This is a genomic window from Nocardia sp. XZ_19_369 (genome assembly GCF_015355715.1).
Lineage (GTDB): Bacteria > Actinomycetota > Actinomycetes > Mycobacteriales > Mycobacteriaceae > Nocardia.
In genome coordinates, this window is the sequence record NZ_JACVED010000008.1 from 459215 (window position 1) to 515856 (window position 56642).

Annotated in this window: 59 protein-coding genes and 1 pseudogene (2 of these 60 running past the window's edge); 23 read left to right on the forward strand and 37 right to left on the reverse strand. The window is 67.1% G+C overall.

Annotated elements, in window-relative coordinates; all coding sequences use genetic code 11:
- Positions 1-432: the final stretch of a MerR family transcriptional regulator gene (locus IBX18_RS30290; RefSeq protein WP_194836901.1), read on the forward strand. It extends 456 nt beyond the left edge of the window; 432 of the gene's 888 nt are visible here — the last part of the coding sequence; the start codon falls outside the window, past its left edge; it ends in the stop codon at positions 430-432.
- Between the two features lie 11 nt (positions 433-443).
- Here IBX18_RS30290 and IBX18_RS30295 read toward each other — a convergent pair whose 3' ends face one another.
- From IBX18_RS30295 to IBX18_RS30330, 8 genes are all read right to left on the reverse strand, one after another.
- Positions 444-2129: a hypothetical protein gene (locus IBX18_RS30295; protein WP_194836902.1), complete on the reverse strand. Its 1686-nt coding sequence runs from the start codon at positions 2127-2129 to the stop codon at positions 444-446.
- Positions 2130-2414: 285 nt separating this feature from the next.
- Positions 2415-3653, reverse strand: a complete 1239-nt coding sequence (locus IBX18_RS30300) for an acetyl-CoA acetyltransferase (protein ID WP_194836903.1) — start codon at positions 3651-3653, stop codon at positions 2415-2417.
- A 46-nt stretch (positions 3654-3699) separates the two neighbouring features.
- Complete coding sequence (locus IBX18_RS30305) at positions 3700-5493, reverse strand: class I adenylate-forming enzyme family protein (RefSeq protein ID WP_194836904.1); 1794 nt, start codon at positions 5491-5493, stop codon at positions 3700-3702.
- A gap of 11 nt (positions 5494-5504) precedes the next feature.
- Entirely contained in the window at positions 5505-6689 is a 1185-nt protein-coding gene (locus IBX18_RS30310; RefSeq protein ID WP_194836905.1) for an acetyl-CoA C-acyltransferase, read from the reverse strand.
- Positions 6682-7671 carry an LLM class F420-dependent oxidoreductase gene (locus IBX18_RS30315; RefSeq protein ID WP_306796481.1) on the reverse strand — a complete coding sequence of 330 codons (990 nt, stop codon included), beginning with the start codon at positions 7669-7671 and terminating at the stop codon, positions 6682-6684. The genes IBX18_RS30310 and IBX18_RS30315 overlap by 8 nt, the downstream gene beginning before the upstream one ends.
- Positions 7668-9128: a carotenoid oxygenase family protein gene (locus IBX18_RS30320; protein ID WP_194836906.1), complete on the reverse strand. Its 1461-nt coding sequence runs from the start codon at positions 9126-9128 to the stop codon at positions 7668-7670. Before IBX18_RS30320 ends, IBX18_RS30315 begins: the two co-directional genes overlap by 4 nt.
- Positions 9129-9205: 77 nt before the next feature.
- A complete protein-coding gene (locus tag IBX18_RS30325; RefSeq protein ID WP_306796482.1) occupies positions 9206-10171 on the reverse strand; it encodes a helix-turn-helix domain-containing protein in 966 nt (321 codons plus the stop codon).
- 170 nt (positions 10172-10341) lie between these two features.
- A complete protein-coding gene (locus IBX18_RS30330; RefSeq protein WP_194836907.1) occupies positions 10342-10716 on the reverse strand; it encodes a DUF4186 domain-containing protein in 375 nt (124 codons plus the stop codon).
- A gap of 149 nt (positions 10717-10865) precedes the next feature.
- On the opposite strand from IBX18_RS30330, the gene IBX18_RS30335 reads away from it, so the two are divergent.
- The 7 genes from IBX18_RS30335 to IBX18_RS30365 all read left to right on the forward strand — a co-directional run bounded on the left by IBX18_RS30335 (position 10866) and on the right by IBX18_RS30365 (position 16138).
- Positions 10866-11537: a nuclear transport factor 2 family protein gene (locus IBX18_RS30335; RefSeq protein WP_306796483.1), complete on the forward strand. Its 672-nt coding sequence runs from the start codon at positions 10866-10868 to the stop codon at positions 11535-11537.
- A gap of 291 nt (positions 11538-11828) precedes the next feature.
- Positions 11829-12854, forward strand: a complete 1026-nt coding sequence (locus IBX18_RS30340) for a hypothetical protein (protein WP_228541985.1) — start codon at positions 11829-11831, stop codon at positions 12852-12854.
- A gap of 228 nt (positions 12855-13082) precedes the next feature.
- On the forward strand, positions 13083-13748 hold the full coding sequence (locus IBX18_RS30345) for a bifunctional 2-polyprenyl-6-hydroxyphenol methylase/3-demethylubiquinol 3-O-methyltransferase UbiG (protein ID WP_194836908.1): 666 nt from the start codon (positions 13083-13085) through the stop codon (positions 13746-13748).
- A 39-nt stretch (positions 13749-13787) separates the two neighbouring features.
- Positions 13788-14426, forward strand: coding sequence for a histone deacetylase (locus tag IBX18_RS30350; protein ID WP_306796484.1), 639 nt, complete (start codon positions 13788-13790; stop codon positions 14424-14426).
- 54 nt (positions 14427-14480) lie between these two features.
- On the forward strand, positions 14481-15005 hold the full coding sequence (locus IBX18_RS30355) for a GNAT family N-acetyltransferase (RefSeq protein WP_194836910.1): 525 nt from the start codon (positions 14481-14483) through the stop codon (positions 15003-15005).
- 287 nt (positions 15006-15292) lie between these two features.
- On the forward strand, positions 15293-15463 hold the full coding sequence (locus IBX18_RS30360) for a hypothetical protein (RefSeq protein ID WP_194836911.1): 171 nt from the start codon (positions 15293-15295) through the stop codon (positions 15461-15463).
- A 276-nt stretch (positions 15464-15739) separates the two neighbouring features.
- Positions 15740-16138: a DUF4870 domain-containing protein gene (locus IBX18_RS30365; RefSeq protein ID WP_194836912.1), complete on the forward strand. Its 399-nt coding sequence runs from the start codon at positions 15740-15742 to the stop codon at positions 16136-16138.
- Positions 16139-16263: 125 nt separating this feature from the next.
- Here IBX18_RS30365 and IBX18_RS30370 read toward each other — a convergent pair whose 3' ends face one another.
- Positions 16264-16767 (reverse strand): nitroreductase/quinone reductase family protein, encoded by a 504-nt coding sequence (locus IBX18_RS30370; protein ID WP_194836913.1) that lies wholly within the window; start codon positions 16765-16767, stop codon positions 16264-16266.
- Between the two features lie 37 nt (positions 16768-16804).
- Positions 16805-17461, reverse strand: coding sequence for a helix-turn-helix domain-containing protein (locus tag IBX18_RS30375; protein ID WP_194836914.1), 657 nt, complete (start codon positions 17459-17461; stop codon positions 16805-16807).
- 116 nt (positions 17462-17577) lie between these two features.
- On the opposite strand from IBX18_RS30375, the gene IBX18_RS30380 reads away from it, so the two are divergent.
- Genes IBX18_RS30380 through IBX18_RS30390 form a run of 3 tightly spaced genes read left to right on the forward strand, consistent with a single transcriptional unit; the run spans position 17578 to position 19536 of the window.
- Entirely contained in the window at positions 17578-18549 is a 972-nt protein-coding gene (locus IBX18_RS30380; protein ID WP_194836915.1) for a PLP-dependent cysteine synthase family protein, read from the forward strand.
- 32 nt (positions 18550-18581) lie between these two features.
- Entirely contained in the window at positions 18582-19142 is a 561-nt protein-coding gene (locus tag IBX18_RS30385) for a superoxide dismutase (protein WP_194836916.1), read from the forward strand.
- A 55-nt stretch (positions 19143-19197) separates the two neighbouring features.
- A complete protein-coding gene (locus IBX18_RS30390; protein ID WP_194836917.1) occupies positions 19198-19536 on the forward strand; it encodes a MazG nucleotide pyrophosphohydrolase domain-containing protein in 339 nt (112 codons plus the stop codon).
- 20 nt (positions 19537-19556) lie between these two features.
- Here the strand turns inward: IBX18_RS30390 and IBX18_RS30395 are convergent, their stop codons facing one another.
- The gene (locus tag IBX18_RS30395; protein WP_194836918.1) at positions 19557-22127 is read right to left on the reverse strand and encodes an MFS transporter; all 2571 of its coding nucleotides are present in this window, start codon (positions 22125-22127) and stop codon (positions 19557-19559) included.
- 465 nt (positions 22128-22592) lie between these two features.
- Between IBX18_RS30395 and IBX18_RS30400 the strand changes: the two genes are divergently transcribed.
- From IBX18_RS30400 to IBX18_RS30415, 4 genes are all read left to right on the forward strand, one after another.
- The gene (locus tag IBX18_RS30400; protein ID WP_194836919.1) at positions 22593-23192 is read left to right on the forward strand and encodes a hypothetical protein; all 600 of its coding nucleotides are present in this window, start codon (positions 22593-22595) and stop codon (positions 23190-23192) included.
- A 308-nt stretch (positions 23193-23500) separates the two neighbouring features.
- Positions 23501-24793: a PP2C family protein-serine/threonine phosphatase gene (locus IBX18_RS30405; RefSeq protein WP_194836920.1), complete on the forward strand. Its 1293-nt coding sequence runs from the start codon at positions 23501-23503 to the stop codon at positions 24791-24793.
- Positions 24790-26514 carry an ATP-binding protein gene (locus tag IBX18_RS30410; protein WP_194836921.1) on the forward strand — a complete coding sequence of 575 codons (1725 nt, stop codon included), beginning with the start codon at positions 24790-24792 and terminating at the stop codon, positions 26512-26514. The genes IBX18_RS30405 and IBX18_RS30410 overlap by 4 nt, the downstream gene beginning before the upstream one ends.
- Positions 26515-26584: 70 nt before the next feature.
- Positions 26585-27028 (forward strand): response regulator, encoded by a 444-nt coding sequence (locus IBX18_RS30415; RefSeq protein WP_194836922.1) that lies wholly within the window; start codon positions 26585-26587, stop codon positions 27026-27028.
- A 112-nt stretch (positions 27029-27140) separates the two neighbouring features.
- Here IBX18_RS30415 and IBX18_RS30420 read toward each other — a convergent pair whose 3' ends face one another.
- The 10 genes from IBX18_RS30420 to IBX18_RS30465 form a co-directional block, all read right to left on the reverse strand.
- A complete protein-coding gene (locus tag IBX18_RS30420; protein ID WP_194836923.1) occupies positions 27141-27509 on the reverse strand; it encodes an STAS domain-containing protein in 369 nt (122 codons plus the stop codon).
- A gap of 344 nt (positions 27510-27853) precedes the next feature.
- Positions 27854-28429 (reverse strand): alkaline shock response membrane anchor protein AmaP, encoded by a 576-nt coding sequence (locus IBX18_RS30425; RefSeq protein ID WP_194836924.1) that lies wholly within the window; start codon positions 28427-28429, stop codon positions 27854-27856.
- On the reverse strand, positions 28429-28965 hold the full coding sequence (locus IBX18_RS30430; RefSeq protein WP_194836925.1) for a DUF6286 domain-containing protein: 537 nt from the start codon (positions 28963-28965) through the stop codon (positions 28429-28431). Before IBX18_RS30430 ends, IBX18_RS30425 begins: the two co-directional genes overlap by 1 nt.
- Positions 28962-29288, reverse strand: a complete 327-nt coding sequence (locus IBX18_RS30435; protein WP_194836926.1) for an Asp23/Gls24 family envelope stress response protein — start codon at positions 29286-29288, stop codon at positions 28962-28964. The genes IBX18_RS30430 and IBX18_RS30435 overlap by 4 nt, the downstream gene beginning before the upstream one ends.
- A complete protein-coding gene (locus IBX18_RS30440; protein ID WP_107655431.1) occupies positions 29285-29473 on the reverse strand; it encodes a hypothetical protein in 189 nt (62 codons plus the stop codon). Before IBX18_RS30440 ends, IBX18_RS30435 begins: the two co-directional genes overlap by 4 nt.
- A complete protein-coding gene (locus tag IBX18_RS30445) occupies positions 29474-29974 on the reverse strand; it encodes an Asp23/Gls24 family envelope stress response protein (RefSeq protein WP_194836927.1) in 501 nt (166 codons plus the stop codon). It lies immediately after the preceding gene.
- Positions 29975-30072: 98 nt separating this feature from the next.
- Positions 30073-30390: a hypothetical protein gene (locus IBX18_RS30450; protein WP_194836928.1), complete on the reverse strand. Its 318-nt coding sequence runs from the start codon at positions 30388-30390 to the stop codon at positions 30073-30075.
- 46 nt (positions 30391-30436) lie between these two features.
- Positions 30437-30814 carry an Asp23/Gls24 family envelope stress response protein gene (locus tag IBX18_RS30455; RefSeq protein ID WP_194836929.1) on the reverse strand — a complete coding sequence of 126 codons (378 nt, stop codon included), beginning with the start codon at positions 30812-30814 and terminating at the stop codon, positions 30437-30439.
- Positions 30811-31413, reverse strand: coding sequence for an Asp23/Gls24 family envelope stress response protein (locus IBX18_RS30460; protein ID WP_194836930.1), 603 nt, complete (start codon positions 31411-31413; stop codon positions 30811-30813). Before IBX18_RS30460 ends, IBX18_RS30455 begins: the two co-directional genes overlap by 4 nt.
- The gene (locus tag IBX18_RS30465) at positions 31404-31970 is read right to left on the reverse strand and encodes a sigma-70 family RNA polymerase sigma factor (protein ID WP_306796485.1); all 567 of its coding nucleotides are present in this window, start codon (positions 31968-31970) and stop codon (positions 31404-31406) included. Before IBX18_RS30465 ends, IBX18_RS30460 begins: the two co-directional genes overlap by 10 nt.
- 167 nt (positions 31971-32137) lie before the next feature.
- Between IBX18_RS30465 and IBX18_RS30470 the strand changes: the two genes are divergently transcribed.
- Entirely contained in the window at positions 32138-32344 is a 207-nt protein-coding gene (locus tag IBX18_RS30470) for a CsbD family protein (RefSeq protein WP_107655425.1), read from the forward strand.
- Between the two features lie 61 nt (positions 32345-32405).
- A complete protein-coding gene (locus IBX18_RS30475; RefSeq protein WP_135236151.1) occupies positions 32406-32603 on the forward strand; it encodes a hypothetical protein in 198 nt (65 codons plus the stop codon).
- Positions 32604-32607: 4 nt separating this feature from the next.
- Here the strand turns inward: IBX18_RS30475 and IBX18_RS30480 are convergent, their stop codons facing one another.
- Positions 32608-33438: a hypothetical protein gene (locus IBX18_RS30480; RefSeq protein WP_194836932.1), complete on the reverse strand. Its 831-nt coding sequence runs from the start codon at positions 33436-33438 to the stop codon at positions 32608-32610.
- Positions 33439-33741: 303 nt separating this feature from the next.
- Between IBX18_RS30480 and IBX18_RS30485 the strand changes: the two genes are divergently transcribed.
- The gene (locus IBX18_RS30485) at positions 33742-34491 is read left to right on the forward strand and encodes an IclR family transcriptional regulator (protein WP_194836933.1); all 750 of its coding nucleotides are present in this window, start codon (positions 33742-33744) and stop codon (positions 34489-34491) included.
- 58 nt (positions 34492-34549) lie between these two features.
- Here IBX18_RS30485 and IBX18_RS30490 read toward each other — a convergent pair whose 3' ends face one another.
- Positions 34550-35635 (reverse strand): amidohydrolase family protein, encoded by a 1086-nt coding sequence (locus IBX18_RS30490; protein WP_194836934.1) that lies wholly within the window; start codon positions 35633-35635, stop codon positions 34550-34552.
- A 310-nt stretch (positions 35636-35945) separates the two neighbouring features.
- On the opposite strand from IBX18_RS30490, the gene IBX18_RS30495 reads away from it, so the two are divergent.
- Positions 35946-37439: a mannitol dehydrogenase family protein gene (locus tag IBX18_RS30495; RefSeq protein WP_194836986.1), complete on the forward strand. Its 1494-nt coding sequence runs from the start codon at positions 35946-35948 to the stop codon at positions 37437-37439.
- Here IBX18_RS30495 and IBX18_RS30500 read toward each other — a convergent pair.
- Positions 37436-38194: an acyl-[acyl-carrier-protein] thioesterase gene (locus IBX18_RS30500; RefSeq protein ID WP_194836935.1), complete on the reverse strand. Its 759-nt coding sequence runs from the start codon at positions 38192-38194 to the stop codon at positions 37436-37438. The two genes, IBX18_RS30495 and IBX18_RS30500, sit on opposite strands and share 4 nt — an antisense overlap.
- A gap of 157 nt (positions 38195-38351) precedes the next feature.
- Between IBX18_RS30500 and IBX18_RS30505 the strand changes: the two genes are divergently transcribed.
- Positions 38352-39281, forward strand: a complete 930-nt coding sequence (locus IBX18_RS30505) for a hypothetical protein (protein WP_194836936.1) — start codon at positions 38352-38354, stop codon at positions 39279-39281.
- Positions 39282-39421: 140 nt separating this feature from the next.
- On the opposite strand, the gene IBX18_RS30510 is transcribed toward IBX18_RS30505, so the two are convergent.
- The 3 genes from IBX18_RS30510 to IBX18_RS30520 all read right to left on the reverse strand — a co-directional run bounded on the left by IBX18_RS30510 (position 39422) and on the right by IBX18_RS30520 (position 43223).
- Positions 39422-40324 (reverse strand): CPBP family intramembrane glutamic endopeptidase, encoded by a 903-nt coding sequence (locus IBX18_RS30510; RefSeq protein ID WP_194836937.1) that lies wholly within the window; start codon positions 40322-40324, stop codon positions 39422-39424.
- Positions 40325-40540: 216 nt separating this feature from the next.
- Positions 40541-40933: a VOC family protein gene (locus tag IBX18_RS30515; protein WP_194836938.1), complete on the reverse strand. Its 393-nt coding sequence runs from the start codon at positions 40931-40933 to the stop codon at positions 40541-40543.
- 361 nt (positions 40934-41294) lie between these two features.
- Entirely contained in the window at positions 41295-43223 is a 1929-nt protein-coding gene (locus tag IBX18_RS30520) for an FUSC family protein (protein ID WP_194836939.1), read from the reverse strand.
- Positions 43224-43708: 485 nt separating this feature from the next.
- On the opposite strand from IBX18_RS30520, the gene IBX18_RS30525 reads away from it, so the two are divergent.
- The 3 genes from IBX18_RS30525 to IBX18_RS30535 all read left to right on the forward strand — a co-directional run bounded on the left by IBX18_RS30525 (position 43709) and on the right by IBX18_RS30535 (position 46046).
- Complete coding sequence (locus IBX18_RS30525; RefSeq protein ID WP_194836940.1) at positions 43709-44374, forward strand: TetR/AcrR family transcriptional regulator; 666 nt, start codon at positions 43709-43711, stop codon at positions 44372-44374.
- Between the two features lie 205 nt (positions 44375-44579).
- Positions 44580-45287, forward strand: a complete 708-nt coding sequence (locus IBX18_RS30530; protein ID WP_194836941.1) for a hypothetical protein — start codon at positions 44580-44582, stop codon at positions 45285-45287.
- A 156-nt stretch (positions 45288-45443) separates the two neighbouring features.
- A complete protein-coding gene (locus tag IBX18_RS30535; RefSeq protein ID WP_194836942.1) occupies positions 45444-46046 on the forward strand; it encodes a DUF1345 domain-containing protein in 603 nt (200 codons plus the stop codon).
- A gap of 165 nt (positions 46047-46211) precedes the next feature.
- Here IBX18_RS30535 and der read toward each other — a convergent pair whose 3' ends face one another.
- From der to IBX18_RS30585, 10 genes and pseudogenes are all read right to left on the reverse strand, one after another.
- Positions 46212-47621: a ribosome biogenesis GTPase Der gene (gene der, locus IBX18_RS30540; RefSeq protein WP_194836987.1), complete on the reverse strand. Its 1410-nt coding sequence runs from the start codon at positions 47619-47621 to the stop codon at positions 46212-46214.
- An 11-nt stretch (positions 47622-47632) separates the two neighbouring features.
- On the reverse strand, positions 47633-48376 hold the full coding sequence (gene cmk / locus IBX18_RS30545; protein ID WP_107655414.1) for a (d)CMP kinase: 744 nt from the start codon (positions 48374-48376) through the stop codon (positions 47633-47635).
- Positions 48376-49236, reverse strand: a pseudogene (locus IBX18_RS30550) (pseudouridine synthase); the annotation flags it as partial. The gene cmk and the pseudogene IBX18_RS30550, both read right to left, overlap by 1 nt.
- Before the next feature lie 999 nt (positions 49237-50235).
- The gene (scpB, locus tag IBX18_RS30555; RefSeq protein ID WP_194836988.1) at positions 50236-51081 is read right to left on the reverse strand and encodes an SMC-Scp complex subunit ScpB; all 846 of its coding nucleotides are present in this window, start codon (positions 51079-51081) and stop codon (positions 50236-50238) included.
- 89 nt (positions 51082-51170) lie between these two features.
- The gene (locus IBX18_RS30560) at positions 51171-52004 is read right to left on the reverse strand and encodes a ScpA family protein (protein WP_194836989.1); all 834 of its coding nucleotides are present in this window, start codon (positions 52002-52004) and stop codon (positions 51171-51173) included.
- A 491-nt stretch (positions 52005-52495) separates the two neighbouring features.
- Positions 52496-53440 carry a ParA family protein gene (locus IBX18_RS30565; RefSeq protein ID WP_228542073.1) on the reverse strand — a complete coding sequence of 315 codons (945 nt, stop codon included), beginning with the start codon at positions 53438-53440 and terminating at the stop codon, positions 52496-52498.
- A 224-nt stretch (positions 53441-53664) separates the two neighbouring features.
- Positions 53665-54129, reverse strand: coding sequence for a cupin domain-containing protein (locus tag IBX18_RS30570; RefSeq protein WP_206055062.1), 465 nt, complete (start codon positions 54127-54129; stop codon positions 53665-53667).
- 131 nt (positions 54130-54260) lie between these two features.
- Positions 54261-55214 (reverse strand): site-specific tyrosine recombinase XerD, encoded by a 954-nt coding sequence (gene xerD / locus IBX18_RS30575; RefSeq protein ID WP_194836943.1) that lies wholly within the window; start codon positions 55212-55214, stop codon positions 54261-54263.
- 13 nt (positions 55215-55227) lie between these two features.
- Complete coding sequence (locus IBX18_RS30580) at positions 55228-55890, reverse strand: NUDIX hydrolase (protein ID WP_194836944.1); 663 nt, start codon at positions 55888-55890, stop codon at positions 55228-55230.
- A gap of 4 nt (positions 55891-55894) precedes the next feature.
- Positions 55895-56642 carry the 3' end of a CTP synthase gene (locus IBX18_RS30585; RefSeq protein WP_107655410.1) on the reverse strand. 974 nt of this gene lie beyond the right edge of the window, so only the last 748 of its 1722 coding nucleotides appear in the window; the start codon falls outside the window, past its right edge; its stop codon occupies positions 55895-55897.

The following is a 56642-nucleotide window of genomic DNA, read 5'->3' on the forward strand; positions in this document are numbered from 1 at the left end:
CTGCCTGCGCTGTCGAGCGATCCCGCGCCGCATCGGTTGGTCGCCTACGCCGAGCTCACCGCGCTCGCCACCGATCCGCGCGTCAAAACGGCGATGACGCAGCAGATCTGGCGATCGGAGCACGGGAAAATCGGTGACCGCAGGCACTTGGCGACGGCCGTCGCCGACGTCTGCGAGATCGTGGCGCCACTGGTCGCCGCCCACGAAAGACCCCGTCCGGGAGCGGAGCTCGACCAGTACGTGCACGCCCACGCGACAGCCCGCCGCGAACGGGACACTCCCCGGTTCCGGCGCGCACTCCGCACCGGCACAGCGGACACCGATCCCCGGCTGCACCGCTACTGGCACCTCACGGCCGAGATCACCGGCACCGAGGCGACGGCAGGAGCCATCCACTACTGGCTGTCGGACGCGCTGCGGCAAACGATCTAGCGCCGCAACGCCTAGCGGTCGCGGCCCGCCGCGGGGGTGGACGTCTTGCGGCTGGTGCGGGCGCGGCGCCGGGCGGCCTGGAGTTCGGCGAGTTCCTGTTCGAGGATCTCGGCGATGCGGAATTGGCCGGTGTCGTGGATTTCCGGGGTGGGGATGGCGGGGGCGTCCTTGCCGGGCTTGGTATCGGCTGGGGTGGTGGGCTTTTCGTCGACCGGCGCGGCCGGCCGCTTGATGGCGGCGGTCGGCGCGGTCGCGGACGGGCGTTCCGCCGACTTCACGGTGAGCTTGTCGGGGGTGGTGGCGGCGGGCTTGCTCGGCTTCGCCGGGGTGGCGATGGTCTTCGACGGCGCGGCCTGCTGAGCGGCGGCCTTGGTCGGGGTGGCCGACTTCTGGCTGGGGGCCGCGACGGCGGGCTTGGTCGCCGTGCCGGAGCCGTTCACCGGAGTGGCGGGCTTGCTGTCGGTGTCGCGCTTCGCGCCGTTCACGGGAGTGGCGGGCTTGCTCTTCGCGGCGGACTCTTCGGGCGCCGGTGCCGGCACCGTGGGCTTGCGGTCGGAAGTGCTGGGCGCGGAGCCGTTTTCGGACTTCGCCGCGGGGCGGCTGTCCTTGGTGTCGGCGAGGTCGCTGCCGAGGGTCGCGGCGGCCACCACCTTTGCCGAGGGCGGCGGGGTGGTGGAACGGAACGCCGAGCGGACGGGAGCGGCGGGCTCGGGTGTTGCCGCGTCGTCCTCGTCGGTGACCACGACGGTTTCGATCTCGGGGTCCACCACGGCGTCGCCGGTTGGTCCGGCGCCCAGTTCCGCGAGCGGGTCCGGTTCGGCCTCGACGGTCAGCTCGGCGATGGAGCTGGACGCCATCACCTCGGCCGCCGAGCGGCGCAGCCGGTAGCTGGCGATCGCGGGCAGCGTGCGGCGGATCTGCTCGGCCGGGTCGGGCAGATCCCGGACCTGGTCGGTGGCGCGATGGATGGCGAGCCCGTACCGGGCGCTGGCGGCGTCGTGGATGAGCAGCGCGACACCGATCATCACCGGCGCGACGGCGTGCACGGCGGCGTCGTACCAGTGCTCCGCACGCAGGTACGGGTAGGTGTTCAGGGTGACGGTCAGCGACAGCAGCGCGACCTCGGCGGCGACGACCTGCTTACGGTTGTCGACGACACCCCACTCGGCCACCTTGTTCGTGCCGATCATGATGATGATCAGGCAGACGCTGATCATCGCTTCCAGCAGGTAGCTGAACCAGTACAGCGGGTCACCGGGACCGCCGGGCGCGATGTTGTGCTGGACATTCACCGCGGACCACAGCATGCCCGCGCCGACGACACCGGCGAGCGCACGCAACGACCAGGCCCGATGCCGATACAGCGAGGCGAGTTTGGCATGCGGGCTCGACTCACGGCGCTGCGCAGCAATTGCCTTGCGGGCCACCAGTAGATCTCGCATGTCGGCCTTCTCGATCGCTTCGGTGGTCTGCCTGGCGCGGTCGGCCGCCGACGCGGCGGCTTGAGCCTCTTTCCAGCGCTGACCACGGTCTTGCCCGCGAATCTTCTCGGCTAGCTCGCGTTCGGCCAGCAGCTCGTCCTCGGAGAGCGCTTCGGTCAACGCGGGATCGAATTGGTATGCCAGCCGGCCGCGGGCCTTCTCGACCCGCCTCGCCAGCTGTGTGACCTCGTCCTCAATGGGATGCTGGATGGTCATTTCGGCTCCAGGAGGAGATTCGATGGCAGACAAGTGATCACGCGTGGGAAGGCTACATCGCATTCGCCCGTGACGCACCGTTGCCAGCGAAAACCGTCGATTTGCCGGGTGAATGCGGCGTGCCGCCGCTGTGTTTCCCGGATGATCATAGAACAGGCACGACGATTCGCAACCGCTGTGTTGCCGGCGATCGACCGGTCGGCGGCGGTGCGGCGGCGGTCACTGCGCGCCGAGTGTCTTTGCACTGTCGGCGAATACGACGAGATCAGGAAAGGCCCGACTTCACTATGACCGGTTCGTCCGGCTCTCCACGATGAAACTCGCTGCGGTCGTGGCGCTCCCACCGATGTTGAGGGTGGCGAACCGACGGGCATCCGGCACTTGATAGGCTCCTGCCTGCCCGGTGACCTGTTTATAGGCATCGAGCACCATTCGTACACCGGTCGCACCCACGGGATGGCCACCGCCGATCAATCCACCACCAGGGTTGACCGGTATCCGGCCGTCACGCGTTATATCGCCGCCTGCCACGGCTTTCCAGCTCTCCCCCGGACCGGTGATGCCGAGGTGGTCTATCGCCATGTACTCGGACATGGAGAAGCAGTCGTGCACCTCCACGCCGTCCACCGCGTCGATATCGGGCAGGCCCGCACGACCGAGTGCGTCGAGCATTGTCCGGCGCACATGGGGAAAGACATACGGGTCGTCGGCGCTGGCTCTTATCTTTTGCGCCAACGGCAGGCCCGCGGTGCGATGACCCCAGCCGCTGATCACCGCGCGGCTGTCGGGCCGTAAGTCGCTGCGCCGCGCCAGGAATCGGTCGGATACCAGGACCACGGCGGCCGCACCGTCGGTCATCTGACTGCAATCCTGACGGCGTAGCCGACCGGCCACCGGCGGGTTCGCGGTGTCGTCGGTGCCGAAGCTGTCCGGGGTGAATGTCCAATTCCTGGTCTGTGCCAGCGGGTTGGTGCGTGCGTTGGCGATGTTGAGCTCGCTGATGGCGCGCAGGTGGGTGTCGTCGAGGCCGTAGCGGCGGTCGTACTCGTCGGCGACCTCGGCGAACATGGTGGGCCACACGAACTTCGTGTCCTGCGCCTCGTGACCGACCCAGGCGGCGGCACCGAGATAGCCCGCCGCCACGTCGCCGGGGACGGTCTTCTCCAGCTCGGCGCCGAGCACCAGGGCGCAGTCGTAGCGACCGGATTCGAGGTCGGTCATCGCGGCCAGCAGCGCCATACTGCCGGAGGCGCAGGCTGCTTCGTGCCTGCCCGCCGGTACGCCCCACAGTTCGGGGATGACCGTGGCGGGCATCCCGCCGAGTTGCCCCTGGCCGGTGAACAACTGTCCGAACGCGTTGCCGACGTGGATCACGCCAACCTCGTCCGGTGCGATGTCCGTTGTCGCGAGGGCTTGGCCGACCACGGTTCCCACGAGTGCGTCGAAGCCCTTGCCGTCGCGGTGCCAGTTGACGGCGAAATCGGTTTGGCTGCCGCCTAGCAGGTGAATGGTGCTGGTGGACATGGGAACTCCTGTATGTCTCGGCTGAACGGTGCTTGTCGGATGCCGTTCAGGGCTGGTCGCCGGTCAACGTCGCGCGAAGTTCGCGTCGCAGCAGCTTGCCGACCGGGTTGCGGGGCAAGGTCTCGACGATCTCCAGTCGCTCGGGCAATTTGAAGGAGGCCACCTCGCGGGCGCGTAGGTGCTCGGTCAGGACGTCCAGCGTCACGGTGGCGTCGGGCGCGGGAACCACGAACGCGCAACACTTTTCGCCGAGCACCGGGTCCGGGTAGCCGACCACCGCGACGTCGGCTACGCCCGGCGCGTCAGCAAGGAGGCCCTCGATCTCGGCCGGGGCGATGTTCATGCCGCCGCGGATGATGATCTCCTTCATCCGGTCTACGAAGCGCAGGTATCGGCCGCCCTCTCCGCACAGCTCGAATACGTCTCCGCTGCACAGGAACCCGTCGTCGTCGAACGGCTCGGTCGAGGCGGTGCCGGGCAGGTAGCCGCCGAACACCGCGGGGCCCGCGAGCCGGAGTTCGCCGGTGCCACCGACTTCCGTGACCGTCGCGCCGGTACTGACGTCGACGAGTTTCACCGCCGTTCGGTCGGCGAGCCGGGACGCCCACTGCACGTTGGGCGCGCCGTAGCGCGGGAGGTACTGCGCGCGGATCTCCGGGTCGGGGAAGTCGATCGGTGCGCCGAGCAGGCATACACCTTCGTTGGAGCCGAAGAAGTTGAGCACCTCGATGCCGAGCTCGTCCTGCCAGCCGCGCACCACGCTCGGAGGCAGCGGGGCACCACCGGATCCCACCCGCCGCAGCGACGACAGGTCGGCCGAGGCGCGCAGAGTTTCGTTGTGCAGCAACATCGTCAACAGTGCGGGCGGCATGCTGGTGTGCGTCACTCGGTGCCGGGCGATCTGGCCGAGGAAGACCGGTAGGTCCAGTGGATGGTGTTGCACCAGGTGTCCGCCGGTGAGCAGCCACGGCAGGAAGGATGCGGCGAAGCCCGCCATGTTGACCATGGGGAAGGGGTTGAGCAGCACCGACTCCGGCGTGAGATGCAGTCCGTCCTGCACGCCCCAGGCCATGGCGAGCCAGTCGCCGTGGCAGCGGGGGATCCCCTTGGGTGCGGCTTCGGTTCCGCTGGTCCAGCAGATGGTTACGCGGTCGTTCACCGAAACCGTCAGTCCGCTGACGTAGAACCGCATCCGCTCCCGATCGGCGGTGTCGGCGGGTTCGCCCAGCAGGATCGCACCGTCGGGCACCCCGGGTCCGAAGGCGAAGACAGTGCCCTCGTTGCCCACCACTTCCAGTGCCTCGCAGGCGAGTTCACGCCCCGACAGCTGGCCAGCCGTGATGATCGCCGTCGCGTCGGCGGCGGAAACAATGCCCGACAGCTCATGACGGCGGTAGGAAGCGGGCATGGGCGTCGCGACCGCGCCGAGCCGCCACAGCGCGAAATAGGCGGCTGTCAATGCGATCGAGTTCGGCAACAGCACCGCGACGGTGTCCCCTTGCCGAATGCCGTTGCGGTACAGCACTGCTGTGAGATCGAGGATGTGCTCGTCGAGTTCGCGCCAGGACAGCGTCCGTGGTTCCGCACCGGTCAATGCGGCGAGGTTGGCGGGATCGGTGACGGCGGGCGCGTCCGGCGTCGCGTCGATCCGGCGCTGCAAGAGCTCCGGCAGGTTGTCGGGCTGCCACCACCCTCGATCGAGATATTCGCGCACTCGGTCTTCTGGGTGGCAAGCACGGACATTCACCCTTGAAGCAGTGGAGGTTACGGCAATGGAGTTGATCGCAGTTGCGTCGGCGGCGGCAGCAATATCTGTTGCGGTGGCGGGTGATTCAACCATGGCATGTTCCTTCATTCGAGACGCCGCAGCACCACCGCGGAACCCAGACCTAGGGCTGCGGGGATGGTGATCAGCGCGTGTTCGCCGCCCGTGCGCGTTAGTGCGCCGAGGGCTTGGACGATCAGGTTGCCGCCGGTCGCGCCGAGGGGGTGGCCGACGGCGAGTGCGCCACCGGTCGGGTTGACCAGGTCCTCGTCGAGATCGAGCTCTCTGGTGAGCAGAATCGGTGTGACGGCGAAGGATTCGTTCGCCTCCACGACGTGCAGGTCAGCAGCGGTGAGGCCGGCGCGCGCGAGCGCTACCCGTGCCGCGGCGGCCGGGGCGGTCAGCAGTGGTGAGCGCACGGCGGTCTGCGCGGTGCCGATAATTCTGGCGATCGGCCGCCGCCCGAGCAGCCTTGCCGCGCGGACGCTTCCCACAACCACCGCGGACGCACCGTCGGCGAGCTGTGGCGCGGTCGCGATGGTGTGCAGGCCGGCTGCCGGGCGCGGAGAATCGGGCAGGTGCCGGGCTACCCGCTCCCATGCGGGGTCGTCTCCGAACAGGGCTGGTAGTGCGGCGAAAGCGGCGCTGCTGGCGTCCGGCCGAGCGCCCTCGTCCGCGGCGAGCAGCACGGTAGCGCCCTTGCGTACCGGCACGAGGAACTCGGAAGTCGTTGCGGCGGCTGCCTTCTGATGTGAGCGCACCGCGTAGGCGTCGAGTTCGGCGCGGGTGATGCCGTAGGAGGCGGCGGTGAGGTCGGCGGACACGCCGATGGTCACGAAGCCGGTGCGTTCACCGAGATCGGTGTCGGTGGCGATGGCCGGGCGATCCGACAGCATCGGCACCCGGGACATCGACTCCACCCCGCCCGCGACGATGACGTCCGCGTAGCCTGCGGCGACCCGGGCTGCGGCGCTCTCGATGGCGTCGAGTCCGGAACAGCACAGTCGCGATACGACGCCGCCGGGCACTCGGTCCGGCCAGCCGGCCCACAGCGCTGCGGCGCGGGCCAGGTTTCCGCCCTGCTCCCCGACCGTCGTGCTGATGCCGACCAGGATGTCGTCGACGGAATCCACACTCAGCGAGCGGCTTTCGAGGGCGCTGAGTAGTTGTCCGAACAGTTCGTACGGCGGAATCTCGGCGAGCGTGCCGCCTGCTTTACGAACTCGTCCCCTGGGCAGCCGGACGGCGTCGTAAATGTAGGCGTCAGTCATGGTCGATCCTCGCCAGCGTTTCGAGCGTGTGGTGACCGGCGGGATCCTCGGCCGAAGTGGCAGGCACGACGACGATCTCGTCGGCACCCGCACGCCGATACGCGTCGAGGCGGTCGGCCAGTGCGGCAGCGTCGCCGAACATGCCTACGGCAGCAGGCAATTCGTCGGGCACGGCAGCCAGGACATCGCGGGGGTGCGCACCGCTGTGCGCCAGCCGCACCACCTCGCCGAAGCCCGCCTCCTCGAACATGGCGTCGTAGCCGGGCGCCCGCAGATAGCCCACAACACCGCGGCGCACGGTGGCGCGCATGTCGGCGGTCGGGTCCGCGGCGGCGGTGACCCACACCGAGATCGATGGGCTCGGTACGCCTACATCGGCGGCGGCCGCCCGCACCAGTTCGGCACACCGCGACACCTGGTCCGGCGTAACCAGATTCAGCACCACACGATCGGCCGTACGAGCGGCAGCAGCCAGCGCACGCGTACCGAAAGCGGCCACGGCGATCGACGAGTGCGGCGGCGCGAGCCGGAGCCGGTAAACCTTGATGCGCTCCACCGCTCCTTCGAAATCGACCTTCTCGCCCGCGAGCAGCCCGCGCAGGATGCGCGCTGTTTCCTCCAGATGTACTGCGGTGCGGTTTCTTTCACGGCCATGCCAGCCGCTCACGACCACGGTGCTCGAACTGCCGATAGCGACGCCAACGGACCGACCGGTGAGCGCCGCCACGCTCGCCACACCCATCGCAATCGTGGCGGGACTGCGGACATCGACGGCAAAGGGACCGAGACACAACGGGATTCGGCCTGGCGTTAGCCCGATGGCGGTGGCCAGCGCGAACGCGTCGAAGGTCGCCATCTCCCCGATCCACAGCCGGTGGTACCCGAACTTCTCGGCCGCTTCGGCGACGGCGAGGGCATCCAGCGGATCGCGGTCCTGCCAATACGGCAGGCTCACGCTCAGCCGGTGCCGGTCGGCGCTCACTCGGCCGTTTGCGCGGCGGCGCGCATCCGGTCACCACTGACCCAGGTCGCGTGGAAACCGAGGGGCACGCGGGTTGGCAGGCCCAGGCGGCACATCGGCCCTGCCGCGAGGTCGGCGGCGTCGTAGATCCATACCTCCGACAGCTGGGTGTGGCTGTTGAAGGCGAACATGGTCAGCCAGGCGTCGTCCTCGGCGCGCGCGTCCGGGCGGGGCACCACGGCGAGCTCGCTGCCGAAGATGCCGTCGCCGAACGGCTGGGTCTGCTTGGCGCCGGTGCGCAGGTCGTACTTGATCACCGCGTCGAAGAGCATGGTGCTGTCCACCGACAGTCGCATCTGATACGACCAGCGGCCGCGCTGCCCGGTGCTGCCCTGGTCGATGGCCGGGAACTCCGTGTTGACGTCGTCCATGGCCTCCTCGAGGGTGGCGCCGGTGCGTAAGTTGAAGCGATACTTGTGCAATTTCGCCTCGGGCCGCAGGTAGGCGAGCAGCTGTGCGAGGGGGTTCGCGCGGTCGGAGACCGGGCTCGGCTTCGAGACCCGGCAGACCACCATGACGATCTCGTCGCCGTCCTCCCACGCGTTGACCGTGTGATAGATGTAGCCGGGCGCAGCCTCGAACCAGCGCACCTGCGTACCGTCGCCGCGGCGGGGCAGCACCGCGAAACGGCTGGGCAGCGTGCGGTCGAAGAACAGCTTGAACCGGCCCGCCGCGGCGGCCCTCGGGTCGTTGTAGAGCGGCAGATCCATCAGGATCGAATAGTTCTCGGTGATCGCCATGTCGTGCGGCAGCCGCGGACCCGGCAGTTCGAGCCCGGTGTAGTGGGTGACCGTGCCGGAGGGGTCGGCGACGCCGTAGCGCAGGTACGGCGCGTGGATGCCGTAGTCGAAGAAGATGAATTCCTCGGCGCGCTCGTCGACCTTGGCGTGTGCGGAGACCTCGCCGGGCAGCGTGCCGCCGAAGGTGTCGACGCCCCGGGTCTCCAGGCTGATCGGGTCCAGCGCATAGGGTTTGCCCGCGCGGTACCACAGCGAGAGCAGGTTGCCGTGGTGGAAGACGACGTCGGTGTTGGCGGAGTTGCGTTCCCTGCGGTCGCCCGGCGGGTTGTCGTCCCACGGCTCGATCACGCCGCGCCACAACGCTGTTCCCGCCGCGCGCTCGGCCTCGAACTCGGTGGTGCGGATGTAGCGATTGCGGTAGGTGGCCTTGCCGTTCTCGAAATGCACCGCGTGCAACATGCCGTCGCCGTCGAACCAGTGGTAGCGGCCGATGGGTGCGAACTGCGGGTTGGGGCCGTTGCGCACGTAGACGCCGTCGAGGTCGGCGGGGAGCTTGCCGTGCAGGACGGCGAGGTCGGTCGCGGTGATCTCGTCTGCGGTCGGCGCGTACATGCCTTCCAGATACGGATTGGTCAGTGCTTGCGCGGCGGGCGCGATGAGTTCTTCCTTGAGCGTCACGATGCTCTTCCCTCCACTACAGTTAATGAAGTGATACGCGTCTCAAAGAGGGGTGTCAAGAGTGCCTGGTTGCCGGGTCAGGCGAGGCGGTCGAGCACGGCCTGCGAGACCGGCTCGAACCGGACGTCGGTGCGTTCGAGCCGGGCGTCGCAGCCGCGGCAGCGCAGAGCCGGCACCAAGTCGGAACCGCAGGCGCGATGCCGGATACGCAAACCCGGTTCGGGCGCTTCGGGATGCGCCAGTGCCGACCAAGCGAGCAGGAAAGCGAAGATCGGGAACAGTGCGCGCCCGCGCGGGGTCAGCCGGTATTCGCGGCCCGCGCCTTCGCCGGATCGGTACAGGATCTCGGCTTCGCACAGGCGAGTGAGCCGCTCGGTCAACGTGGTCGGTGACATGTTCATGGCCGTACGGAAGTCGCCGAATCGGCGCATGCCCGCCAGCGCGAGACCGGTCACGGTGGCGCTCCATCGGTCGCCGATCGCCGCCATGACCTCGTCGAATTGCATATCGCTTCGCGCCGAAACCGGGGCGCGGGCGCGGCGCCTGCCACTGGAGGTGAAGCGCCCCAACGCGTCGTCACCGAGTTCGACATCGGTATCGCGCGGAGTCACCGGGTGGCCGCAGGTTCGGCACATCAGCACCGGCGGTCCCCGATGACCGCACTCGTCGTGCACCAAGTCGGGGTGCAGCGCGCCCTCGGCGGTCCATTCGCGCTGCCAGCCCCAGATGGAGACGAGGATTTCCCAAGTGGCGCGGCCCAGTTCGGTCAGCAGATAGTCGAATCTGTCCGAGGTTCCGGCTTGTGGGGTGCGGACGAAAACGCCCGCGTCGACAAGGGCCGCGAGCCGCGCGGTGAGTACGGCGGGAGGGGCACCGGTGCGCTCGATCCACTGGTTGAACCGGCTGGCGCGGTTGACGAAGGCGTGGCGCAGGATGGTCAGCGTCAAGCGGTCGCCGAGTAGGTCGAAGGTCGCGGCGACAGGGTGCGGAGTGGGTGACCCGGAGTCGATCGGCTCATCCGCCATCCGCGCGTTCACCTCCACATTCCAATCGTAGATTGCACTTCATTAACTGTAGTCGAGGGTGCTGCCGACAGCGCAGGCTCAAAAGGTGAGCGCATCGCGCCATCCCCGCCGACAAAGCCCTAGCCGAAGTGCGACCGTACGCCGCCGACTCAGCCGCCGGACTGGCCGGGCGCTGTCCCGCGCGCCTGTCATGGGGGTGGCTGGTTGGGGGCGTACTGCTTCACGATCCACCGGCAGATCGCTTCCACGACGTAAGCCCGCTCGGCGTCGTTGAGCGCCTGCCCAGCCGGAATGGCGTGCCAGCGCGCGAGACAGGTGCGGCAGCACGTCGCGGTGGCGTGTTGAGCGACGAAGACGGGATGTCCGCGATAGGGCGTCTGCCGACCGTCGTTGCGCGGTTCGGCCGGGGCCAGCCTGCGCGCGATCAAGTCCTCGGCGTGCTTGCGGACGGTGTTGATCCCGCGCAGGTCGACAACCGCCCGGTCCCGTCCGCGTAGCCGGAACTTCGCGCGGAAATGGTGCTGGCCGATCCGATCCAGTCTGTCGTCGAGTTCGTCTGTCATAGGTTCGGGATCCCGTTGCATTCGAGCACCGTCCGGAACCGACCGGGGTCGCTCTGTCGTCACGAAACGGACGCTACCAACAGATACCGACACCAAACCTGAGAAGCACTGACCGGCTGCCACACATACACGTCGGTAAGGATCGGCTGGTGCCCGAAGCGCTCCTCGATCCATCGCGCCGTCGTCCGACAGCGCCTCACATTTTCGCTGGCCGCATCGTCGGATTACTGGAAGCACAGGTCGGCTGCCGGGCTACCGGCTTGTGGCAGGCAATCCCGAACGGAGACACGATGACCTCGGATGAATCCCAGATCAGGGCGTTCCTGGAGCGACGCACCGCTGCGCAGCGGTCGAAGGACATCGATCTGCTCATGTCGTTCTATTCACCTGACATCAGCTATTACGACGCGGTAGCACCCCTGCGGTTCACCAGGGCCGCTGAAGTGCGTCGCAATTTCTTGCGATGGTTCGACGGGTACGTCGGCCCCATCGGCTTGGAAACGCACGACCTGACCATAGTCACAACCGAAGACGCCGCCTTCGCCAACATGCTTCATCTGGACTCGGGAAAGCGCCGAGGCGGGATCGAGTTGCCGATATGGGTACGAGAGACGGTCTGTCTGCGACGGTTGGCTGGCGCCTGGGCTATTACGCACGAGCACATCTCGATTCCGATCAACCCGGCGAACTTTCAAATCTGGTTCGCATCCGAGAAGGATGCGCCTGCTCGGGGCGGTGGCCGTTCGATATTCGGGCTGGTCGCAAGCAGCTTGCGCACACGTCTCGGCTTGCGGCGTGGGGCGGTTGAAAAATTGGCGTGACACCGCCGTCCCGCCGGACGATGGGGCTAGCCGTGGACGGCTCCGTCGCGGCCCTCGAACGCGTGCTACCCCGGGGCGCCGATGACTGACGCGCCCAACGGCTCCGGACCACCGGCCACCGCGGCGTGGCCGCTTCGCTCAGCGCGGTCAGCGGTATGCGCGGATGTGGCATCCTGCTGATTTCGTGGGCGTGTTCGTTGGTGTGCGATAACGTCTGAGTCGTCCTGCAACGATGCGCTTTTCGCAATTGGACGACTCGGAGAACAAAGTCCGGTGGTGGTCGGAGGTCGGTTGGATGGGTACGTTTCAGGTGTTCCCGACCTCGGCCCACGCATGCTGACGGTCCGCGGTATCTCCTATTGGGTCGGTGACACACCCGAGGCCGGGCTGCGGCGCGATCTCGAGACCATCGCCCGAGACCTGCACTGCACCACCGTGATGCTCATCGGCAGCAATAGGACAGGGCTGATCGAGGCCGCCCGCACCGCCCTGGAAACAGGCCTCGACGTCTACCTGCGGCCCCACCTTCCCGACCGACCGCAGTCGGAGTTGCTAGAGCATCTAGACGCCCTCGCGCACGCAGCCGAGGAATTGCGCCGAGCGCACCCCGACCGCGTAACGCTGATGGTCGGCAGCGAGTTCACCCACACCGCGCCCGGCATCGTCCCTGGCCCGAAGTCGTTTATGCGCCTCAAACTCATCCTGCGCTGGCACCGGCTCCTGCGCCGCAGACTCGACCGCCGGCTGCACACCCTGCTCACAGCCGCCGCGAGCACCGCGCGCCACCGCTTCCACGGCCCTCTCACCTACTCCGCGGCCGGTTGGGAGCACGTCGACTGGTCGTTGTTCGACCTGGTCGGCGTCAGCCTCTACCGCAACGCCCGCAACCACGCCGGCTACACCGACCGCCTACGCAGCCTCGTCCGCGACCACGACAAGCCCGTCGTCATCACCGAGTTCGGCTGCGGCGCCTTCACCGGGGCGGACCTGCGCGGCGCCGGCTCCTTCCAGATAGTCAACTGGTTCGCCGACGCCCCCTACGTCCGCGGCGACCATCCTCGCGACGAGACCGTCCAGGCCCGATACCTGAGTGAACTCATCGACCTGTACATCGCGGAAGGCGTATACGGCTGCTTCGTGTTCACCTTCGCCATGCCCGACTTCCCACACCGAGACGACCCCCGACTGGACCTCGACAAGGCCGGCTTCGGGATCGTGGCGGTCAGTGAATCGACCGCACGCCGTCCCAAGGCGGCATTCCACGAAGTCGCGCAACGCTACCGTGAGTCGAACACCCGGGCACACCAGGAAGACTGACACCGGCAGCCGACGCGGAACTGGCGGCCATTGCCATTGGCAGAGCGATCGCGGTTGCTGCGGCTCGGGACGGTGAAGTTTCGGTGGGCGTAGCAGCCCGGCTCCTCGCGTGACAGCATCGATCGACGACGTGCGGAGCAGTACGAGGAACGGCGACCGGCTGCCGTCCCGCTGATCATGCCCGACGGTCGCCGTGCGGTGGTCGTGGGTGCCTGACAGACTCGGCGGGTGACCGATTCTCGTGATGCCGACGCGACCCGGCTGGCTGCCGCTTCGCTGGCGCAGGGTGACCCGACCGGATGGTTCGAGCGGCTGTACGCGGCCGCCTCCGAAGGGGCGGCGGTGGTGCCATGGGATGCCGACGAGCCGAATCCGCTGCTGGTCGACTGGATCGAGCGGCATGAGCGGGCCGGTGGCGGGATGCGGGCCATGGTGGTCGGGAGTGGGTTGGGGCGCGATGCCGAGCATCTGGCTGAGCTCGGGTTCGAGACGACCGCGTTCGATGTGTCGGAGACCGCGATACAGACTGCGCGGGAACGTTTTCCGGCATCCACGGTGAACTACCAGGTCGCCGATTTGCTCGCGCCGCCCGCCGAGTGGGCCAGTGCGTTCGACCTGGTGGTCGAGTCGATCACCGTGCAGTCGATGCCGGTCTCGGTGCGGGCGGTGGCGACTGCGAATGTCGCGCGGATGGTGGCGCCCGGTGGCGAGCTGCTGGTCATCGCGGCTATTCGCGAGGAAGGCGTGGAGGTGGACGGGCCGCCCTGGCCGCTCACCCGGGCCGAGGTCGACGCGTTCGCGGTCGGGGATCTGCGATCGGTGCGGGTGGAGCAGGTGGCCCGACCGGACAAGCCGGGGTTCGCGCGGTGGCGCGCGGTGTTCCAGCGGAGCTGAGAGCTGCGCGTCGCGAGCGACGACGGCAGGATGGGTGGGGTGACCGACAACGGCCTGGTCTGGTATGCGGCGTACGGGTCGAACATGCACCTGAGCCGACTGCGGTGCTACCTCAACGGAGGCACGCCGGAGGGCGGCGCACGGGCCATGCTCGGCTGCCGCAACCCGGCCGAGCCCGTCCGCTCGATGCCCATCATGTTGCCGGGCTTGCTGTATTTCGCCACCGAATCCCTGGTCTGGACCGGCGGCCGCGCGTTCTACGACCCGGAGGGACCGGGCGAGACCGCAGCCCGCGCCTACCTGCTCACCGCCGCGCAATTCTCCGACATCGCGGCTCAAGAGATGTACCGCTCCCCCGGCACAGACCTCGATCTGACCGAGGTGATCACCACCGGCCGCGCTCCCCTCGGCCCCGGTCGATACGAAACCCTCTCCTACGCAGGAACATTGGTGAACCACCCGATAGTCACCTGCACCGCCCCCTGGCGCCACACCGACCTCCCCGGCAACGCCCCTTCCTCCGCCTACCTACGCCACCTCGCCGCTGGGCTCATCGAATCCCACGGTTGGACCATCGAAACCACCGCCACCTACCTGGCCACCCGCCCCGGCGCCGACCTCACCTGGACCCCCAAAACTCTCACCACCCTCCTGACCAGTACTCCGCCCCCGGTGTGACGCGCTGCCGAAAATAGCTTCTGCTGCGGCGGGCAAATGTGAGAACGTCTGGGCGTGAGCGATGGATGGCCCGACCGCCTGGTAGTACGTCCCTTCACCCTCAGCGACGCCCGTCAGGTAGCCGATTGGCAGTACGCCGGTCCGTGGCAGATCTACAACTTCGGCGCTGCCGATGACGATGAATTGCCAAGTGCGGCCGATGGATACATGGCAGTAGCCGATGCCGACACAGACCGCATCGTCGGGTTCTTCTGCACCGGACCCGAGGCACGGGTGCCGGGCCTCGATGAGGACCCCACCATGGTCGACCTCGGCGTCGGTATGGATCCGCAATGGGTCGGCAGCGGTCACGGCATGCACTTCGGTACCGCCGTGCTCACTCAGCTCCGCCGAGACCACCCGGCGACCCCAGTTCGCGTAGTCGTCCAGACCTGGAACACCAGGAGCAGGCAGTTGTTCCGCCGACTCGGATTCGTCGAACACGGCGAACACCACTGCGTGCAGGACGGTCGATCAGTCGCCTACACCGTGGCCGTGCTGTCCGTCGACGTCGACATTCAGATGGCCACGCGCACATAGCAACCCCGCGCGCGCTCCAGTGGCGCGCACAGCTGAGCTCGCCGTCGCAGCCGCAGGCCCACCCGCCGGAACGAACGTCTCAACGGGTGGGTTCCCTTTCTTGTGCGCGATCGGAGCACTGCCTACTCGCAGCTATGCGGGAGGCGAATCCTTGCCTTCACGCAGAATCTCGATTTCCTCCAGCCGCGCTGCCACCGCGTACTTCGACGGCCTCAAATCATGGTGCACCGGACCCGGCAACCGCTTGGTGCGACGGATCATCGCCACACCCGGTGAGGAAACGGCGCGTGGGATTCAATGACCGGGTAGCGTTTCTCGCCTTCACCACCGGCACCACCCAGCAGTTGAGCGGCTTCCGCGTCGACGAACCAGCGTTCGTCCAGGGTGCGATCGGGCATTTCGAACAGCTGTGGCTGGCCGGACGCTCGCTCGAACGGCATCCAGCCGACGGGATCTGATCCGTTGGGCACCAAAGCTTCTGGATCGTCTGCACCTGAGGAGTTCAGGACCCGACCAGAACTGCCGCACCCTTTCTCGGGATCCGCACCGACTCCGGGCGCCCGTAGGTAGTGCGGATCCCGAGAGAGGGTGCGGCGCCTGTGACCCGGTACTCAGCCACTGGTGATCGTCTCATCGAGCGAACCATGTCCGGAATCCCCGGCGCTAGCCGCGACCGGGGGGTTCGTGCCGAAACCTGGGATCGGTAGGGGACGCACGCGGCATCTACTTACCCCATGACATCTTCTCAACCTCCCACGAACCAACCGCAGTCCGCCGGCCTGGACAAGAAGACCAGCGCGATCCTCTCGTACGCGCTGGGGTGGCTCACCGGAATCGTCTTCCTATTCATGGGAAAGAACGATCCCGACGTGAGATTCCATGCCGCACAATCGATCGTCTTCTTCGGAGCGGTCTCGGTGGTCAATATTGTGCTGAGTATCGTCGGCTCGCTCCTCGGAGCCCTGGGGATAATCTTCAGCCTCGCCGGACTCGCAGTCGCGGTCTTCTCAGTCGCCGTCTGGATCATGGCCATGGTCCAGGCGAACAGCACCGGCGGTGTCCGCGCCGAACTTCCCATCGTCGGGAAATTCATTGCCCCCCATGCCGATCGCCTGACCACCGCAGTCAAATAGCGGCCCAGCTGCTGGATTTCGTAACGATGATGCTGTCGGCATCTCTGCACGCCAGCCAGATGCGACAGTCCGAAGATCAACGGCCCGAGGCTATCTCGGGCCGTTGGCGTTCGCGCTGGGAGTACTCAGCCCTCCCCGTCGAGGGTCAGCACGACCAGCGGCATGGGCCGGTCGATCTTCGACTGGAAGTCCGCCAGCAGTGGGTGGTTGGCCAGCACCCAGGCTGCGAACTCGTCGTAGTCCGCACCTTCGAGCACCTTGCCGGTCGCCTGGTAGGTCTTGCCCCGGAGCTCGATAGTGACCTGCGGATTCGCCTTGATGTTGTACCACCAGGCCGGGTACTTGTCCTCGATGAACGAGCTCACGAACATGGTCTCGCCCCGATACAGCGGTCCCAACGGAGTCGTGTGCCGCTTGCCGCTCTTGGCTCCCGTGGTGGTGAGCAGGATCAGGTCCCCGCCCGCATAAGCACCGCCCACCTTGCCCGAGTTCTCCCGGAACTCCTTGATCACGTCATCGTTCCAGTTGGCGATGCCGCCCTGCTCATCCCAAGGCTGGTTCCACGGCGCATTCGGATCGTTGTAGTCGGTGATCTCGGTCTGTTCCGCAGTCGATTCGTTTTCGCTCATGAGTCGATTGTGTCGCGAAGGTAGGACAGTTACGGTCCTAATTGACGCCGAGGTTTTCGGGAGTGAACAGGTAGCGGGTGAACCAGCGCGGCAGCTGCCGCTGAAGTGCGTGGTCGCCGTGGACCTGAACTCCGGGTTGTCGCAGCAGTTGCTGCCAGGACAGGTTCCCGAGCCACCATTCGGTTGCCGCTCGGGTCGGTGTGGTGAGCCAGATGTCGACGGGTGCGCCGGTGTCGTCGCGGCACAGGTCTACCCCGGTCCGGGACAGGTGTAACCAGAACCTGCTGTCGGAACTCGGCCGATCGGTGAATTCGATGGCGAGCACGACTCGACGGTCGGGCAGCGCGGCGACATCGACTCGGCGGCGCATGTCCCAGGTGAGGGCGGCGGTGTCGAGATCGTCTTCGCCCAAGGCGGCGCTGTCGGTGGTGATGGCCCATCGGGCCAGTTCCCGGACCACGGGGGCGAGCGCGGCACCGACATCCGTGAGGCGATAGCCGTCGACGACGCCGGCAGCGCGCAGCACCCGTAGCCGCGCCGACAGAGTTGCCCGGGGGATCCGCGGCAATCCTCGGCACAGGTCACCGAAACTCGAGGCGCCGAGCAGGAGTTCGCGAACGATCAACAGCGTCCACCGCTCACCGAGCACATCCAGCGCCCGCGCCACGGCGCAGAACTGTCCATAACCACCCACACCGAAAGCGTATGGACCGCAGGCCCGCAGCGCAGTTCAAGAATTGAACTTCCGGCTCCGGCGCGGTGCGCCGACGATCGGCAGTGTCGATGAAGGCGTCGGAAGGATGAGCAATCATGGGAATCAGTAGCAGCGTGCTGACAGCGATCGGTCATACACCGCTGGTCCGTTTGCACAGAGTGGTGCCCGCCGACTGCGCGACCATTCTGGTCAAGGTCGAGGGCAACAACCCGACCGGCAGCATGAAAGACCGCATGGCACAGGCCATGCTGGCTGCCGCCGAGGCCGACGGGAGGCTACGGCCGGGCGACACCGTTGTCGAATACTCCGGCGGCAGCACCGGTGCCGCGCTGGCCATGGTCTGCGCGGCGCGCGGATATCCGCTGCGAATCGTCAGCTCGGAAGCGTTCAGCGAGGACAAGTTGATTCAGATGGTCGCGCTGGGCGCCGAACTCATCCTGGTCAAGAGCGAGCACGGGCGGATCACCAAAAAGTTGATCCTCGAAATGATCGACACGGCAGCAGGATTCGGTCGTCAACCCAACACCTACTGGACCGACCAGCTCACCAACACCGACAGCATCACCGGCTATCACTCGATGGGCGAAGAGATCTGGGCACAAACCGGTGGCCGCGTCGATGGCTTCGTCCAAGCGGTCGGCACGGCAGCGTCACTGCGCGGGGCGACCACACCGCTGAAGCAGTACAACCCACGGCTGCGGGTGGTCGCGGTGGAACCGGCCGAATCCGCCGTGCTGTCCGGCGGCCGTCCCGGCGCTCACCTCATCGAAGGCATCGGCATCGGCTACCGGCCCCCGATGTGGGACCCCGACCTCCCCGACGAGATCATCCCCGTACCCACCGCCGACGCCGAAGCCATGGCACGACGACTCGCGCGCGAAGAAGGGCTGTTCACCGGAACCTCCTCCGGCGCCAATGTCCTCGCGGCCATCGAACTCGGACAACGACTCGGCCCCGAGGCAACCGTCGTCACCATCCTGGTGGACTCCGGCCTGAAATACCTCAGCACGAACGTGTTCCGGACAAGCCAGGGTTCGAGCCGAAAATCCCCACATGGAAATGTTTGACGTGGTTTGTGACCTCGGCGGAGCCTGATCTCATGAAATACAAACCTTTATTACTCGGCGCGATCGCCGCCGCCCTGCTGCTTCCCGCCGCACCCGCGAATGCCAACGGGCCCATCATCGTCGAGGGGACCTTCAAGCCCTGGCAGGACGGTGCCGTCGCCGTCACGCACGACCAGACGCTGGCACCGGCCGGCAGTCATGCCAGGGTTGTCGTCGGCACCTTCGGTGCGAAGACCGTGGCCATCTTGACCGTCTCCGGCCTGCTCCCCAATCGCGTGTACGGATCGCACGCGCACGTGAAGTCTTGTGGACCGAAGCCGGCCGACTCCGGTGTCCACTATCAGAACGTGGAAGATCCGAATGCCAACGGCGGCATGTCCATGGACGCGAAATATGCCAACCCGCGCAACGAGATGTGGCTCGACTTCACCACCGATAAGAACGGCAACGCCAAGCAGGTCTCGATGGTGGAGTGGACCTTCCGCAAGGGCAAAGCCGGGGCGATCGTGGTGCACGAGAAGAAGACCGACACCACGGACGGCAATGCAGGCATGGCCGGCGCCCGAGTCGCCTGCCTGAGCGTCCCGCTCTGATCCTGCATGGCTCGACCCCAGCGCTGAGACCGTGGGCCCCAGGTAGACAGGTGGGGTGGATATTTCAGAACTGCACGCTCGAGCGATCGCGATTCACGACCTCTACGACGCACTCAACCTCGCCGAGCGAGGGCGGACATGGACCCGGGAAGACTTCATGCTCGGATTCGTCGGGGACGTAGGCGATCTCGCGAAGCTGGTCATGGCGGCCGAGGGCACCCGCTCGATGCCCGGCGGACGTGCGGCGCTGGAACATGAACTCGCCGACTGCCTTTGGTCGGTGCTGATTCTGGCCCATCGATACGAGGTGGATCTCGAGAGTGTGTTCACCAAGACGATGGGTGAGCTCGAGGAGACCATTTCGGCCCGGCTGGATAATCAGCCGGGCCTTTGATCAGGTACAGGCGGCAGGTGTTACGACTGGGTCGGGGGCGAATCATCCTGGTGGTAGGCGAGTTCGACGTTGTGGCTGACTTCGCCACCGGTGACGGTGACCTGGCTGGTGGATGGGGGGTAGCCGCGGGCGACGATGGTGTAACTGCCTTGGGGGAGGTCGGGGATGAGGTAGTGGCCGTTGTCGTCGGTGCGGGTGGTGGCGGTCACGTCGCCGGTGGCGTCGAGGAGGCTGATTCGGGCGTCGGGGATCGGGCGGCCGTCTTCGGACAGCGCGCAGCCGGTGAGGACTGCCATGGCGGCGAGTTCGATGTCGTGGCGGAGCAGGCCGGTGTCGGGGACGATGAGGGCGGTTGCGGTGGGGCGCATGTGTTCGGCTACGGCTACCAGGGTGTATGTGCCGGTGACGATGCCGTGGCAGGTGTAGGTGCCGTCGGCGGCGGTGACCGCGGTGCCGACGACGTCGCCTTGCAGGTCGGCCAGCGTGACGGTCGCACCGGCCAGCGGGGTGCCGCGGGCGGCCGAGCGGACGACGCCGGACAACTCGCCGGAGCCGAGCAACGTGAGATCGAGGTGCTGGGGGCGCGGGCCCATGGACACGGTGACCGCGGCCGGTTGGTGGCCGGTAGCCGAGACGATCAGCACGTAGCTGCCGCCCTCGGGTACGCCGATCAGATAGCCGCCCTTGGCATCTCCGCTCGTTCGCGACACCTGATGTCCACGCTGGTCGATCAGGGTGAGCGTGGCGTGCGGCACCGGATGACCGTCTTCGCGGCGAATACGCCCGCCGATCGTGCCGTCGTCATCGCCGGAGAAGCCGTCCACATCGAGCACGGTCACCGCGGAACCGGCTGCCGCCACCGCGAACTGGTGCGAACCGTTGCCGAGGTGCTCACCCGACCCGTGACTACTGACCGCTCCGGCCATTGCCGGTTCTGGTTCCGAAAGTACCTGCGCGGCACCCTCCCAGACCTGATCCTCGTCCCAACTCGATTCCGCGGCAGGCGATGCCGTGACAGGCACCGGAGCATCCTGCAACGGAATCTCTTTCATGAACATGAGCACCAGGCACGCCAGTAACGCCACCCCGGCCGCGACATAGAACACCGCATGCATGGAGTCGGTGAACCCGGTCAGGATCGGCACCTTCAACGCATCCGGCAAAGACTCGATCCCGCTGGTATTGCTCTGAATACCGGTGAGTTGATCCGCACCGAACTCGGGCGGCAACTGTCCACCGAACGCGTCGATTATCTTGTTGGGCAACAGGTTGAACATGATCGTCAGGAACACGGCGACACCGAGCGTGCCGCCCATCTGACGAAAGAACGTCGCCGAAGCGGTCGACACACCCATATCCGACCGCGGGCCCGCGTTCTGCGCCGCGATGATCAACGTCTGCATACATCCGCCGAGCCCCAGCCCGATCACCGCCCCGTAGGCCAGCGGCTGCCACAGCGGGCTGTCGTAGTGCACCTGCGCGAACAGCGCCGAGCCGACCGCGATGACGAAAGTACCTGCCACGGGCAGCATCTTGTAGCGACCGGTCTTCTTGGTGATCCGCCCGGCGAGCTGTGCGCCGATCGTGATGCCGAGCACCAGCGGCAGCATCAGCAAACCCGCGTTGGTCGGGGTGAAGCCGCGTACCACCTGAAAGTACTGCGGCACCATGGTGATGGCGCCGAACATGGCGACGCCGACGATGAACCCGCCCGCGATGGTGACGCTGAACGTCGAACTCTTGAACAGCCGCAACGGAATCAGCGCCGCGTCCTTCATCAGGAACTCGACGAGCAGGAACAGCAGCAGCCCGAACGCACCGATCCCGTAGCAGAGCAGCGACCGGTGCGAGCTCCAACCCCAGTGTCTGCCTTGCTCGGCGACGACCAGCAGCGGCACCACGCCGATCGTCAACGCCACCGCACCGAGCCAGTCGATGCGATGACGCTGGCGCTGATGCGGCACGTTCAGCACCTTCGCGACGACCAGCCACGCGAGCACGCCGACCGGCACGTTCACCAGGAACACCCAGCGCCAGCCGTCGATCCCGCCGAGCGTCTGATAGTCGGAGAAGAAGCCGCCGAGCACGGGCCCGAGCACCGTGGCGGTACCGAAGACGATCATGAAATAGCCCTGGTAGCGCACGCGTTCGCGGGCGGGCACGATATCGCCGATGATGGTGAACGCCAACGACATCAAACCGCCCGCGCCGAGTCCCTGGAACGCGCGAAAGCCGGCGAGCTGATACATGGAGGCGGCGAAGGTGCAGGCCACCGAGCCGATGATGAACAGCCCGATCGCCGTGAGATAAAACGGCTTACGCCCGTAGATGTCGGCCAGCTTGCCGTAGAGCGGCGTGGTGATCGTCGCGGTGATCAGGTAAGCCGTTGTCGCCCAGGCCTGTTCATCGAAGCCGTGCAGGTCGTTGGCGATCCGCACGATCGCCACGCTCACGATGTTCTGATCCAGCGCGGCCAGGAACATGCCGAGCAACAGGCCGGACAGAATGGTCATGATCTGCCGGTGTGACAGTGCCGTGCCCTCGCCGGCTTCCAGGCCCGGCGGCATTGCCTGGGTGGTGGAATTCGTCATGTGCGCCCTGATTCTGGTCGGCTGCGTTGTGGTGTTGTCCTCGAACACGCGTATCCCTCGCCGGCCGCCGCGAGCACCTGCGCGGCCGTCGAGTGGGTCGGCCCGGCGCGCGGCCGAGCCCTGTGCGACAAACGATCTGCTCTGTACTACTGCTGGTAGAACTCTCAGCGTGCGACAGATCGGCGAGCATACCGGTGCGCTGCGGGCCGCCAACGGGCGTAAGCCCTCCCCTTTTTCACCAGCAGGCTCGCGTGATCCGAGCAACTAGTTGCTGAAGCGAACAATACAGCGGCGCGCCGGCCGACTGCCAGCACGGGTGGCATTGACCGAAACCCACAGACGGATAGCCGCTTGCTATGTAAGGTCTTTCGTGTCTCGCCACGGGCGGGGCAGCTTCTGCGGCGCGGGCTGCGGTTCGCCTGTCGCAGGCGCGGACCAGCATCCGGCGACAGGGGGAAGCAGCAGATGCCCGACAACGAACCAGCACCGGGCAACCGTGGCGCGACACACTTCTGGACCTCGGCGCTGTTCTGGACCATCGTGGGCAGTGTCGCGGGTGTGCTCGCGGTCGTCGTCGGTGTCGCCGAATGCGCGAGCTCCAATTCACCGTCGCCGACACCCAGTGCGTCCGGCGGCCCCGGTCCCGCCACTTCCGCCGGCCCGTCCGCGCAACCCACAACCACCGCGCCGCCCACGGTCGCGCACGGTGTGAAACGCAGGATCGCCAACGTCGAGGGAATCGACTTGGACACCGGGCAGATCCGCGATCAGAACGAACCCGGTGTGGACATGAGCCCTTCCAGAACCGGCGACTCCCTCAACGCCATGACCCACGGCGCCGCGCGATTCGCCATCCCGCGCGCCGACGCCGGCCTCGACCGCTGCACAACGATCGCGCCCGGCGCCTGGACCAAAACTCTCGACAACGTCTACCACCTGCCCCTCGACAGCCACCTCTGCGTGCAGACCGACCAGGGCAACCTCGCCGATCTCACGCTCACGCACATCCCTTCCGCCGCTGAGCAATACCTCGAGTTCGACTTCACGACCTGGCGCGCCGGATAGCCCCGGGAAACGCAGCGCGACGGTTCAGCACGTCCGACGCGCCGAACCGCCCGTTCGATGATCAACGGCGACCTCCGGCGCAGACGCACGTTCAGCGGGTGTGAGCTGCGTCGATCACGGGAGGAATCGAGCTGTGCACCACACCCGCGGATCCGGTCGGCGGCCGGACCCACTGTTTCGGGACGGTAATGTTGTCGCGTCGTGCGGTACAAGGCCCGGAGGGTGCGCCTCGCGAATGTGGGTACTCCGCGTTAGTCGTGTGTCACGGCGACCGAGTAGTGACGCGGATTGGAAGGAGACCCGAGTCGATGCTTTCCGGGCAGAGTGGGCGGGTCAGCCTTCTCGGCGGTAGCGACGGCAAGGCCCCCGGAGCGGCTCCGATTCCGGTGCGTCCGCCCGAGCGCGCCGCCGTCTGGAACTGGCCGGACCTCTCGGTATTGCTGATCGAGGACGATCAGGCCGATGCCTTGCTTGTCGAGGAGTTGATCGCCGACGGCGCACCCGGCCTGCCCGTGCGGTGGGTGCGATCCGCGGCCGAGGCCCGCCAACGGCTGGCCGTCGAGCTGCCCGATTGCGTGCTGCTCGACCTGCACCTGCCGGATGCGCAGGGGCTGGAGGCGCTGGCCACGGTGCGTGAGTACACCGACCAGGTGGCGGTGGTGGTGCTCACCGGGCTGGACCAGGAACAGATCGGCCTGGCCGCGGTGGCGGCCGGCGCTCAGGACTATCTGATCAAAGGCCGGATCGAGCCCGAATTATTCGGTCGCGCACTGCGTTACGCCATTCAGCGTAAGCAGGCCGAACGCGCCGCGGCGGCACTGCGGGCGAGCCAGATGCGTGCGCAGGAGAACGCGCGACTCGAGCGCGGCCTGCTACCCACCCCGCTGCTGCGCGGTGAACGCTCGGTCGACATCGTCGCGCGCTATCGCCCCGGCCGGGCCAACGCCCTGCTCGGCGGCGACTTCTACGACGTCGTGCAGCAGGCCGACGGCACCGTGCACGCGCTGATCGGCGATGTCGCGGGCCACGGCCCGGACGAGGCCGCGACCGGGGTGGCGCTGCGGCTGGCCTGGCGCACCCTGGTGCTCAGCGATATCTCCGGTATCCGTCAGCTGCGGCTGCTGGAGGAGGTGCTGCTCGCCGAACGCACCGGCAAGCAGACCTTCGCCACCCTGACCAGCCTGACCCTGTGCCCGGACGACCGTCGTGTGCTGGTGACCAGGGCCGGGCATCCCGGCATGCTGTTGCGCACCGGCTCGGCGGTGGACTGGGTCGAGGTGCCGGGCGGTCCTGCCCTCGGCTTCCTGCCCGGCCGTGCCGACTGGACCACCCACGAGATCACGCTGCCCGTCGGCTCCGGCCTGATGCTGTTCACCGACGGACTGTTCGAGGGACACACCACCGTGGGCGAGGACCGGCTCGGGGAGGAGGGCCTGCTGGAGCTGGCCCGCACCGTCACCGCCGCCGAGCCCTCGGCGTTCGTCGACGAGCTGATCCGGCGTGCCGAAGCGCTCGCCGAGTCGCACGGCGGCCTCGAGGACGACGTAGCGGTCATGTACTTGCAGTGGCATCACCGAGACCTGAATCAGGACAATCGATGACGACATCCCCCAGGAAGCAGTCCATCGCCGGTCGGCTGACCGTGCAGGGCTGGTTCATGCTCGTGCTGGCCCTCATGGTGATCCTGGTGATCGTGGGCACCGCGATCGGTGCCCATCAACTCACCAAGACCAACCGGGTCGCCGACCGGATGGTGAACGGGTTGCAGCCCGCCACCGCCGAGACCTACCGCTTGCAAAGCGCGCTGCTCAACCAGGAGACCGGCATCCGTGGCTACGCCATCGCCGCCGACTCGCAGTTCCTCGCACCGTATTACGAGGGCAAGCAGGTGGAGGCGCGGGCCGCGGCTCGGATCCGCGAGCTGCTCGCGGGCCGTCCGGAACTGCTCGCCGACCTCGACGCGCTCGAACGCGCGGCCGACGAGTGGCGCACCGGCTACGCCGAGCCGTTGACCGTCGCGGTGGCCGCCCGCGGCACCGGCGCCGTCGACGAGCCCACAGCCGCGCGGGGTAAAGCGGACTTCGACAACGTCCGCACCCTGTTCACCAAGCAGGACGCCGACCTCGCCGCCGAGATCGACCGGGAACGCGCCGAGCTGGAAAGTACTCGGGATGCGCGGGATACCGTGCTGGCAAGCATGGTCGCTGTGTTCCTGCTGGCCGCGATCGCGTTGACGCTGCTGGTGCGCAGGCTGGTCGCGCGGCCGCTGGACTATCTGGAGGCCGCCTCGCTGCGCGTCGCCGACGGCGACTTCGCCCACCACATCGCCGCGCACGGACCCGCCGACCTGGCCACCGTCGCGGAGGCGGTGGAGAGCATGCGCCGCCGGGTCGTCGCCGAGTTGGAGTCTTCCCGCGTCCAGGAAGCCGTACTGGCCGAGCAGACGACCGAGCTGGACGCGCAGACCGCGGAGCTGCGCCGCTCCAACGCCGAACTCGAACAGTTCGCCTATGTGGCCTCGCACGATCTACAGGAGCCGCTGCGCAAGGTCGCCGCGTTCTGCCAGCTGCTGGAGAAGCGGTACGCGGGCCAATTGGACGAGCGCGCAACCCAATACATCGCCTATGCGGTGGACGGCGCCAAGCGCATGCAGGTGCTGATCAACGATCTGCTCACCTTCTCCCGGGTCGGCCGGGTCATCGACGGCAACGTGCCGATCGGTCTCGACCAGACCCTGGACAAGGCGATCGCCAATCTCGCTGCGGCCGCCGAGGACAACGATCTGGAGCTGGAACGCCCGGACGAACTGCCGGAGATCACCGGCGATCCGACCCTGCTGACCATGTTGTGGCAGAACCTGATCGGCAACGCGATCAAGTTCCGCGAGCCCGACCGGTCGCCCGTCGTCCGGCTCGACTGTGTGCCGGACGGCGACACCGGCGGGTGGCTGTTCTCGGTGTCGGACAACGGGATCGGCATCCCACCCGAGTTCGCGGAGAAGGTGTTCGTGATCTTCCAGCGGCTGCACAGCCGGGAGGAGTACACCGGCACCGGTATCGGGCTGGCCCTGTGCAAGAAGATCGTCGAGCATCACGGCGGGAAGATCTGGCTCGATACCGAGTACACCGGCGGCACCCGCTTCTGGTTCACGCTGAATTCGCCGGTGGCAGAAGGCGAATCCGAGCCGGCCGACGATTCGAGCGCACCCGGCGACAGCGAGCAGCGAACCTCGTACAGCGAAACCATTTCGCTCAGCGACGCCGGTGCGGACGGCGACCCCAGTCCAGTCGATCAAACAAGCTCACCCAGCCCGGCGAGCTGACTCCGCTCTACCATTTCACCGAACCGGCTGTGCCCCATCGTGAGTCAGCCACACCACAAGGAGATTGCTTTTGTCCATCCCCGCTCAGCCCATCGACATCCTGCTCGTCGAAGACGATCCCGGCGACGAGTTGATGACTCGGGAAGCGTTCGAGGACAACAAGATCGGCAACACCCTGCACGTCGCGCACGACGGACAGGAGGCGCTCGACTTCCTCTACCGGCAGGGCGAGTACGCGGAGGCCCCGCGGCCGGATCTGATCCTGCTCGACCTGAATCTACCGAGATACGACGGACGTCAGGTGCTCGAACGGATCAAGGCGGACCCGGATCTGTCGCACATCCCGGTGGTCGTGCTCACCACGTCGGCGGCCGAGGAAGACATCCTGCGCAGCTACAAGTTGCACGCCAACGCTTACGTGACGAAGCCGGTCGACCTGGATCAGTTCGTCGCGGCCATCAAGCACATCGACGATTTCTTCGTCCAGGTCGTCCGGCTTCCTCGACTCCACTGATTCGCGGGTCAGGACAGCGTTGCCCCAGCCCCTGGCAACGCTGATCCAGTCCCGGCAACGCTGATCCGGCTCCGGCGACGATCGATCCGGACTCCGGCAGTTCCGCTCGGACCTAAGCCGGGCGGCGCGGTTCCTCGACGGACAGCGCGTCGTCCACGGTGTTGTGCACGCTGAGCAGCTTGTCCAAGCCGGTCACCTCGATCGGGCGGCGCACCGGCGGTGAGGCCACCACGCGCAGCTGACCCGACGGCAGCGACTCCGCGGCGACGAGCAGCACGCTCAATCCGGCGGAGCCGAAGAATTCCACCAGGGACAGGTCCACCACCAGCGTGTTCGGCTGGTCGCGCAGGGCTTCGTCCACCGCAGCCTGGAACTGCGGGGCGGAGGCCATATCGATTTCCCCGGTGAGCGACAGGATCCGGGTGGAATCCACCGACCGCACGTCCGTCTCCAGGCTCTTGGCCTTTCCGTCCGCGCTCATCGGGCATCCTCCTGAACGCCGACGCACACGGCGCCAGCGGGCGCCGTTCCACCTCGGCTCGACCGACCTGAGCCTGCTACACCAAACCGGTTGCCTGGCATCGCCACTTCGCTACCTCCGACGCGTCGACCCTCCGCCCGCCCGAACACGGCGCGGAGATGATCCAACTCGCCAAACTACCGTAGTCGGACCTCGGTTGTTGCGCCCGCCTGGGCCTGCGGCGTGCCGGTTCGCCAACGCACCGTGCGAAGCCGGCGCGGGCTCCAGCGGTCGCGGGCCCCACCTGGCCTGATGCCGCCTGAGGTCGGACGATCGGGCCGAGTCGCGTGCGCAGCTGCCGACTGTCAGCGCACTCGGGCGGGCCGGCGATCCTCGGCGAAGTCCAGCTCCAATGTCACGGGAATCACTTCGACCTCCAATGCCGCGCGCAGCCGGGTGACCGCGTGGCCGAGGATCTTGCGACGCAGTTCGGCGATGTCGGCATGCGGTTCGGCCGTCACGATCAGGTGCAGTTCCGGTGCGGTGCGCTCGCCGGACAACCAGGCCGAGGCGGTGCGCACACCCGGGTAGCTCTCGATATCCGCGGCGACCGGGGCCGCGGCGGTCGACGAGGCGAGCACGGTGGTGCCTGCCCACTCGGTGCCGCCGGTCCGCCAAGTGACCGACTTCGGCATCCGGAACACCTGCGCCAGCAGCCAGCGCAGACACAGCAGGCCGACCAGCACGGCGACGGCGACGGCGGCCCACAGCACCCAGGTCGGCGGTGCGTCGGTGCCGGGAACCACGGTGTCGTCGGACTGGACCCAGCGCAGCCGCCCGTAGTGCGCGGCAACGGCCAGGAGGCCCGCGGCGAGCAAGAGCAGGCCGGTCAGCCCGAGCAGGGTCCGGTTCAACGTGGCCGGACGGTTGGTTCGCACCATCACACCTCTCCCGTCTTCGGTCCCCGCAGCTTGGCGCGCACGTGGCGCACCCGCTGCGGGCCGATCTCCTGAACGCGGCGGGTGAGCCGCTCGCAGATCTCCTCGGGCAGGCCCTCCGAGCCCGCGCGATCGGTGCGGGCGGAGACCTTGACCGCTTTGCGACGCAACCGGATCCGGGCGGTGCTGACGCCGTCCACCGTGCCCGCGGCGCTGCGCAGGGCCGTACGTAGTCCCCCGCGCGTCACCCCGGCGGAGATGCCGTCGTCGGCGGCGAGCGGCAGCACCGCGGCCCGGCCGGGCCACAGCGCCAGCGCGAGCAGCACGAAACCGAACACCATCGCCGCGATACCCACGCCGAGCACCGGCATGTCGTGCCACTCCATGCCGTGCAGATCGGCGGCCACCGAGTCGTAGGAAACGAACTCGTGCGCGCCGACCAGGCGCTGGATCAACGACACCGCCACCGCGACGCAGACGGCCAGCAGCAGCACCGCAATCAGGATCGCCGGACCTACTCGACGCGGCCTGCGGATCACCGGACTCTCCTTTCCGCAGCGGTTTCGGTGGTCAGCTCGGCCACCTCGATGTCGATGGCGGTCACCGCGAGGCCGGTCAGCTCACGCGTCCGGCTGGCCAGATGCGCGCGGCACGCCTCGGTCACCCGGCCGATCGGCGAGGGATAGCTGATCGGCAACCGGACCGCCAGGGCGGTGCGGTCCGGGTAGACCTCGGCGTCGACCCGCACGTCGGCACCCACGCCGTCCACCTCGCGGGCGGCCTGCTCGACGATGCGCCGGACCGCGCGCGGCGCGACCGTGAGCCCGCCGGGATACTCGTCCGTGACGACGGCCGTGGTCATCGTCTGCCCTTGCCCTGCGCCGATTGGAGCAACCCGGCCAGGTCGAGTTCGCCGTCGAGCCAGCGCCCGACCAGCAGGCCGAGCGCGGCGAACAGCAGCACGATGGTGAAGGCGCCGAAGCCGCCGAACGCACCGGCGAAGCCCAGCGCGAGACCGACCGCGAGGCAGATCGCTGTGGCGCTCATCTACTGCACCCGGCTGCTCTGCTCGGGTTCATCGTCGTCACCCGGGATGTAGACGTCGTTGACGTTGATGTTGACCTCGACCACGTCCAGCCCGGTCATCTGCTCGATCGCGTTGATCACGTTGCGGCGCACCGCTCGCGCCAATTCGGCGATGGCGACGCCGTATTCGACGACGAGCTCCAGGTCGACGGCGGCCTGGGTCTCGCCGACCTCGACCGAAACCCCTTGGCCGACATTGGTGGACGCGCCGGGGATGCGATCCCGGATGGCACCGAACGCCCGCGCCGCCCCGCCGCCCAGCGCGTGTACGCCGCGCACCTCGCGGGCCGCGAGCCCGGCAACCTTCTGCACGACGATGTCGGCGATGGAGGTGGTGCCCTGGTCGCTGACCAGCTTGCTGTCCTTGTCCGGCGATCCGGCGGAAGCCCGGTTCGCCGGCGCCTTGTTGTCCGCAGCTGCCTTGTTGTCCGTGCTCTTGTCGGTGGTTGTCGTCGCGCTCATTGCTGCTCCTCCTGATTTCCCTTGCGGTGCATCGGATATCGCCTTCATATAGATCGACACCTGTCCGGTCCGGAACGTCACGGGCGTTGGGGTGTGAGCTAGGTAACCTCCTCACTGCCGAAGGCGCCGGCGTCGAGTTCGGTCACCACCAGGCGCAGGCGGGCGTCGGCCCAGTCGGTGTCGGCGAGTGCGGCGCGCACGGCCTCGGTGGCCTTCTCCAGCAGGGGCGTCAACGGCAATTCGGCGGCGGCGACCCGCACCTCCACCCGGCTCGGGCCGACGTCGATCGCGAAACCTCGTGCGTCCCAAGGCCACCAGGCCGGGCTCTCCCCGCCGAGGGGCGTCGCGGGGCGGATACCGTCGATCGTGTCCAGCGCGCCCAGGATCACGGCGATGAGGTCGCTGGTAGCAGTCACGACACCGCCCTTACCCGTGCTCGGTTCACCTGCTGACGCACGCTGTTCACGACCGTTCCGGCTCGATATCGAGAATCGACACCGAGACCTCGTCGACCGTCTGCCCGGTCTGCTCGAACACCACCCGCGAAACCTCCTGTTGCACCGCGTGACCGATCACCGCCGCGGCGCGCTCGGCCGAAATCACCACGTCCACTTGCACACTCAGCGCACCCGAGGCGCTTCTACGCACCCGGACACCTTCGGACGCCGCGGGGTCGGCGGTCGTCAGGCGCTGCTTGCCGACCCGCACCAGCGACGAGACCAGCCCGCGCACACCGGGTTCGAGGCGGATGACGCCGGGCGTCGCGCACGCCGCCTGCGCGGCCACCGCGGCAACGACCGGGGCCTCGATGCGCACCTCGGAAACAGCATCGGTCGTCATCGCTGCGCGTCCCCCGTCTCGTCGTCCTCATAGATGTCGGCGACCACCAGATCCAGCGTGGTGAGCACCAGACCGACCTGCGCGGCGAGTGCGGCGGTGACCCGCTCGCGCACCAGCGGCAGCGCGTCGCCGACGGTGGTGTGCCCGAACCGGATGGCCACGGCCAAGTCGACCGCCACCTCGGTCTCGCCGTCCATCCCCATCCCGACGCGGCGCACCCGGCACTGCCTGGCACGCACACCCGGCACCGAATCCGCGGCATAGCGCAGCACGGTGGCGACGGCCTGTTCGCTCACCTCGACCGTGCCCGGCGCGGGCGTGGGCAGTACCAAAGTCCGGCCGCGCCGAGCCTCCGCGCGCACCGCGGACATGATGCGCCCGGTCAGGTCGGGCGGCGGCGGGTCCGGTTCGTCGATGAGTTCCTTGGTCGCGACGCGCAGGGCCAGCAGGCTGTCCCTGGCCGACCGGCAGTGCGGGCAGGTCTTCTCGTGTTCGTCACCGAGTCCCGCCTCGACCGCGTCGAGCCGATCCCAGACATGTTCGATCTCGCGGCCGCAGGGCAGCCGGTAATCCTCTTCAGTAGTTCCGTTCACCGCCATGGTTTCATCACCTCGGACAAATGGGCTCGTGCTCGGGCTATCCGGCCGCGCACCGCCGTCGTGTTCACTTCGACGATGTCGCCGATCTCCTCGTAGGTCAGCCCGTGCACCTCGCGCAACAGCCAGCAGGCGCGCTGTTCGGGCGTGAGCAGTTGGAGCGCCGCGTTCAGCGCCTCCAGTTGGGTGCTCACCTGAACGGCATGCTCGGGTTGGGTATCCGAGCGGGGCGATTCGGTGGTCTCCGGGTCGACCTCGACCGTCGGCCGACGCGCCCGGATCACATTCAAACAGCGGTTGGTGGTCATCCGATACAGCCAGCCGACGAAGGCGGCGTCATCGTTGAGCTGTGGCAGCCTGCGCCACGCACCCAGGAATACCTCCTGGACGACGTCTTCGGCGTCGGAGCGGTCGGCGAGCATCTTGACCGCGAGGCGAAACATCTGCCCTTGATAGCGCAGCACTAGCTGCTCATAGGCTCTCATATCGCCGTCGCGCGCCCTGCTCACCAGGGTCGCATCGTCAGGCGCGGTCTCGGTAACCGTTTCTGTCGTGGTCACAGCACCTCCTCCACCGCTCATCAGGTAGACACCGGGGATCGGAAAGCGTCACGTCCAGTATGACGTGATCGTTGTCTCAATGGTTGCTGCGTGCGCTTCGCTGAGCGGCCGTGTCTATACAGCGTGTGCATCCAACCCGGATGTGCCGCGACACAGCGGAGGTTTCGATGTCTCTGAGCGACAAGATCGGCAACAAGGTCGACGAGTTCGGTGGCAAGGCGAAGGAAGCCGCGGGCAACGCGACCGGCGACGACGATCTGCGCGCCGAAGGCAAGGCGGACCAGGTCGAGTCCGCGGTCAAGGGCGCGGTGGAGAACGTCAAGGACGCCATCGGTGACGCGGTGGACAAGGCAAAGAACGCGCTGGGCAAGTAGCCCGCCCCGAGTGGCGTGCGGCCGTTGATCCGGCCGCACGCCGCCCGGCTCGAACAAAGGTATGACTGTGATCGATCATCGACCGACCAGAATCGCCGGTGCCGAACCGGGCACCGCGCTGCTGGCCGCGGCCACCTGCCTGGCCTTGACCATCGGCGTCGCCGCCATGACACAGTCGGTCGTCGCGACCGTCGCCGCGTGCGCCGCCATCGTGGTCGGCCTCGTCGTTGTGCTGAACATCTTGTCGCACAAGGCTTGACGAGCTAGCCGACCTTTTTCCGGGGGCTTTGCAGCGCGTCCTCCACGGCCGCGAGCGCGTCGACCGGGGTGCGGTTCTGACCCTGCTCGTTCTGGCCGAGCTGCGGCCAGCCGGAGCCCTGGGGGCCGTGCAGCTGGATCCAGATCTCCCGGGTCTTGTCCAGCAGCTCGCGCTGTTCCGTTTCGTTCAATGCGGACATGAATTCCTCCTCTAATCCGACGCCGCACGCCGCGGCGAAGTCCTGGGGCGACATTTCGTAGGCGATGTTCATGTCGCAGTCGCCGAACGGCGGGCAGCCCTCGGGCAGGCCGCCGCCGAAGCCCTGACCGTCGGTGTATTGGTGGGCGAGCTGGCCGGGCAGATTCGGATTGCGGCCGTAGCCCGCGCCGACCATGCGCACTCCTTCGGGGCGGTCGGCCCACATATCGAAGAAGTCGCCGCGATTCGCGTAGGCGATCACCCGCCGCCGGTCCCCGAGCCAATCGACCAGATTCCAGTACGACGCGTTGATGCCGTCGGAGTGGTCGCCGCCGGGATTACCGCCCGATTCGACGTCGATCATGCTGATCATCCGCGGGTGCGGACCGCCCATTCGCGCGACCATGTCGCGGTGTGTTTCGACGGTCTCCAGCCAGTTCGGCCGCCAGTAGAAATACACGATGAAGCACGCCAGGCGTCCCGAATCGACGGCCCGGCAAGCCCATTCGTAGTTCGCGGCGAAGTTGGCGTCACGGAAGTCGCCGTCGTTGGACCGGAAGCTGAGTATCGCGTGCGGATAGGAATCGTCCACCGGGACCTGAAAATATGACACGTCCGCGAAAAAAGTGTCGACCATTGGATCTCCCTCGATTTCGTCTGCCCGAAATTTCCCCCGAGTGGTCGTCGCACCGCCGATTACCCCGCATCTCGGTCCCGTGAGACGTCGATGAAACGTGAGTGAAGGGCGCGGACCGGAGACTCTTCCCTGTAGCAAAAACCGCCGGTGCCCGTTCAGCGCGACGGAGCCAATGCTGTAGCCGGCCGGCGGGTCGGGGTAGTTGTCGGTCTGATGAGCGAACCGAGCGTTCCATTTGTCGGACCGCGAACGATAAGAAGCACGTGCTCGGTTCGTTGCAGTATCTGCACGGGAGGACAGAGAGTGAACGAAGCGACGATGGAAAAGGCGGCCTTGGGGGGCCGTGGTGTGCTCGAGGGGGCATTTGCCCTGCTGGAGGCGCTCGCGCACGGTGCCGAGCTGGGGTTGACCCAGCTCGCGTCGGCGGCAGGACTACCGAAGGCAACGGCCTATCGGTTACTCAATCAATTGGTCGCGGAAGGAGCAGTGCAGCGCCGCAGCGGGCGCTATCAGATCGGCCCCCGGGTGTTTCGGCTCGGGCAGACCTGGCAACCGGCGCGGTTGCTGCGGGCTGCCTCGGCCCGGCCGCTCGGGCAACTGACGGCGACCTCGGATCGGGGCGGATTCAGTCTCTCGGTGACCGATCGGGGGCACACGATGCTGATCGGCGGCATCGGACGGGAGATCGATGCGGTCTTCCCGCTGCGGGCGGGGACGCTGCTGCCCTCGGGCACCGCCGCCGAACAGGTGCTGGCCATCGGTCATCCGAATCACCAACCACCCGAGGGGTTTTCGCACCGCGAGTGGAGCCGTCAGGTCACGCTGGCACGGGAGCGGGGACTCGCCTACGACACCGACCTGAGCCGGTTCGGGCTGGCCTGCGTCGCGGCGCCGGTGCGCGGCCCGGGCGGCGAGGTGGTCGCCGCGCTGGCGGCGACGGTGGGTGAGCTGAACCGGCTGCCCGCGCTGGCCGAGGCGGTGGTGCGCACGGCGGGGCTGGTGAGCGCCAATCTCACGCGGCTGCTGCGGTCGCAGGGGGTCATGTCGCTCTGAGAGCGGGAGTCGTGGGGGTGCCGCCCAGGCAGTGGGGCGGCACCCCGACGGCTCGCACCTAACTCATCGCGTGTGAAACGCCACCACACCAAACCTGGGTGATGGCGCGGGTGGCGTGGATGTCGGCCAGCGGGTCGCCGTCGAGCAGCACGAGATCGGCGCGCATGCCCGGTGCGATCGTGCCGCGGTCGGACAGGCCGAAGTGGGCGGCGGGCGCCGTGGTCGCGGCGCGCAGCGCTTCGGCCGGGGGCAGGCCCGCGGTGACGAGCAGCTCCAGCTCGCGGTGCAGCGAGTCGCCGTGCGCAGGCTGGAAGGGGACGCCGGGTTCGGCGTTGGCGTCGCTGCCCGCGAGGACGGGCACACCGGCGGCGTGCAGCGTCGCGACGCTGGCGAGGCAGTCGGCGAAACCCAGGATGCCCAAAGTTGTTGCTACGCCCTGCATCATGACCAGGGTCGGCGCGGCGACGCGCCCTTCCTCGGCCATCCGGCGCACCGCCTCCGCGGGCAGTTGACCGTCCATGGGGACGTGGGTGATGACGTCGCCGCCGACGTCCAGTGCCAGTGCGTAGGCGCCCAAAGATGCTGCGTGGATGACGATTCGGAGGTCCTTGGCCCGCGCGGCGGTGATGACCGCTTTGGCGGAGGCTTCGTCCGGGCCGCCCTCTCCCGGCGCTTCGAGCACCAATTTGATGTAGTCCGAGCCGGCCGCGGCACGCTCGGCGACCATCGCCTCGGCCGCCTCCGGGCCGTGGATGACCGCGTGCTCGGCCATGCCGGGAATGCGGGCGTGGGTACCGCCCGGACCGATGATCGGCGTTCCCGCGCTGCGAATGTCGGTGGTGCCCGGCTGGTTACGCAGCGCCGCGAGATGCTCGGGCGGCCAGGTGGTCATGTCCAACGCTGTGGTGACGCCGTGCGCGACGAGCTGGTCGAGCGATTCCGGGCCGTGTAGGTGCACGTGGGCATCGATCAGGCCGGGTAGCAGGATCGCGCCGTGGCCGTCGATACTCTCGGCGCCGCCGGCGTCGGTGCCGATCACCGCGCCGTCGATCACCACCGTGGTCGGCTCGGTCAGCTCCGCGCCATCGAAGACACGGACGTTGCGCAGAGCGGTCTTGCCGATCGCTGGGGAGTCGACGGTCACGCAAACCTCCGGTGCGGTAGTCGTGCAGCGGCGAGGGGTGCGACCGCTCCGCTACGGAACGTTAGTAGCCGCCAGTGGATTTGTCCGCACACGAAGTGGTAACGCAGTGTTCTTGTAATGGCACCATTTGGTCTCGCGCAGGGGGTGGCCGAGCAGCGAATACTGTGCCGACCGCGAGCCCGGCCTCCTCGGGCGGATGAGACCGTGGCCCCTACGGCCCTCAGGAAATCTACGCATATGCTCGGCGTGTGAACTACTGCCCCTCGCGGGTGGCATCCGAAGTGTGACGCACAACACTGACGGGGTGGTTATGACCAGGGACACCAGCGCTGCGCTGCAAGCCGCCATCTTGCCGGGACTCGATACCGGCATTGCGGTACCGACTTATGACCGATCCGAAATAACCACCGGCATAGTGCATTTCGGTGTCGGCGGGTTTCACCGCGCGCATCAGGCGATGTATATCGACCGGCTGCTGGAACGCGGCGAGGCGCGCGAGTGGGGCATCTGCGGCGTGGGCGTGCTGCCCGCCGACCGCCGGATGCGCGATGCGCTGACCGCGCAGGACGGGCTGTACACGCTGTCGGTGCTGACCCCGGACGGTAGGTGGAATACGCGAGTGATCGGCTCGATCGTCGAGTACCTGTACGCACCCGACGATCCCGAGGCCGTGCTCGCGAAGCTGGCCGACCCGGCCACCCGGATCGTCTCGCTCACCGTCACCGAGGGTGGTTACCACTACTCGGCCACCACCGGCGCGTTCGACGCCGAAGCGCCGGACATTCAGGCCGACCTCGCGCCGAATGCGGTGCCCGCCACCCTCTTCGGTCTGATCGTCGAGGGGCTGGCCCGGCGCAGGGCACGGGGTGTCGCGCCGTTCACGGTGCTCTCGTGCGACAACATCGAGGGGAACGGGCATGTCGCGCGTACTACGTTCAGCGCGTTCGCCGCGCTGCGCGACCGCGAGCTCGGCGACTGGGTGGCGCGGGAGGTGCGCTTCCCGAATTCGATGGTCGATCGGATCACTCCGGTCACCCCGCCCGAGGCGGCGGCCCAGGTCGCACGGCGCTACGGGGTGGTGGACCGATGGCCGGTGGTGACGGAGCCGTTCACGCAGTGGGTGCTGGAGGATTCGTTCACGCTCGGGCGACCCGATTACGGCGCGGTCGGCGTGCAGTTGGTCGAGGATGTCGCGCCCTACGAGTTGATGAAGCTGCGGCTGTTGAACGCGAGCCATCAGGCGCTGGCGTACTTCGGATATCTCACCGGTTATCGGCTGGTGCACGACGCGGCCCAGGATCCGGCATTTCGCCGATTCTTGTTGCGCTACATGGACATCGAGGCGACGCCGACGTTACGGCCGGTGCCCGGAGTCGATCTGGACCAGTACAAGCAGACATTGCTCGCGCGGTTCGCCAATCCGGCGATCGGCGACACGGTGGCGCGGCTCTGTGCGGAATCCTCGGATCGGATACCGAAGTGGGTGTTGCCGGTGGTACGGCAGCGGCTGGCCGAGAACGGCGAGATCACCTGTGCGGCCGCGATTGTCGCGAGCTGGGCGCGCTACGCGGAGGGCGTCGACGAACACGGCGAGCCGATCGAGATCGTGGACCGGCTGCGCGGTCGGCTGATCCCGCTGGCGCGCCGCCAGCGGGACGATCGCACCGCATTCCTCAGGGACCGTTCGGTTTTCGGCGATCTGATCGACGAGCCGCGGTTCGTGAGCGCCTATGTGGCGGCGCTGGATTCGTTGTACGCCAAGGGCGCCCGGGCTACCGTCGCGGAGCTGGCCGGGCCCGCCTAGATGGGCAGAACCTTGGTGACGGCGTGGGTTTCGTCGCCGACGGCGAACCAGATGTCGAGGACCGAGCCCGCCCGGTAGGCGACGAGTTCGACGAGATCGCCGGACCGCAGCGGCTTGGCGTACTCGATGATCGCGCGGTGCGCGCCCGACTTCAGGTCGTCGTGATCGGCCAGGACTTCTTCGACGCCGCTGAGGTAGACCGAGTTGTTGACGTGGTCGAGCATGTCGATATCGGTGATGCGCAGCGGGAACGGGCGCACCTGCACGCCGGTGCTGTCGGCGGCGGGCGGCGGGTCGGTCAGGGCGGCTTTCCAGCGCAGGCGGTGTTCGGTGGTGCTGGCCAGCATCGGCTCCATGAAGCGGTCGCTCATCCGGGCGGGCACGCCGGATTCGGTGCCGAAGTGGATCAGGAAGGCTTCGGTCTCCACCAGGCCACCGCTGCTGCCGCAGATCTGCACGCGCATGTTGCACCAGCGGTTGGACAGGCCGGAGCACCAGCGGCGCAGGGTGACCCGCTCGCCGAACTGGATCGGCTTGAGGACGTCGATCACCGTGCGGCGCACCACCCAGCCGCGGTGGCTGTCGCCGTCCTCGACGGCGTCGAGGTGCTCGAAGCCGATGTCCTGCAGGTAGCGGGCGATGGCGTCGAGCCGGAGGCGTTGGTCGCCGTCGGTGTCGGCGAGACGTACCGGCCACCCCGTTTCGAACGGGGTTCCGGCGGGCGGACGTTCCGGCAGCACGCTGGGAATGACCATGGTCGGATAATGCCAGGTCATGGTCGCCGGGCGCGCGTCGGCACGGTCGGCGCGTCGCGCATCTCACACAATCGGCCGGTTGTTGATCGGTCGATCGGGCGGCTTTGTGGCGTCCGGAGGTTGACCTTGACACGGTGTCAGGTCGTTGGGTGGACGCATGCATCCATACATCGGTTCGGGTCCGTACTGCTACAGCAATTCACTGGCGATGCTGCTCGGGGAGCACGCACCGGCCACCGGAGTGATCGAGACGTTGACGGGGTCGCCGTTCGGCTTTCAACTGGAGAACGGTTCGACGCCGTACTTCGATCCGGCCGGCTGGCATCCGGAGATCGGGTTGACGGCCGCCATCGAGTTGCTCGGGTGGTCGTGTGTGCGCAGCGACGGCGGGTCCGCGGCGGCGGCGCTCGATCGGCTGCGGGCGGCCTGTGCGCAGGGGCCCGCGCTGGCCGGGCCGCTGGAGATGGGCCTGCTGACTTATCGTCCGAATGGCGGAATCGCTATCGGCGCGGACCATTACGTGGTGGTGCTCGCGGTCGAGGACGACACCGTGTTGCTGCATGATCCGCAGGGAAACCCCTTCGCGACGCTGCCGACCGGGGCCTTCCTCGAGGCCTGGCGTGGCGAGCAGATGACCTATATCGATACGCCGTTCGTCCTGCGCTCGGGATTCGTGCGGGATCGGGTCGTCTCCCCCATCGATGCGCTGGCATCCGCTGTGCCGCAAGCTATCCGGGCCCTCGCGGGTGCATCCGACACTGTCGAGGAATTTGCCGAGGTGGTCGCGCGGGGCCTGGCTCCTGAGATCCGAAACCTCTTGGCCATCTTCAGCATTCGAGTCGGCACCCGCCGACTGCTGGATGCTTCGGCGAGCTTGACCATGCTCGGCCGCATCGAGGCCGCCACCCTGGCCGCCGCCCAATCACGCATCGTCGGCAGCCTGCAATACCCTCTGGTCGTCGGCGACGATGCCGCGTTCATCGCCACTCTGCACCGCCTCGCCCCCGGCTATGACCGGCTCCGCCGCGCGCTGGCCGACTTCCGCGCCCACCTGGGCGGATACACCTCTGCGGCCGGGACGTCATGACGCATAGCTGAATACTGGCCCAGGCGTGCCGACTTGCATGGTGCTGCTGCGCGGGGTCTTGGTACTCGCGGCGGGGTCGAGAGAGACGATCGGTGTTCCCGGCCAGGAAGGTGCCGTGCAGTCAGCGACTTTCTGGGCGATCATGACGACTCCGAAAGGGGTGCGGACCCCGGCGCTGCGGTGTGCGACTGCGCTACTCGGCGCGACGGACGAGGACGGATTCTGCGTCTGCGGACGGCGACCACCAAGAAGGCCACGGCAATGCCGAGCCAATAGGCGACGGTGATCGCGGAGGCCTCGTAGCCGAAGGCCCCGCCGGTAACCCAGGTCGGGCCATCGAGTTCGGTTCGCAAATAACCTGTTGTCGCCGTTCCGGATACGGGTACGCCGAGGAACCCTTGCCAGAAATTCCAGGCCAGGTGGACCCCGATTGCCAGCCACAGATTGCGGGTCACCATGAACAGTATCGCCAGCGACAACCCCGCCTCCAAGGCGATCGCGGTAGCGCTCCACAGCGAGGCATGGTCATTGCCCAGGTGCAGCGCCCCGAAGACGCCGGCCGACAGAATCAGTGCGATCCAACTGCCGAACCACTCCTCGAGCAAACGAAAGACCAGCCCCCGCAACAACAGCTCCTCGATGAATCCCGACGATATCGCCATAGCGGAAGTCACCAGCAGCGTCGAGCCCACGTCACCAGCGCGAACCAGATGTACCGATCCCAGCCAGCTGATCGATCCGACAACGGCGAAGGCTCCGATCGAACCGAGCGCTATTCCTGCCATACCGTGGCCGATGCGCGGCGAGATTTCACCGGCGGTGTGTCGGTGCTCGATCAATCGCGCAATGACCACGTAGTAGGCACCGTAGGCGCAGGCGACCTGGAACACCGCCCGAATCGGCCTGCCGACATCACTCCCGGCGAGCGGTGTGGTCAGGAGATCTGCCGCCTTTACCGCCGCGAGTACCACGATCACGCCGACGAGCAATCGCGTAAGCGGATGTGCGAGAACCCGCGACGACCAGGACTTTCGTAGTTCCATATCGGGTTCCTTCACCTTCCACCCGCCCTTGGACAGCCAGGTAGCTCGTGGTGGCACCATGCCTCGGTGGGCCGAGCGGGCCCGCGATATGACGACTCCCCCGTTTCGGCGGTGTATCGGCACCTCCAGGCCCGGCAAGGAGCCGCGCCGGGCCTGGAGGTGACCGCTTCGTTGCAGATACCACCAAGGGCATGGGCGAATCTGCTGTCGTGCTGGTTATTTGTATTCGACGGGCGCGCACAATTCGATGAGGAATCCGGAGTTGTCCTTGACGACAGCGATCTTCTGTCCCCATGGGCGGACAATCGGGGCCTTGGCACTGGTCGCGCCTGCCGCCAATGCCTTCTTGTAGGCGGCGTCGACGTCCTCGAACTCCAGCCCGATACGGACCGCACTGGGAGGTGTCGGTGACGCGAAATCCTCGATCTTGCTCCAGTGTTCCACTGCAAGGACTACCGAGCCCGGGCCGGGCGTCTCGCCGGGAAAGGTGAGCACGGTGAACGTCCCGTCGGGGTCGGCGAATCCCGGCTTCATACCGAAGGCATCATCGTAGAAGTCGACGGTCTTCTGCACGTCGTCGACCATCAAATTCACTCCATGAAATCGCATTGTCATCCTTTGTTTGTCGTGGAATTACTCGGGGGAAATATTGGTTCAGCCGTCTCGGCGACGACCCCGCCGTCATGCAGAGGCAACGGCGGGCTGCTTCTCTGCGTTTACTTACGATCCACGCGTACCGAAGTTGGCAGGAACTGTTTCGCTGCCGTTGTGCGATCGAAGATGAATTCGTGCACTGATCGAAGCCTATCACGCCAGCCTATATTTGATAAGAGATCTTACCCGATTAGGCTTACATTTTGGTTACGCCACATGCAGCAGGTTTGCCCCCCAGAGGCCGCAGCCACCGTCAGGGCAACGGTCTGCGCATCCCCTCGTGCACGAGGGGGCCCGGTTGCCGGCGGCCATTTCTTCACTTGACCGGGATGCCTGGTTCGTAAAGGTCGGTCCGCAGCAAATGCAGATCCGCTGCCGCCGATGCCATCGGGTCCAGCAGCGCTCGTTCGTCGACGTCGACGTCGCAGCCAGCAATATCAGGCTCCGTGCTGTCGACCGTGCCAGATGACAATGAGTCGGCGAGTCTTTCGACCTCGGCCGCCGCTGATGTCGATACCTGCTGACGCACGAGCAACCCGATGAGCGATGTCGAGATTGCCGATAGCTGTGCTGCCGCGCGCGCTGCGGCGGCCTGCTGGCGGGGAGTCCCGGCGACGACATCGGGTCCCGATTCCGCTAGGTCCTGGCGAGACAGTGCCGCCGCCTGGAATTGGACACTGAGCTTGGTCCGATCGGAACCTGGCCGCGATAGCACCGTCGAGGCGGTGTGTAACAGCCGCTGTGTCGCGCGCACGGCGGCCTCGTAGCGCTGTGGAACCGTCGGCTTGGGCAGCACCGGCACCGACGCGAAGCCGAAGAACAGCCCGATTGCCACGGCGATCGCCATCACGACGATGTATTTGATCAATGCCTCAGACAGCGGCTGGTCGCTGGCCGCGATACCTATTCCTACTGTCAACAAAACCATCGAGGCATTCATCACGGCTGGCTGTGTCTGCATGAACGCGAACCCGACCAGCAGGGCAGCGAACCCCAGCGCCGGTAGCGCGGAGGTGGGCAGCGTCCACACGGCCACAGTCAACGCCGCGGCGCCGACCAGTGAGCCGGTGATGCGCTCGCCGGCTTTCCGCACGGTGTCCTGAAACGAGGGCTGCATGATCATGAAGGTGGCGGTCAGAAACACCACGGTGAACGGATCCCCGGGCCGCAACTCGGCAACAAGCAAAGCCGTCCCCATGCCGACAGCCAATCGCACAGCGTGCCGAAACCTGATCGACTGCCAGGTCAGGGCCGCGCGGGCGCGGGTGAGCATTGCGGTTCGTCGCATCGAGGCGGGGATCTCGGTAGTGGATTGATCACGTTCCACAGCAGCCGTATGGACCGCCTCCAGCCCTGTTCGGACAGCCGTGATCAGGTATCGATCATCGGTGAAGCCGACGTTTTCGATCTGGGCAACAGATACCGCAGCGCGGACGCCGACATCGTCGCGGCCTCGAATCAGGTCGGCCAAGCGGGCTGCCTCAGCTTTTGCCGATCGCAGAAATGGCTGGATGTCGGAGGCCGAGGACAACGCTGTCGGCGGCCGATCCTCGAGGGCGGTGAGCGCAGTCCGATAACGAAGCGTTCCCGCGAGGACAGCAGTTATCCAACGGGTGGGGGTATCAGCCAGCGCCAACTGCGCTACGCGTGGCAGTGACTCGGGGTCCGAAGACACCAGCGCATCAGCGAGCAAATACCGCATCGGACGTCCCGGGTCACGCCAGCCGGTCACGACCCGATAGATCGCAGCGGCAGCAATGCCGACCGGCGCAGCGGCGATCGCCTGCCAGACGGTTACCGCGCCGGTGAGTTGCAGTCCATATCCGAATAGCGACGCCATCCCCAAGCCGAGCGGCACGATGGAGAATCGGACGCCAAGAGCAGGCAGAAAACCTACGCCGAACATGATCGACACCAACAGCACGATCTCCAAGGCGTGCGAATATTCACCGAGCACGCGCGGCGCCGCCACGACGAAAAACATCGCCGGCGCCATCCCCATCAGCGTCCGCAAATCCAGCCGCAGCGAACCGGCCGCCGAGCCGACGCAGAACAACGCGGTCATCGTCGCAAGCGAGGCCGCCGAACCCAGCCCGAGCAGAATACTCGACCCGGCCACGCCCCCAGCGAAAATCGCTGTGCCCAGATACTTCATGCCACAACCAGTGCCGTGTCGAAGGTGGGTCGCATCAAAAGCAGCATATTGGATCACTTCCTTATCCCAGGGCCGACCGGGCCGCCACAATTACAGATTGCTCGCGACCGTCGATCCACCGGCAACCGGGTCGTATAGACGATGTGGGCGCAATTTATGCGCGAATGCCTCTGCTCACGTCGAACTCGTTCATGTCGAGCAACGTCCGTACCGCTGCTGCCGTTAAACAGCCGAAAAGCGCTGACTGCCGAGCGCGGCCCGGCCGGCCATTGTCGAGCCGTACCGAATCAGGCTCGATATCGCGTACATATGCACCGACAAGGGAAGCGTAGCGCAGCAGGACAATTTGGGCAAGACGTCTTACCGGTTTGCTTGGACAGCCCCCCGGGGCGGCTGCGCTCCCGACGAAGCTTCCATGTCGAGCTGCGGTCGATAGCTCCGCCGACGGCGGCATACGCACCCCGCATCGGCGCTCGCCCGAGAGCGCGGTGCCGCCACGAACGACCACCCGGGCTGATTGCTCACACGCTATGGACTCCATGGGTTTTCGATCGAATAAGATACAATCGGCTTTTATGGTGCAGCGCGTGTCGGCAAGCGACTCCCCCAAGCGGGTATACGGGGGAGTGTCCGGCGAACACAGACGCGCCATGCGACGTTCTCGCCTGATCGATTGCGCGCAATCGCTTTTCGGTACGCGCGGGTACGCCAATACCTCGATCGAGCAATTGTGCGCGGAGGCGAACCTGTCTACCCGAAGCTTCTATGAGCAAGCTTCCAGCAAGGAAGAACTGCTCCATGCGGTCTTCGACGAGATAACGGGCCGCGCTGCGGCAGCTGCTGTACAGGCCATGGAGGACGCCGACTCGAGCCCTTTGGCCGAGCGTATCCGGCAAGGGTTTCGGGCGTACCTGGACGTATCCTGCGCGACACACAAGACGGCGCGCATCTGCTACGTCGAGGTCATCGGCGTGAGCCAGTCGATGGAGGACCGCCGGAAAGAGTTTCGGGACAAGATGATCCACATGATCATCGCCGAGACCGAACGTGCGGTCCGCCGAGGTGAAGCCGTAGCCCGCGACTATCGATACTTGGCCGTCTTGACCATCGGGGCGCTCAACGCACTGGCGCAGGATCTGACAGACGGTGGAGTAACCGTCCCGTGTTCCCGCGAGGAGAAGCTCGACAAGATCGTCGACGAGTTGACGCGCGTGATTACGGCGGCGATGACCGGGCCATAGCTCCGAGTCCATCGCGGCCACACGTCCGAAGCGGAGCAACCGGGGTTGCACCCCGGCGCAGAAACTTTCCAAGCCTAACCAGATTCAGCCGTTGGATGCCATTTCCAAGATGGAACTGGTAAGACGCCTTGTCCAATGTGAAATTGTGCGCTAATCTTCAGCAATCCGCGCACGGATCAGGCAGAAAGTTCCGGGAGGTCCAACCATGAACAAGATTCGAAGACGCGGCCTATCGACCGCGACGTTACTTACCGCAGCGCTCGGAATTGCCGCAGGCAACGGCCACGCCACCCCAGCGGAGGGGGCAGCGACAATCGGCTACCAGGCCCGTTTCACGGAGACGGCGACGCTCATTTCGACCGACGCCGGCTCGATGATCGTCGAGGACGGTAACTTCAAGGTCAAAGCCGCGGACAGCAGTGTGCTCGCTGGCGCCGAGCTCTCCTTCCGAGTCGACGATTTCGTGTTCCCTATCGCCGCCGAGCTCTCCGGAAACTCCGCCACCCTTACCCCGCAGTTCGACATGGCGCACGCCGTCTACCGGCCCGTCGCGCTGCCCTTCGAGGACAAAGCGCCGTTCAAATCAGAGTACGACCGCGAGGTGGCCGCCTGGAGCCGGATGACCAGCACCATCAGTATGGGCGCCACCATCGGGACTTTGGTCGGCGGTATCGGTGGCGCCGCAGTCGGTTGTGTCCTGGGCGGCATCGCCGGCGCGGTCGTCGCCTCTGCCACCATCGTAGGGCTGTTCGGCCCGTTCATCCCCGCGGCCGCGGTCGGGTGCCTCGGCGGCATTATCGCGATCGGGGCACTGGGAACTATTGCCGGCCAACTATTCGTTACCGCCCCGGTCGCCATCTTCGCCGCAGTACAGTACTTCACCACGGTCAATTCACCATTTCCAGGAAAATGACCCAGCCTTCAGACGTGAGCACCCGGAAAGCGGTGGGACATGATGGGTGAGTTACCACGCTCGGAGTACCGTCTTCCCGTATTCGTCTCCGATGTCCGACGAGTTGCCGTCCCGGCGATGGTAGCCACAATCGCCGCTACCGCAACGCTGGTCGCGATGAACGGCAACGACCAGAACAGCCCACTGCTACTGCAAGTGGTGATCAGCTACTTCATTTTTTGGACGATATTCTCAGTCTCGTACATCGGGTTGACCGTCGCGACTTTCGGCGGTATCGACCCGGTGGCGCTGGGTCGGCGATTGTCACACGGCACCGAATCGACAGGCATGAATCGTTCGCCGTTGCGGATCGTGGGCGGCTTCCCGAGATTGATCGTCGTCGAGGGGAATTACGTCTCTATGTTGACGGTGCTGGCCACTTTTGGCTACAAGCACTCGCAGGAGAGTCTGCTTGTTCTCATCGTCTTTGCTCTGACGATCATCTCGTCGTGGGCTCTCGTCGCAACAGGTTACGCAGTAGCCTACGCTCGCTGCAACACTGAAAGTCGTTCCTTCAGTTTCCCCGAAGAGAACGAGCCGGTCTTCAGTGACTACTTCTACCTCGCCGTTCAAGTGTCCACCACTTTCGCGTCGTCGGATGTTACACCGATTACCAACAGGGCGCGCCGTATGGTGACGCGACATAGCATACTGGCCTTCGCTTTCAACGCCGTGATCGTCACATTGCTGGTGTCAGAACTGATTTCACGGTCGATGTAGCACGGCAGCGGCACGGCTCGGAAGCCCCTGCGCGCGCCGACGATGTCGAGGGGCGGCCGTCCTGGCAGCGTCGAAGCAGCACTGAACTGCCAACGGTCCGCGCAGCAAAGAGCCCCGAGACGCGACGACATGTGTCGTGCGCTCGGGGCTCGGTTCGCGAACTGCCTACCGCCGCTTGGACGTCCGCTCACGCTTCTCGCGGACACGCACCGAGACGCGCACCGGGGAACCGTCGAAGTTGAACTCCTCACGCAGCCGGCGTTCCAGGAAGCGGCGGTAGCCTGCCTCGAGGAAGCCGGTGGTGAACAGGACGAACGTCGGCGGGCGGGTCGTCGCCTGGGTGGCGAACATGATGCGAGGCAGGCGGCCGCCGCGCATCGGGGGCGGGGTCGCCGCGACGACTTCCTTGAGCCAGGTGTTCAGGCGACCGGTGGAGATGCGCTTGTCCCACGACTCGAGCGCGGTCTCCATGGCCGGCACCAGCTTCTGCACGGCGCGGCCGGTGTGGGCGGAGATGTTGACCCGCTGGGCCCAGGGCACCCGGTTCAGGTCGCGGTCGACCTCGCGGTCCAGTTGCAGGCGGCGGTCCTCGTCGACCAGGTCCCACTTGTTGAACGCCAGCACGAGCGCGCGACCGGAGTCGGCGACCATGCTGATCACCCGCAGGTCCTGCTCGGTGATCGGCTCGGAGGCGTCGATCAGCATGATCGCGACCTCGGAGGCCTCCAGTGCTGCCTTGGTGCGCAGCGAGGCATAGAACTCGGTGCCGTTGGCGTGCGAGACCTTACGGCGCAGGCCCGCCGTGTCGACGAACTTCCAGACCTTGCCGCCCAGTTCGACGAGCGAGTCGACCGGGTCGACGGTGGTGCCCGCGACATCGTGCACCACCGAGCGTTCGTCGTCGGCCAGCTTGTTCAACAGGCTGGACTTGCCGACGTTGGGCTTGCCGACCAGCGCGACCCGGCGCGGGCCGGCCCCGCCGGTGCCTTCGCGCGGGGTTTCCGGCAGCGCGGCGAGCACGTCGTCGAGCAGATCACCGGTGCCGCGACCGTGCGCGGCGCTGACCATCCTCGGCTCGCCCAGACCGAGCGACCACAGCGCGGCCGCCTCGGACTCGACCTTCTGGTCGTCGACCTTGTTGGCCACCAGGATGACCGGAACCTTGCTGCGGCGCAGCATCTTCACCGCGGCCTCGTCGGTGGCGGTGGCACCGACCACGGCGTCGACCACGAGCAGGATCGCGTCGGCGGTATGCATGGCGACCTCGGCCTGCCGGGCCACCGACTGCTGCAGACCCTTGGCGTCGGGCTCCCAGCCGCCGGTGTCCTGCACCAGGAAGCGGCGCCCGGACCAGTTGGCCTCGTAGGAGATTCGGTCCCTGGTCACCCCGGGGACGTCCTCCACGACGGCCTCGCGGCGGCCGAGGATGCGGTTCACCAGGGTCGACTTGCCCACATTCGGGCGGCCGACGACCGCGAGCGTCGGCATGGCGAGCAGTTCTTCACCGGTCAGCTCACCATCGAGATCGGTGAGCTCCCAGTCGGTTTCGTCACTCCAGATGCCGTCGCCGGCCATCACGTCTTCGGTCACTGGGAACCTCCCGTCCTGGTCGTCGAAATCTGCTGCGCGACAACGCGGTACAGCTCGTCGATGACCTCATCCATGTTCAGGTCGCTGGTGTCGACCAGCACGGCGTCGTCGGCCGGACGCAGTGGGGACACCTTGCGGGTGGAATCGAGGTTGTCGCGCCGCTGCACGTCGGCGAGCACGGCCTCGTAGTCGTCGCCGCGGCCTTCGGCGATGTTCTGCTGGTTGCGCCGGTGGGCGCGGGCCTCGGCCGAGGCGGTCAGGTAGATCTTGGCGTCCGCGGCAGGCAGCACGACGGTGCCGATGTCGCGTCCCTCGACCACGATTCGCTGTGCGGCCGTGGTGATCTCGCGTTGCAGCGCGACGAGCAGATCACGGACCTCCGGCACGGCGGACACCGCGGAGACGGCCTTGGTGACGGCGTCGCCGCGGATCTCCGAGGAGACGTCCTCGCCGTCGAGCTGGATCACCTCACGGCGCGGATCGGTGCCGATGGACAGCGGCAGCTCCTTGACGGCCGCACCGATGGCGGCGGCGTCGGTGAGCTCGATGCCCGCACGCAGCACGCGCAGGGTCGCCACCCGGTACATCGCACCGGTGTCCAGGTAGCGGGCGCCGAGCCGGGTGGCAAGGCGGCGCGAGACGCTGGACTTGCCGGTGCCGGACGGGCCGTCCATGGCGACGACGAGCGGACTCGTCCCCGTCAGCTGCCGTGGCGTCTCCACCGGAATCTCCACACCCATCACAACGACACCGCCTCGTAGAGTTTGCCGATTTCACCGCGACCGAGCACGCGCAACGTGCCGGGCCGTTGGTCGCCGAGCGCGACCGGACCGATATTGGTACGCACCAGCCGGGTCACCGGATGGCCGACCGCGTCGAGCAGCCTGCGCACGATGTGCTTACGCCCCTCGTGCAACACAAGTTTCACCAGGGAACGTCCCTCGCCGATTTCGAGCACCTGGAAGCTGTCGACCTTCGCGGGGCCGTCTTCGAGCTCGATGCCGTCCTTGAGCTTCTTGCCGATCGCCTTGTGCACCTCGCCGTTCACCGTGGCGAGGTAGGTCTTGGACACCTCGTACGAGGGGTGCATGAGCCGGTGCGCTAGGTCGCCGTCGTTGGTGAGCAGCAGCAGTCCCTCGGTGTCGGCGTCCAGGCGGCCGACGTGGAACAGGCGCTGACCCGCCGCGACGCGCTCAGCGACGATGTCACCGACGCAGGGGCGGCCCAGATCGTCGGACATGGTGGACTGCCAGCCCTTGGGCTTGTTCAGCACGATGTGCACGAGTTCCTCGCGCACCATCACGCGGGTGCCGTCCACCCGGACCACGGCGACCTGCGGGTCGATCCGCAGACCCTGCTCGACCACGATCGCGCCGTCCACCTCGACCCGGCCCTGGGCGATCATCTCCTCAGCGGCGCGCCGAGAGGCGACACCGGCCTTGGCGAGGACCTTCTGCAAACGCTCGCCCTCGCCCCACGGCATTTTGGTGTGGCCTTCGGAGGCGGCGGGCTCGACGTGCTGGCGCTTGGCCGGCTTGGCGTTGTTCAGCAGAGGTGCTGACTGGGTTTGACGCTGCGGCTTGGGGTTCTTCTTCTTGCCGGTGGGCGCGGGCTGCGGAGCGCGGCGCTGCGGGATGCCGCCCTGCGCGGGGCCGCGGCCGGTGGATCCGCCGGGTGTGGTGCCGCGATAGGAGTTGCCGGACTGGGCGTTGCCGCTCTGCCCGCCTTCGGAGCGGCCACGGTAGGCGTTGCCACCGGAGCCCGCCTCGCTGCGGTCGCGGTATGAGGTGCCGCCCTGGTTGGCGCTGCCCTCGGGGCGGCCGCGATACGCGTTGCCGCCGGAACCTGCTTCGCTGCGGCTGCGGAACGAGCTGCCGCCTTGTGCGGAGTTGCGGTCGTTGCGGCCCTGATATCCGCTGCCGCCATCGGCGCGGTCACGGTAGGAGCTGCCTTGGCCGCCTTCGGTACGACCGCGATAGGCGTTGCCACCGGAACCGGCCTCGCTGCGGCCGCGGTAGGCGTTGCCGCTGTCCGAGCGGTCGCGGTAACCGCCGCCGCCCTGCGCGTTGCCATCCCGTGCGCCGCGGTAAGAACTGCCGCCCTGCGCGGACCCGCGGTCGTTGCGGCCCTGGTATCCGCCGCCGCCGTCAGAACGGTCGCGGTAAGAGCTGCTGCCCTGGCCGGAGCCACGGTCGTTGCGGCCTTGGTATGCGCTGCCACCGTCAGAACGGTCGCGATAGGAGCCGCCCTGCGCGGAGCCACGGCCTTGGTATGTGTTGCCACCGTCGGAGCGGTCGCGATAAGAGCCGCCTTGGGCGGAGCCACGGTCGGTGCGGCCGCGAGAGGTGTTGCCACCCTCGGAACGGTCGCGGTAGCCGCTGCCGCCCTGAGCTGAACCGCCACGATATGAGTTTCCGCCCTGCGTGTTTCCGCGCTGCGTGCTCGACTGCGCGCCGCGGTATCCGCCGTCGCCGCGCGATGCGCCGCGGTCGGTCCCCCCTCGAGCGCCCGCACCCCGTGCGGGGCGCTGCTGCTCGTCACTGCGTTTCCTACGATCCGGTGTGCCATCTCGGCGAGCGGAATTATTCATTTTGTCCTGTCAATCCTCGCTGCCGAGGTCCAAGTCGGCCTCGGCGGGTTTTTTCAGCCTGGTGTAACGGGGGTCCGTATCCAAGCTCTCGTTGATCTCATCGATCAGGTCGACGCCCGGGAGCAGGGGCGCCAGTGGCGGCAGGTCGGACAGCGACGCGAGCCCGATCCGTTCCAAGAACAACTCGGTCGTGCAGTACATCGTCCCGTTGGTCTCCGGGTCGACGCCCGCCTCGGCAAGCAGGCCCCTGGCCAGCAGCGTGCGCATCACCCCATCGACGTTCACGCCGCGCACCGCGCTGACCCTGGTCCGGGTCACCGGCTGCCGGTATGCCACCACCGCCAGCGTTTCCAACGCCGCCCGCGTCAACTTCGTGCGAGCGCCATCGAGCAGCACCCGTTCCACATACGGTGCGTACTCGCTGCGAGTATAGAAGCGCCAACCGTCCCCGACGAAACGCAGATCGATCCCATTACCCCGCGCGGACAGTTCCGCGCGCATCTCCCGCAACACCTCATCCACCCGCTCCGTGGTGTCATCCAACGCCGCCGCCAACTGCTCTACCGGGGCCGGAGCATCCACCACAAGCAACATCGCCTCCAACGCGGACCGGAACTCCGCATCCTCGAGACGCTCGGGGGTGAACTCCGCCACTGTGTTGTTGGCGACTGGTGTCGCGTCGTAGGTGGTTGCGTTTGGGGGGTCGGGTTGCGAGGTGGTGTTGTTCGCTGTTGAGGAGTCGTCGGCGTCCGATGGGTCGGCGTCGGTCGCTGCCGACTCGGTGTCGGTGTTGGGGGTCGAGACGTCCGCAATCGCAGGCTCGGTGTCGGCGGACTTTGTCGCGGCTGCGGGCATCGCGTCAGCCGGGCGCTCGGCGCTGATGACTTCCGGCGCGTTGACCTCAGCTTCGGTCGAATCCGAGACATCAGTGTCCACGGTGTCACTCACCCGTAGTCCTCCTCGATAGTCACAGTGTCCGACGGGTCGGCGTCGGGGGCGTCGTCGCCGATCCAGCTGATGGAGAGTTGGCCGAGGGGGTCGGGTTGGTCGAACTCGATCGTTTTTCCTCGGTACAGCTCCAGCAGGGCCAGGAAGCGGGCGACGATCTCGATCGGCGCCTCGCAGTCGGCGACCAGTTCGCTGAAGGTCGTCCAGCCGCCTACGCCGCGTTCTTTGAGCCGTTCGAGCACGAGCGCGGCCTGTTCGGCGACCGAGATGGCGTGCGAGTGCAGGTGGTCGAGGCCGACCTTGGGCACCGGGCGGGGCCGGAAGGCAGCGGCGGCGATCGCGGCGAACTCGTGCGCGTCTACTCCCAGCGTAACCTCGGGCAGCAGACCGGCGAAGCATTCCTCCAGCCCGACGGCGCGCGGGTAGCGGCGCAGCGCGACGGCCTCCAGTTCGCCGAACAGCTCGGCCACCTGCTTGAACGCCCGATACTGCAGCAGCCGCGCGAACAGCAGGTCGCGGGCCTCGAGCAGTTCGAGGTCCTCGGCGTCGGTCATCTCCCCCGACGGCAGCAAACGCGCGGCCTTGAGGTCGAGCAGTGTGGCTGCGACAACCAGGAATTCGGTGGTCTGGTCCAGGATCTTGTCGGCCCGCAGGGTGGTCGCGGCGGCGTTGGGGTAGGTGCCGTCGGACAGCGCCGCGGTCAACGCCTTGGTGTAGGCGATGAATTCGTCGGTGACCTGATGCAACGCCACCTCGGTGACGTCGAGCTTGCGCGAACTGATCAGCGTCAGCAGCAGATCGAACGGCCCCTGGAAGTTGCTCAGCCGCAGATGGAACCCGGACTTCTCGTCCTTGGGCGCAGCATCAGCTGAACCGCCATCGCTCGAAGTCGCCGTGTCGGCCGGTGCCGTGGCCGCGACTCCCGAGCCACGTTCGCTCGCACTCGCCGCGTCGGCCGGTGCCTGCGTAGCTGTTGCGGGGGCGGCACCACCGCTCGAAGTCGCCGCTGAATCTGGGGACGCAGCAGCGACACCGGCGTCGCTCAGCTGCGCGGAGACGTCTTCCGCTGATGCGGCCGCGGCTGCTATGGGCACCGCTGAATCGTCGGCGACCGCGTCATCGTCGGACCCGATCGGCTCCGGCGTCCCCGGTTCCCCCGATCCACCTTCGCTCGAAGTCACGGTGTCGGCCTGTTCGTCCGGGTCATCCGGGCCCGCGTCGGCCCGCTCCAGGAGATCACCCGGTGCGGAGTCGGCACTGGCAGACTCCGAGCCGGGTGAGGGGTTAACTGCTGCGGGTGGCGCGGGGTCGTTGCTTCCGATCACCGGCCGGACCGGTGGATGACTTCCCGCGCCATCGCCCGATATGCTTCGGCTCCACTGGATTTCGGTGCCCACGTGGTGATCGGCTCGCCGGCGACGCTGGCGTCGGGGAACCGGACGGTGCGCGAGATCGCCGCGTCGTAGACCAGGTCGCCGAACACCTCGACGACCCGCGCCATCACCTGACGCGAATGCAGTAGTCGAGCGTCGAACATGGTGACCACTATTCCGTACAGGCTCAGCCGCGGATTCAGCCTGTCGCGCACCTTTTCCACGGTGTCGTTGAGCAGCGCGAGCCCGCGCAGCGAGAAGTACTCGCACTCCATCGGAATGATCACACCGTCGGCGCAGGCCAGCGCGTTGACGGTCAATAACCCGAGCGACGGCTGGCAGTCGATGATGATGTAGTCGTACCGATCGCGGATGCCGTGCAGTGCCCGGCCGAGCGAATGCTCCCGCCCGACCTCGTTGACCAGCTGGATCTCCGCCGCCGACAGGTCGATATTGCTGGGCAGCAGATCCATGTTCTCGACCCGGGTCGGCGTCAGCACGTCGTCGATCGAACCCTTGGAACCGACGAGCAGGTCGTGCACGGTCAGGTCGAGATCATGGTGGGCCACACCCAATCCCGCCGACAGCGCGCCCTGCGGGTCGAGGTCGACCAGCAACACTTTGCGCCCGTATTCGGCGAGGGAGGCGCCGAGATTGATGGTGGAGGTCGTCTTGCCGACGCCGCCCTTCTGGTTGCACATGGCGACGATGAGGGCGTCGCCGTGCCGGTCCAGCGGTGGCGGGTCGGGTACCAGACGCAGTGGGCGCCCGGTCGGTCCGAGTGCCGCGTCCTCGGGGACTGGTTCGGCCCCGGTGCCCCACAGGGTTTCGGCCGCGGCCTCCGAGTACGGACCCGAGCGCGCACCCGTAAGCGGCTCCGCCCCAGCACCCATCGGCGGCTCTGCCGCTCCGGCTGATGTCACGATCCGCTGCTCCTTATACGTTCCTGCCCGTTGCCTCGCCGAGCGTAGCGAGGCGGATCAGGCCCGACCCTCGCTTTCGTACGGTCCGACTCTCGTTAGACGCTACCGCTTGCGAGCGTGCAAGTGCCGCGACGCGCGCGGCGTGTTCGCGGCACCACGCCGAGCCCGAACAGCAAAACGCTACCCCGTATCGCTCAGCGCCACTCCGGGTCACCATCGAAATGCACGTCGAAGCGGTCGTGCAGGTCGTCCATGCTGTCCCATTCCGCCTCCCCGCGGGCGATCCGGCCGAGCTGCCGGAAGTATTCGAAGCGGACGATACCCGGTGTCAGTACGGCGAGAAACTCGGCGGGTCCGTCCGCCGACGCGCCGAACGCGTGCACGGTGCCGGGCGGGACCACGACCAGTCCGCCTTTGCGCACCGCGCTGATTTCGCCGTCGACGAGGAACTCCATGGTGCCGTCGAGGACGTAGAAGATCTCCGTGGATTGCGTGTGGTGGTGCGGGCGAGTGCCATTCGCGCCTGCGGCCAGTACGAGACGGTTCGCGCCGAACAAGCCGTCAGATCGCTCGCTGTCCTCCAGCAGTTGGAAGGACCCGCCGCCGGGCAGCGCCACCGCTTCCACGTCGGATTCCTGGACGATGAAAGACTTTGCCACTCAACTCACCTCACGTTTGCACAGGCCGGGCGGCACAGCGCGGACCCGGCACAAGCAACAACCGGACCCCAGTCCGATTTCATTCCAGCACGCGAATGGGGTGAGACTCACAGTGCTTTCGGACAAACCGGCTAACGAGCGCGCGGGTGCGCGGTCGCCCAGACTTCGCGCAACGTGTTGACGGTGACCAGGGTGTAGATCTGAGTAGTGGTCACCGAGGCGTGGCCGAGCAACTCTTGCACCACACGCACATCCGCTCCCCCGTCGAGCAGGTGCGTGGCGAACGAGTGCCGCAAAGTATGCGGCGAGACGGTGGCACCGATGCCCGCACGTTCGGCGGCGGTCTGGAGCACCTGCCAGGCGCTCTGCCGAGACAACCGTCCGCCGCGCGCGTTGAGAAAAAGCGCGCCCGCGTTGCCTTTTCCGCTGGCAGCGAGCTTGGGTCGCCCCCGAACCAGGTAGGCGTCGACGGCGGCCAGCGCGGGCCTGCCGATCGGCACCATCCGCTGTTTACCACCCTTGCCATGCAGCACCACGGCACGTTCGTCGGTATCGAGATCGTCGACATCCAACCCGACCATCTCGGAAATCCGTGCGCCCGTGGAGTACAGCAGCTCGAGCAGCGCACGGTCGCGCAGCCCACGCGGACCGCCGTCGGTGCCCGGCGCGGCCTCCGGATCACTCGCCGAACCACCACCCGCGGCTTCCAGCAACTTCAGTACCTGGTCGTAGGGCAGCGCCTTCGGCAGCCGACGACCGGGAGCAGGCGGTTTCACCGCGTGCGCGACGTCGGTGGTGGTCATCCCCTCGGCCGCGGCGAACCGATGCAGCCCGCGCACCGCGATCAGCGCGCGAGCCACCGAACCCGCGGCCAGCGGCGGGAATTCAGCGCCGCCGGCCCGCAACGCCATGGTGAACTCGGCGACATCGCCCTCGGCGACCTGATCGAGCGCGGTGATGCCGCGCCCGGTCAGGAAGTCGAGATACCGGCCGAGGTCACGCCGGTACGCGCCGAGGGTGTTGCGCGCGGCGCCGCGCTCGACCGCGAGATGGTCGAGGTAGGCATCCAATTCCCGCGCGAGCACCGGCCGGCGCCCGTCAGTCCGCGGACTTCTCGGCCGCCTTGCGGCGCAGGAACGCGGTGGGCTGGCCGGGCCACGGCGCGTCGGCCGGCCGCAACTCGGTCTTGCTCGCCCGCGCCGCGGCGAGCGCGAAAACACCGGCGACGGCGGTCGCGTTGACGATCTCCCCCGCGAGCGCCGCACGCACCGCCTCGTCGACCGGCATGCGCACGATCGAGAGGTCGGCCTCCTCGTGTTCCGGCTCCGGCTGGTCGGTTTCGTACAACCCGCGGGCGCAGTACACCCGCAACGCCTCGTCGGTGAATCCCGGCGAGAGCGCCACATCCACCAGCACGGCCCATTCCCTGGCCGCCAGCCCGGTCTCCTCGGCCAGCTCGCGACGAGCGGCGACGAGCGGATCCTCGTCGGGCAGGTCGAGCAGGCCGGCGGGCAGCTCGAGCAGCCGCCTGCCGATCGGATGCCGGTACTGGTTGATCAGCACCACGTTGTCGTCGTCATCGATCGCGGCGACAGCAACGGCCCCGTGGTGCTCGATCACCTCACGCTCGGCGACGTGCCCGCCGGGCATTCGCACCTGGTCGAGGCGCAACGCCAGGATGGCGCCGCTGTAGACGGTTTCGCTGGATACGGTTTCGAAATCGTGGCTGCCTGGTCCGGCGGTGCCACCGTCCTGCGTCATCGTGCTACGCCTGGTCCGCCGCGCTCGCGAACTCCTCGTCCGGGATGTCGACCGGAAGCCGCTCCGCCAGCTTGTATTTCAGTGCCGCCGCGACGAGCGCCGCGAACAGCGGGTGCGGGCGGGTCGGACGGCTCTTCAGCTCCGGGTGCGCCTGGGTGGCGACGAAGAACGGGTGCACGTCGGCGGGCAGTTCGACGAACTCCACCAGGTGCCCGTCCGGCGAGGTGCCGCTGAACTGCAACCCGCTCTTGGCGATCCGGTCACGGTAGGCGTTGTTCACCTCGTAACGGTGCCGGTGCCGCTCGGAAACCTGCTCGCTGCCGTAGGCCTGGGCGACCACGGAACCCTTCGCCAGCGTGGCCGGGTAGGCGCCGAGGCGCATGGTGCCGCCGAGATCGGCCTCGCCCGCGACGGCCTGTTCCTGATCGGCCATCGTGGAGATCACCGGATGCGGGGTGTCCGGCTCGAATTCGGCCGAGTTCGCCTCGACCAGACCGACCGAACGGGCCGCCTCGATGACCACGCACTGCAGACCGAGGCACAGGCCGAGCAGCGGAATGCCGCGTGCCCGGGCGTAGCTGATGGCGCCGACCTTGCCCTCGATGCCGCGGATGCCGAAGCCGCCGGGGATCAGGACCGCGTCCACGTCACGCAGCGCGGACTGGGCACCGGCCGGGGTCTCGCATTCGTCCGACGGCACCCAGCGGATGAGTACCTTGGCCCGCGAGGCGAATCCGCCCGCGCGCAACGCC

Bases quoted from the DNA above. Each gene is read 5' to 3' on its own strand.
- IBX18_RS30295 (WP_194836902.1), bottom strand. From the start codon at position 2,129: ATGACCATCCAGCATCCCATTGAGGACGAGGTCACACAGCTGGCGAGG.
- IBX18_RS30300 (WP_194836903.1), bottom strand. From the start codon at position 3,653: ATGTCCACCAGCACCATTCACCTGCTAGGCGGCAGCCAAACCGATTTC.
- IBX18_RS30305 (WP_194836904.1), bottom strand. From the start codon at position 5,493: ATGGTTGAATCACCCGCCACCGCAACAGATATTGCTGCCGCCGCCGAC.
- IBX18_RS30310 (WP_194836905.1), bottom strand. From the start codon at position 6,689: ATGACTGACGCCTACATTTACGACGCCGTCCGGCTGCCCAGGGGACGA.
- IBX18_RS30330 (WP_194836907.1), bottom strand. From the start codon at position 10,716: ATGACAGACGAACTCGACGACAGACTGGATCGGATCGGCCAGCACCAT.
- IBX18_RS30365 (WP_194836912.1), top strand. From the start codon at position 15,740: ATGACATCTTCTCAACCTCCCACGAACCAACCGCAGTCCGCCGGCCTG.
- IBX18_RS30370 (WP_194836913.1), bottom strand. From the start codon at position 16,767: ATGAGCGAAAACGAATCGACTGCGGAACAGACCGAGATCACCGACTAC.
- IBX18_RS30380 (WP_194836915.1), top strand. From the start codon at position 17,578: ATGGGAATCAGTAGCAGCGTGCTGACAGCGATCGGTCATACACCGCTG.
- IBX18_RS30385 (WP_194836916.1), top strand. From the start codon at position 18,582: ATGAAATACAAACCTTTATTACTCGGCGCGATCGCCGCCGCCCTGCTG.
- IBX18_RS30395 (WP_194836918.1), bottom strand. From the start codon at position 22,127: ATGACGAATTCCACCACCCAGGCAATGCCGCCGGGCCTGGAAGCCGGC.
- IBX18_RS30400 (WP_194836919.1), top strand. From the start codon at position 22,593: ATGCCCGACAACGAACCAGCACCGGGCAACCGTGGCGCGACACACTTC.
- IBX18_RS30405 (WP_194836920.1), top strand. From the start codon at position 23,501: ATGCTTTCCGGGCAGAGTGGGCGGGTCAGCCTTCTCGGCGGTAGCGAC.
- IBX18_RS30410 (WP_194836921.1), top strand. From the start codon at position 24,790: ATGACGACATCCCCCAGGAAGCAGTCCATCGCCGGTCGGCTGACCGTG.
- IBX18_RS30420 (WP_194836923.1), bottom strand. From the start codon at position 27,509: ATGAGCGCGGACGGAAAGGCCAAGAGCCTGGAGACGGACGTGCGGTCG.
- IBX18_RS30425 (WP_194836924.1), bottom strand. From the start codon at position 28,429: ATGGTGCGAACCAACCGTCCGGCCACGTTGAACCGGACCCTGCTCGGG.
- IBX18_RS30435 (WP_194836926.1), bottom strand. From the start codon at position 29,288: ATGACCACGGCCGTCGTCACGGACGAGTATCCCGGCGGGCTCACGGTC.
- IBX18_RS30440 (WP_107655431.1), bottom strand. From the start codon at position 29,473: ATGAGCGCCACAGCGATCTGCCTCGCGGTCGGTCTCGCGCTGGGCTTC.
- IBX18_RS30445 (WP_194836927.1), bottom strand. From the start codon at position 29,974: ATGAGCGCGACGACAACCACCGACAAGAGCACGGACAACAAGGCAGCT.
- IBX18_RS30455 (WP_194836929.1), bottom strand. From the start codon at position 30,814: ATGACGACCGATGCTGTTTCCGAGGTGCGCATCGAGGCCCCGGTCGTT.
- IBX18_RS30460 (WP_194836930.1), bottom strand. From the start codon at position 31,413: ATGGCGGTGAACGGAACTACTGAAGAGGATTACCGGCTGCCCTGCGGC.
- IBX18_RS30470 (WP_107655425.1), top strand. From the start codon at position 32,138: ATGTCTCTGAGCGACAAGATCGGCAACAAGGTCGACGAGTTCGGTGGC.
- IBX18_RS30475 (WP_135236151.1), top strand. From the start codon at position 32,406: ATGACTGTGATCGATCATCGACCGACCAGAATCGCCGGTGCCGAACCG.
- IBX18_RS30480 (WP_194836932.1), bottom strand. From the start codon at position 33,438: ATGGTCGACACTTTTTTCGCGGACGTGTCATATTTTCAGGTCCCGGTG.
- IBX18_RS30495 (WP_194836986.1), top strand. From the start codon at position 35,946: ATGACCAGGGACACCAGCGCTGCGCTGCAAGCCGCCATCTTGCCGGGA.
- IBX18_RS30500 (WP_194836935.1), bottom strand. From the start codon at position 38,194: ATGGTCATTCCCAGCGTGCTGCCGGAACGTCCGCCCGCCGGAACCCCG.
- IBX18_RS30505 (WP_194836936.1), top strand. From the start codon at position 38,352: ATGCATCCATACATCGGTTCGGGTCCGTACTGCTACAGCAATTCACTG.
- IBX18_RS30510 (WP_194836937.1), bottom strand. From the start codon at position 40,324: ATGGAACTACGAAAGTCCTGGTCGTCGCGGGTTCTCGCACATCCGCTT.
- IBX18_RS30515 (WP_194836938.1), bottom strand. From the start codon at position 40,933: ATGCGATTTCATGGAGTGAATTTGATGGTCGACGACGTGCAGAAGACC.
- IBX18_RS30525 (WP_194836940.1), top strand. From the start codon at position 43,709: ATGGTGCAGCGCGTGTCGGCAAGCGACTCCCCCAAGCGGGTATACGGG.
- IBX18_RS30530 (WP_194836941.1), top strand. From the start codon at position 44,580: ATGAACAAGATTCGAAGACGCGGCCTATCGACCGCGACGTTACTTACC.
- IBX18_RS30535 (WP_194836942.1), top strand. From the start codon at position 45,444: ATGAACGGCAACGACCAGAACAGCCCACTGCTACTGCAAGTGGTGATC.
- der (WP_194836987.1), bottom strand. From the start codon at position 47,621: ATGGCCGGCGACGGCATCTGGAGTGACGAAACCGACTGGGAGCTCACC.
- cmk (WP_107655414.1), bottom strand. From the start codon at position 48,376: ATGGGTGTGGAGATTCCGGTGGAGACGCCACGGCAGCTGACGGGGACG.
- scpB (WP_194836988.1), bottom strand. From the start codon at position 51,081: ATGCCCGCAGCCGCGACAAAGTCCGCCGACACCGAGCCTGCGATTGCG.
- IBX18_RS30565 (WP_228542073.1), bottom strand. From the start codon at position 53,440: ATGGGTGCTGGGGCGGAGCCGCTTACGGGTGCGCGCTCGGGTCCGTAC.
- IBX18_RS30580 (WP_194836944.1), bottom strand. From the start codon at position 55,890: ATGACGCAGGACGGTGGCACCGCCGGACCAGGCAGCCACGATTTCGAA.